At 70.3% G+C, this 57,671-nt stretch carries 44 protein-coding genes (2 of these 44 running past the window's edge); 31 read left to right on the top strand and 13 right to left on the bottom strand.

The genetic code is table 11. The annotated features are described in order from the left end of the window. Positions 1 to 62, bottom strand: the 5' portion of a protein-coding gene (locus AB0I94_RS15765) for a hypothetical protein (RefSeq protein ID WP_363310121.1). Its footprint begins 304 nt before the window's first position; only the first 62 of its 366 coding nucleotides appear in the window; it begins with the start codon at positions 60 to 62; its stop codon lies beyond the left edge, outside the window. A gap of 182 nt (positions 63 to 244) precedes the next feature. Here AB0I94_RS15765 and miaA point away from each other — a divergent pair, with 182 nt between their 5' ends. The 6 genes from miaA to hflX all read left to right on the top strand — a co-directional run bounded on the left by miaA (position 245) and on the right by hflX (position 8,253). Then, the gene (gene miaA, locus AB0I94_RS15760; RefSeq protein WP_363310120.1) at positions 245 to 1,183 is read left to right on the top strand and encodes a tRNA (adenosine(37)-N6)-dimethylallyltransferase MiaA; all 939 of its coding nucleotides are present in this window, start codon (positions 245 to 247) and stop codon (positions 1,181 to 1,183) included. 101 nt (positions 1,184 to 1,284) lie between these two features. After that, entirely contained in the window at positions 1,285 to 1,746 is a 462-nt protein-coding gene (locus AB0I94_RS15755) for a hypothetical protein (protein WP_363310119.1), read from the top strand. A gap of 75 nt (positions 1,747 to 1,821) precedes the next feature. Continuing rightward, positions 1,822 to 2,700, top strand: coding sequence for a diaminopimelate epimerase (dapF, locus tag AB0I94_RS15750; RefSeq protein WP_363310118.1), 879 nt, complete (start codon positions 1,822 to 1,824; stop codon positions 2,698 to 2,700). Positions 2,701 to 2,842: 142 nt separating this feature from the next. After that, entirely contained in the window at positions 2,843 to 4,984 is a 2,142-nt protein-coding gene (locus AB0I94_RS15745; protein ID WP_363310117.1) for an HD domain-containing protein, read from the top strand. Positions 4,985 to 5,095: 111 nt separating this feature from the next. Beyond that, positions 5,096 to 6,583 (top strand): M1 family metallopeptidase, encoded by a 1,488-nt coding sequence (locus tag AB0I94_RS15740; RefSeq protein WP_363310116.1) that lies wholly within the window; start codon positions 5,096 to 5,098, stop codon positions 6,581 to 6,583. A gap of 170 nt (positions 6,584 to 6,753) precedes the next feature. Further along, a complete protein-coding gene (gene hflX, locus AB0I94_RS15735) occupies positions 6,754 to 8,253 on the top strand; it encodes a GTPase HflX (protein WP_363310115.1) in 1,500 nt (499 codons plus the stop codon). Positions 8,254 to 8,383: 130 nt separating this feature from the next. On the opposite strand, the gene AB0I94_RS15730 is transcribed toward hflX, so the two are convergent. Then, positions 8,384 to 9,604 (bottom strand): hypothetical protein, encoded by a 1,221-nt coding sequence (locus tag AB0I94_RS15730; RefSeq protein WP_363310114.1) that lies wholly within the window; start codon positions 9,602 to 9,604, stop codon positions 8,384 to 8,386. Positions 9,605 to 9,789: 185 nt separating this feature from the next. Beyond that, positions 9,790 to 11,025 (bottom strand): hypothetical protein, encoded by a 1,236-nt coding sequence (locus AB0I94_RS15725; protein WP_363310113.1) that lies wholly within the window; start codon positions 11,023 to 11,025, stop codon positions 9,790 to 9,792. Positions 11,026 to 11,409: 384 nt separating this feature from the next. Here AB0I94_RS15725 and AB0I94_RS15720 point away from each other — a divergent pair, with 384 nt between their 5' ends. From AB0I94_RS15720 to AB0I94_RS15700, 5 genes are all read left to right on the top strand, one after another. Further along, positions 11,410 to 12,864, top strand: a complete 1,455-nt coding sequence (locus AB0I94_RS15720; RefSeq protein WP_363310150.1) for a diaminobutyrate--2-oxoglutarate transaminase family protein — start codon at positions 11,410 to 11,412, stop codon at positions 12,862 to 12,864. Positions 12,865 to 13,091: 227 nt separating this feature from the next. Continuing rightward, entirely contained in the window at positions 13,092 to 14,951 is a 1,860-nt protein-coding gene (locus AB0I94_RS15715; RefSeq protein WP_363310149.1) for an IucA/IucC family protein, read from the top strand. 36 nt (positions 14,952 to 14,987) lie between these two features. Continuing rightward, positions 14,988 to 15,815 (top strand): GNAT family N-acetyltransferase, encoded by an 828-nt coding sequence (locus AB0I94_RS15710; protein ID WP_363310112.1) that lies wholly within the window; start codon positions 14,988 to 14,990, stop codon positions 15,813 to 15,815. A 64-nt stretch (positions 15,816 to 15,879) separates the two neighbouring features. Continuing rightward, positions 15,880 to 17,847, top strand: a complete 1,968-nt coding sequence (locus AB0I94_RS15705) for an IucA/IucC family siderophore biosynthesis protein (RefSeq protein ID WP_363310111.1) — start codon at positions 15,880 to 15,882, stop codon at positions 17,845 to 17,847. Positions 17,848 to 17,887: 40 nt separating this feature from the next. Further along, a complete protein-coding gene (locus tag AB0I94_RS15700) occupies positions 17,888 to 19,948 on the top strand; it encodes an ATP-dependent DNA helicase (RefSeq protein WP_363310110.1) in 2,061 nt (686 codons plus the stop codon). Positions 19,949 to 20,045: 97 nt separating this feature from the next. On the opposite strand, the gene lexA is transcribed toward AB0I94_RS15700, so the two are convergent. Then, positions 20,046 to 20,828, bottom strand: a complete 783-nt coding sequence (lexA, locus tag AB0I94_RS15695; RefSeq protein WP_363310109.1) for a transcriptional repressor LexA — start codon at positions 20,826 to 20,828, stop codon at positions 20,046 to 20,048. A 493-nt stretch (positions 20,829 to 21,321) separates the two neighbouring features. Between lexA and nrdR the strand changes: the two genes are divergently transcribed. Together nrdR and AB0I94_RS15685 are read left to right on the top strand one after the other, a co-directional pair. After that, positions 21,322 to 21,876 carry a transcriptional regulator NrdR gene (gene nrdR, locus AB0I94_RS15690; RefSeq protein ID WP_363310108.1) on the top strand — a complete coding sequence of 185 codons (555 nt, stop codon included), beginning with the start codon at positions 21,322 to 21,324 and terminating at the stop codon, positions 21,874 to 21,876. A gap of 135 nt (positions 21,877 to 22,011) precedes the next feature. Further along, the gene (locus AB0I94_RS15685; protein ID WP_363310107.1) at positions 22,012 to 24,909 is read left to right on the top strand and encodes a vitamin B12-dependent ribonucleotide reductase; all 2,898 of its coding nucleotides are present in this window, start codon (positions 22,012 to 22,014) and stop codon (positions 24,907 to 24,909) included. 151 nt (positions 24,910 to 25,060) lie between these two features. On the opposite strand, the gene AB0I94_RS15680 is transcribed toward AB0I94_RS15685, so the two are convergent. Beyond that, on the bottom strand, positions 25,061 to 25,588 hold the full coding sequence (locus AB0I94_RS15680) for a TerD family protein (protein ID WP_363310106.1): 528 nt from the start codon (positions 25,586 to 25,588) through the stop codon (positions 25,061 to 25,063). A gap of 84 nt (positions 25,589 to 25,672) precedes the next feature. On the opposite strand from AB0I94_RS15680, the gene AB0I94_RS15675 reads away from it, so the two are divergent. The 5 genes from AB0I94_RS15675 to AB0I94_RS15655 all read left to right on the top strand — a co-directional run bounded on the left by AB0I94_RS15675 (position 25,673) and on the right by AB0I94_RS15655 (position 30,198). Continuing rightward, a complete protein-coding gene (locus AB0I94_RS15675; protein ID WP_363310105.1) occupies positions 25,673 to 25,906 on the top strand; it encodes a hypothetical protein in 234 nt (77 codons plus the stop codon). Positions 25,907 to 25,939: 33 nt separating this feature from the next. Beyond that, positions 25,940 to 26,545 carry a YdbC family protein gene (locus AB0I94_RS15670; RefSeq protein WP_363310104.1) on the top strand — a complete coding sequence of 202 codons (606 nt, stop codon included), beginning with the start codon at positions 25,940 to 25,942 and terminating at the stop codon, positions 26,543 to 26,545. A gap of 120 nt (positions 26,546 to 26,665) precedes the next feature. Continuing rightward, positions 26,666 to 27,325, top strand: a complete 660-nt coding sequence (locus AB0I94_RS15665) for a histidine phosphatase family protein (RefSeq protein WP_363310103.1) — start codon at positions 26,666 to 26,668, stop codon at positions 27,323 to 27,325. Between the two features lie 12 nt (positions 27,326 to 27,337). Then, on the top strand, positions 27,338 to 28,246 hold the full coding sequence (locus tag AB0I94_RS15660) for an ADP-ribosylglycohydrolase family protein (protein ID WP_363310102.1): 909 nt from the start codon (positions 27,338 to 27,340) through the stop codon (positions 28,244 to 28,246). Positions 28,247 to 28,734: 488 nt separating this feature from the next. Then, positions 28,735 to 30,198 carry a DUF4173 domain-containing protein gene (locus AB0I94_RS15655; RefSeq protein WP_363310148.1) on the top strand — a complete coding sequence of 488 codons (1,464 nt, stop codon included), beginning with the start codon at positions 28,735 to 28,737 and terminating at the stop codon, positions 30,196 to 30,198. A 192-nt stretch (positions 30,199 to 30,390) separates the two neighbouring features. On the opposite strand, the gene AB0I94_RS15650 is transcribed toward AB0I94_RS15655, so the two are convergent. Next, a complete protein-coding gene (locus tag AB0I94_RS15650; RefSeq protein ID WP_363310101.1) occupies positions 30,391 to 31,947 on the bottom strand; it encodes an MFS transporter in 1,557 nt (518 codons plus the stop codon). Between the two features lie 124 nt (positions 31,948 to 32,071). Between AB0I94_RS15650 and AB0I94_RS15645 the strand changes: the two genes are divergently transcribed. The 3 genes from AB0I94_RS15645 (at position 32,072) to AB0I94_RS15635 (ending at position 34,186) form a co-directional block, all read left to right on the top strand. Next, positions 32,072 to 32,686, top strand: coding sequence for a TetR/AcrR family transcriptional regulator (locus AB0I94_RS15645; protein WP_363310100.1), 615 nt, complete (start codon positions 32,072 to 32,074; stop codon positions 32,684 to 32,686). Between the two features lie 47 nt (positions 32,687 to 32,733). Next, entirely contained in the window at positions 32,734 to 33,435 is a 702-nt protein-coding gene (locus tag AB0I94_RS15640) for a ribonuclease HII (protein ID WP_363310099.1), read from the top strand. Positions 33,436 to 33,511: 76 nt separating this feature from the next. Continuing rightward, positions 33,512 to 34,186 carry a hypothetical protein gene (locus AB0I94_RS15635; RefSeq protein ID WP_363310098.1) on the top strand — a complete coding sequence of 225 codons (675 nt, stop codon included), beginning with the start codon at positions 33,512 to 33,514 and terminating at the stop codon, positions 34,184 to 34,186. A gap of 209 nt (positions 34,187 to 34,395) precedes the next feature. Here AB0I94_RS15635 and AB0I94_RS15630 read toward each other — a convergent pair whose 3' ends face one another. Both AB0I94_RS15630 and AB0I94_RS15625 read right to left on the bottom strand, forming a co-directional pair. Continuing rightward, positions 34,396 to 35,034: a hypothetical protein gene (locus tag AB0I94_RS15630; protein WP_363310097.1), complete on the bottom strand. Its 639-nt coding sequence runs from the start codon at positions 35,032 to 35,034 to the stop codon at positions 34,396 to 34,398. A gap of 215 nt (positions 35,035 to 35,249) precedes the next feature. After that, entirely contained in the window at positions 35,250 to 37,439 is a 2,190-nt protein-coding gene (locus AB0I94_RS15625; protein ID WP_363310096.1) for a RecQ family ATP-dependent DNA helicase, read from the bottom strand. Between the two features lie 133 nt (positions 37,440 to 37,572). On the opposite strand from AB0I94_RS15625, the gene AB0I94_RS15620 reads away from it, so the two are divergent. The 7 genes from AB0I94_RS15620 (at position 37,573) to AB0I94_RS15590 (ending at position 48,598) form a co-directional block, all read left to right on the top strand. Beyond that, positions 37,573 to 39,090, top strand: coding sequence for a DUF4192 domain-containing protein (locus AB0I94_RS15620; protein ID WP_363310095.1), 1,518 nt, complete (start codon positions 37,573 to 37,575; stop codon positions 39,088 to 39,090). 372 nt (positions 39,091 to 39,462) lie between these two features. After that, positions 39,463 to 41,367: a glycogen debranching N-terminal domain-containing protein gene (locus AB0I94_RS15615; protein WP_363310147.1), complete on the top strand. Its 1,905-nt coding sequence runs from the start codon at positions 39,463 to 39,465 to the stop codon at positions 41,365 to 41,367. A 176-nt stretch (positions 41,368 to 41,543) separates the two neighbouring features. Beyond that, on the top strand, positions 41,544 to 42,305 hold the full coding sequence (locus tag AB0I94_RS15610) for an NUDIX hydrolase (protein ID WP_363209966.1): 762 nt from the start codon (positions 41,544 to 41,546) through the stop codon (positions 42,303 to 42,305). A 189-nt stretch (positions 42,306 to 42,494) separates the two neighbouring features. Further along, on the top strand, positions 42,495 to 44,537 hold the full coding sequence (locus AB0I94_RS15605; RefSeq protein WP_363310094.1) for an ABC transporter ATP-binding protein: 2,043 nt from the start codon (positions 42,495 to 42,497) through the stop codon (positions 44,535 to 44,537). A gap of 169 nt (positions 44,538 to 44,706) precedes the next feature. After that, complete coding sequence (locus tag AB0I94_RS15600; protein ID WP_363310093.1) at positions 44,707 to 45,594, top strand: FadR/GntR family transcriptional regulator; 888 nt, start codon at positions 44,707 to 44,709, stop codon at positions 45,592 to 45,594. A 419-nt stretch (positions 45,595 to 46,013) separates the two neighbouring features. Continuing rightward, entirely contained in the window at positions 46,014 to 47,558 is a 1,545-nt protein-coding gene (locus AB0I94_RS15595) for an RNA polymerase sigma factor (RefSeq protein ID WP_363310092.1), read from the top strand. A 209-nt stretch (positions 47,559 to 47,767) separates the two neighbouring features. After that, positions 47,768 to 48,598 (top strand): serine protease, encoded by an 831-nt coding sequence (locus AB0I94_RS15590; protein ID WP_363310091.1) that lies wholly within the window; start codon positions 47,768 to 47,770, stop codon positions 48,596 to 48,598. 168 nt (positions 48,599 to 48,766) lie between these two features. Here the strand turns inward: AB0I94_RS15590 and AB0I94_RS15585 are convergent, their stop codons facing one another. After that, positions 48,767 to 48,994 carry a hypothetical protein gene (locus AB0I94_RS15585; protein WP_160507629.1) on the bottom strand — a complete coding sequence of 76 codons (228 nt, stop codon included), beginning with the start codon at positions 48,992 to 48,994 and terminating at the stop codon, positions 48,767 to 48,769. A gap of 440 nt (positions 48,995 to 49,434) precedes the next feature. Between AB0I94_RS15585 and AB0I94_RS15580 the strand changes: the two genes are divergently transcribed. The 3 genes from AB0I94_RS15580 to AB0I94_RS15570 all read left to right on the top strand — a co-directional run bounded on the left by AB0I94_RS15580 (position 49,435) and on the right by AB0I94_RS15570 (position 53,822). Next, complete coding sequence (locus AB0I94_RS15580; RefSeq protein WP_363310090.1) at positions 49,435 to 51,558, top strand: DNA topoisomerase IV subunit B; 2,124 nt, start codon at positions 49,435 to 49,437, stop codon at positions 51,556 to 51,558. 174 nt (positions 51,559 to 51,732) lie between these two features. Beyond that, on the top strand, positions 51,733 to 52,233 hold the full coding sequence (locus AB0I94_RS15575) for a DUF485 domain-containing protein (protein WP_363310089.1): 501 nt from the start codon (positions 51,733 to 51,735) through the stop codon (positions 52,231 to 52,233). Beyond that, the gene (locus AB0I94_RS15570; protein WP_363310088.1) at positions 52,230 to 53,822 is read left to right on the top strand and encodes a cation acetate symporter; all 1,593 of its coding nucleotides are present in this window, start codon (positions 52,230 to 52,232) and stop codon (positions 53,820 to 53,822) included. Before AB0I94_RS15575 ends, AB0I94_RS15570 begins: the two co-directional genes overlap by 4 nt. 17 nt (positions 53,823 to 53,839) lie before the next feature. Here the strand turns inward: AB0I94_RS15570 and AB0I94_RS15565 are convergent, their stop codons facing one another. The 4 genes in view from AB0I94_RS15565 to AB0I94_RS15550 are tightly spaced (at most 36 nt apart) and all read right to left on the bottom strand, a layout consistent with a single transcriptional unit that may run on beyond the window. Continuing rightward, entirely contained in the window at positions 53,840 to 54,520 is a 681-nt protein-coding gene (locus tag AB0I94_RS15565) for a response regulator (RefSeq protein WP_363310087.1), read from the bottom strand. Next, positions 54,517 to 56,175: a sensor histidine kinase gene (locus tag AB0I94_RS15560; protein ID WP_363310086.1), complete on the bottom strand. Its 1,659-nt coding sequence runs from the start codon at positions 56,173 to 56,175 to the stop codon at positions 54,517 to 54,519. The genes AB0I94_RS15565 and AB0I94_RS15560 overlap by 4 nt, the downstream gene beginning before the upstream one ends. A 28-nt stretch (positions 56,176 to 56,203) precedes the next feature. Beyond that, positions 56,204 to 57,172 carry a sucrase ferredoxin gene (locus tag AB0I94_RS15555; RefSeq protein ID WP_363310085.1) on the bottom strand — a complete coding sequence of 323 codons (969 nt, stop codon included), beginning with the start codon at positions 57,170 to 57,172 and terminating at the stop codon, positions 56,204 to 56,206. A gap of 36 nt (positions 57,173 to 57,208) precedes the next feature. Then, positions 57,209 to 57,671, bottom strand: the 3' end of a protein-coding gene (locus tag AB0I94_RS15550) for a citrate synthase family protein (protein ID WP_363310084.1). 800 nt of this gene lie beyond the right edge of the window; the window shows 463 of its 1,263 coding nt (coding positions 801–1,263); its start codon lies off the right edge, out of view; its stop codon occupies positions 57,209 to 57,211.

Raw genomic sequence — 57,671 nt, 5'->3', positions numbered from 1 at the left:
CCGCCTGTGGACGCCTCTTCCGTGTCCTTGGACTTCCTACGGAACCTTGAAAAAACGCCCATATCTACTCCATACGGTACTCGTGTGGGCGAAATCCCGCGCCGCCCGGTGCGCCCTGTTGCGCCACCCGGGTCGCCGATCCTCGAAACCGGCGGCCGGAACCTCGCAACAGGCAACGACCCCGGAGGTGTGGCGTCACGTAGCTCGTTCGGGAAGTCGCCGCGGGGTTTGCGAGACTGGGGCGGTGAGTAGAGCAGCTCCCGCACCGCGGGTCATCGCCGTCGTCGGGCCGACTGCGGCAGGAAAGTCCGATCTGGGCGTTTTTCTGGCGCAGCGTCTCGGCGGCGAAGTCGTCAACGCCGACTCCATGCAGCTCTACAGAGGGATGGATATCGGGACCGCCAAGCTGACGCTCGAAGAGCGCGACGGCGTGCCGCACCACCTCCTCGACATCTGGGACGTCACGGAGGCCGCGAGCGTCGCCGAGTACCAGAAGCTGGCGCGAGCCGAGATCGACCGCCTCCTTGCCGACGGACGCTGGCCGATCCTGGTCGGCGGCTCCGGGCTCTACGTCAGGGGAGCCATCGACCACCTGGAGTTCCCCGGCACCGACCCCGAGGTCCGGGCCCGCCTGGAGGAGGAGCTCGCACTCCGGGGCTCCGGGGCTCTCCATGCCCGCCTCGCCGCCGCCGATCCCGGAGCCGGCCAGGCCATCCTCCCCAGCAACGGCCGCCGGATCGTCCGTGCCCTTGAGGTCATCGAGATCACCGGCAAGCCCTTCACCGCGAACCTTCCTGGCCACGACTCCGTCTACGACACCGTGCAGATCGGCGTCGACGTCGGCCGCCCGGAGCTCGACGAGCGCATCACCACGCGCGTGGACCGCATGTGGGACGCGGGCCTCGTCGACGAGGTGCGCGCCCTGGAGGCCGCGGGGCTCCGCGCGGGGCGTACGGCGTCGCGCGCGCTCGGGTACCAGCAGGTGCTCGCGGCGCTCGCGGGGGAGTGCACCGACGACGAGGCGCGCGCGGAGACCGTGCGCGCGACCAAGCGCTTCGCGCGCCGTCAGGACTCGTGGTTCCGCCGCGATCCCCGGGTGCACTGGCTCAGTGGTGCCATGACCGACCGAGGGGAACTCCCAGGACGGGCAATGGCGTTGGTCGAACGAGCGGTCACAGCCTGATCACGTGATGGCATCGGGACGCTCCGGCGGTCATCCCGGCCCCTGGCGCCGTGCCATCATCGACCATCGATCGACCAGTGGAGTCCGAAGTGGGAGGGCGGATGGCGATGGAGGCCGGCCCTCGTGACACCGCGCACAACGGCGGCGAGCTGACCCCGGACGGACCCGACGAGGCGCCGGGCGGCGTGACCGACGACGGACCCGTCGCGGACGCGATGGCCGCGGCGGAGGTCGAGGTCGAACTGCGCCCGCAGCGCCGTCTGCGCATCTGGCAGCTCGCGCCGATCGTCATCCTCGCCGCCGCCGGATCGCTGATGTTCGCCTTCCCGCTGGCCTTCGAGTTCGGGGACGGCGGCGCCGTAGTCGCCATGCTCGGACTCCTGATCAGCAGCTGCGCCGCGGGCTGGGGCATGATGGCCGCCCGCCGCGTGGGACACACCTGGCCGGGGCTGCCGGAACGCGGTTCGGGACGCCGCCCGGACTGGCGGATCGTCTCCGCGTACGCCCTGGTCTTCCTCGCCGTCGCCGTCCTCGCCGTGTGGCGGGTCGCACGCCTTCGCTGACGACGTCGTGCGAGGTCGGAGCCGTGACGGGCACCTTGACGACCGACTGTCCTCGCCACCCCGTACGATCGAGGAATGAGCACGCGGATCGCCTTCCTCAAGGGGCACGGGACCGAGAACGACTTCGTGATCATCCCGGACCCCGACAACGCCGTCACGCTGTCCCCGGCCGCTGTCGCCGCCCTGTGCGACCGCCGTGCGGGCATCGGGGGCGACGGTCTGCTGCACGTCGTGCGTTCCGCGGCGCACCCCGAGGCGCGCCACCTGGCGGCCGAGGCCGAGTGGTTCATGGACTACCGCAACGGCGACGGTTCGACCGCCGAGATGTGCGGCAACGGCGTACGCGTCTTCGCCCGCTATCTGCAGCGCGCCGGACTGGTGGGCGAGGGCGATCTGGCCATCGCGACCCGGGGCGGCGTGAAGAGCGTGCACATCGCCAAGGCCGCGGCCGGCGGCGATGTCACCGTCGGCATGGGCAAGGCCTCCTTCCCCGAAGGGGAGGTCACCGTCTCCGTGGCCGACCAGCACTGGCCCGCGCGCAACGTGAACATGGGCAACCCGCACGCGGTCGCCTTCGTGGACGACCTGGCCCACGCGGGCAACCTGTACGACGCGCCACCGTTCAGCCCCGCTTCGGCCTACCCGGAGGGCGTGAACGTCGAGTTCGTCGTCGACCGCGGCCCGCGCCACGTCGCCATGCGGGTGCACGAGCGCGGTGCCGGCGAGACCCGCTCGTGCGGCACGGGCGCGTGCGCCGTCGCCGTCGCGGCGGCACGCAGGGACGGGGCTGACCCCGTGACGACCGGTTCGCCGGTCACGTACACCGTCGATCTGCCCGGTGGAAGCCTGGTGATCACCGAGCGGCCCGACGGCGAGATCGAGATGACGGGCCCCGCGGTGATCGTCGCCGAAGGCGAGATCGACGCGGAATGGCTCGAAACTGTAAACCCGTGAACTGTCGCTCGAATGGGTGATCCGTTTCACGCTCGGCGAGAGGCGGTCAGCGGCGCGTGATGGGCTCGGTAGCATCAAGCACCGGCCCGGACGGAGCACGCCGTCGTCCGCTCACCGCCGGTCGGAGTAGCCGGAGGTGCCCATGAGTGCGGAGGCTTCCAACCCCGCGATGTCTGGCCCCGTGACGCCCGGAGCCCAGCGCAGGCGCGGTCGCCCGCGGCTTGACCTGCGCAGGCTCGGCCGGGCGGCCCTGCTGGGACCCGCCACGCGGGACCGCTTGCCGGACGCGATCGGCCATGTGGCGGAAGCCCACCGCGCCCACTACCCGGACGCGGACCTGGAGCCCCTGCGGCGTGCGTGGGTGCTCGCCGAGTCCTCCCACCGCGGCCAGATGCGCAAGAGCGGTGAGCCGTACATCACACATCCGCTCGCGGTGACCCTGATCCTCGCCCAACTGGGCGCGGAGACCACGACCCTGACCGCCTCCCTGCTGCACGACACCGTCGAGGACACCGATGTGACACTCGATCAGGTGCGCACGGAATTCGGCGACGACGTCTGCTATCTGGTCGACGGCGTCACAAAGCTGGAGAAGGTCGACTACGGGGCGGCCGCCGAGCCCGAGACCTTCCGCAAGATGCTCGTGGCCACCGGCAACGACGTACGCGTCATGTCGATCAAGCTGGCCGACCGCCTGCACAACATGCGCACGCTCGGTGTCATGCGCCCCGAGAAACAGGCGCGGATCGCCAAAGTGACGCGGGACGTGCTCATTCCGCTCGCCGAACGCCTCGGAGTGCAGGCGCTCAAGACCGAGCTGGAGGACCTCGTGTTCGCGATCCTCCACCCGGAGGAGTACGCCAAGGTCGAAGAGCTCATCGCGGCCAACGCGGCCGACGGCGGCGACCCGCTGGAAGGGACGGCGGACGACGTCCGGGGGGTGCTGCGCGACGCGGGCATCGCGGCCGAAGTCCTCATCCGGCCACGCCACTACGTGTCGGTCCACCGGGTGCACCGCAAACGCGGCGAGATGCGCGCGGCCGACTTCGGACGGCTCCTGGTCCTGGTGAACGAGGACGCGGACTGTTACGGCGTCCTCGGCGAGCTCCACACGTGCTTCACGCCGGTGGTCTCGGAGTTCAAGGACTTCATCGCCGTGCCGAAGTTCAACCTCTACCAATCGCTGCACACGGCCGTGGCCCGCCCGGACGGAGAGGTGGCCGAAGTCCTCATCCGTACGCACCAGATGCACAAGGTCGCCGAGGCCGGAGTCGTCGCGCTGCGCAATCCGTACGCTCCTCCTTCGGAGGAGCAGTCCGACGCCCCTTCCGAGGACGCCGTCGAGGGCGAGCGCGCCGACCCGACCCGGCCCGGCTGGCTCTCTCGCCTGCTCGCCTGGCAGGAAGCGGCCCCCGACACGGACACGTTCTGGTCCACGCTCCGAGAAGACCTCGCCCAGGACCGGGAGATCGCCGTCTTCCGCCCCGACGGCGGCACCCTCGGACTGCCCGCGGGCGCGAGCTGCGTGGACGCCGCCTACGCCCAGTACGGCGAGGACGCCCACGCCTGCATCGGGGCACGCGTCAACGGACGCCTCGCGACGCTGAGCACGGTCCTGCGGGACGGCGACACGGTCCAGCTGCTCATGGGGCAGGACGCGGCGTCCGGGCCCTCCCGCGAGTGGCTCGACCACGCACGCACCCCCGGAGCGCGGATCGCCATCCGGCGCTGGCTCACGACCCACCCCACGCCCGCCTCGGCGCCCGCGGCCCCGGAGAAGGCGGCCCCCGCCCCCCTGCCGCAGGCCGCAGACTTCCCGCGCCCCGCGGCGGCGAACGCCGTGGTGGACAGGGAAGGCGCGAGCGTGCGCCTGGCGGGCTGCTGTACACCCGTGCCGCCCGACGAGGTGACCGCCTTCGCCGTGCGCGGCGGTGCCGTCGCCGTGCACCGCGTCGAGTGCCCCGCCGTAGCCCGCATGAAGGAGGTGGGGCGAGCCGAGGTCGGGGTGCGCTGGGGAGACAGCGCGGAGTGCCGGGTCACGCTGATCGCCGAGTCGTTCGGGCGGGCGCATCTGATGGCCGACCTCACGGAAGCCATCGCGACGGAGGGCGTGGAGATCATGTCGGCGACCGTCGAGCCGCCGAGCCAGCAGCGCGTGCGCCACACGTACACGCTGCAACTGCCGGACGCCGCCCACCTTCCGGGACTGATGCGCGCGATGCGCGCGGTGCCCGGCGTGTATGACGTCAGCCGCGCCCAGCACCCGGCGGCGGCCACTTCGTAGGTGTCGGACCCCGGGCGTCGGCGTCGCTTCAGCCGCCTACTGGCGACTCGTTCGAGTGGCTTGGCGCGCGTCGACACCGGTGCGGGAGGTTGGCGCTGATAGCGGTAGTTCATGCTGCTCACCCCCCGGGTCAAGGCCTCACGGCCGAGGACTCTCCGCATCGCGTCCGCGCTCCTGGCCGCGGCCACCTCCGCCACCCTTCTCGCCGCGAGCGCACCGCCACCGGTCAAACCGCTCGGCATCGGCGACCGCCTCTTCCCGCACCTGGGCAACCCCGGGTACGACGTCACGGCGTACGACATCGCCTTCACCTACCGCGGCGACAACAAGAAGCCCCTCGACGCCGTGACGGTGATCGACGCCCGTGTGACCGACCCGCTGGAGCGGGTCAACCTCGACTTCGCCCACGGCAAGGTCCGCTCGGTCGACGTCAACGGCGCCCGTGCCCGCTTCGAGACCACCGGCGAGGACCTGGTCGTCACGCCCTCGCGGCCGCTGAGCCAGGGCGAGCGGATGCGGATCACGGTCCGGCACACCAGTGACCCCAGGCCCACGAAGGGCCAGGACGGCGGCTGGGTGCCCACCGCCGACGGGCTCGCCATGGCCAATCAGGCCGACGCCGGGCACCGCGTGTTCCCGTGCAACGACCACCCAGCCGACAAGGCACAGTTCACGTTCCGGGTGACCACCCCGAAGGAGCTCACCGCCGTCACCAACGGCCTGCCCGTCGCCACGGCACACCGGGGGCCCACCACGACGCGGGTCTTCCGCACCCACCACCCCATGGCGACGGAACTGGCGCAGGTGTCCATCGGCCGATCCACCGTGGTCCACCGCTCCGGGCCGCACGGCCTCCCCGTACGCGATGTCGTGCCCACCAAGGACCGCAAGGCGATGGAGCGCTGGCTGAAGAAGACGCCGGACCAGATCCGCTGGATGGAGGAGAAGGTCGGCCGCTACCCCTTCGAGGCGTACGGAGTGCTGATGGCGCAGGCACGCACCGGCTTCGAACTCGAGACGCAGACCCTCTCCCTCTTCGAGAGCGACCTGTTCAAGCGGCCAGAGTTCCCCGAGTGGTACGTGGACTCGATCATGGTGCACGAGCTGGCGCACCAGTGGTTCGGCGACAGTGTGAGCCCGCGTTCCTGGTCCGACCTCTGGCTCAACGAAGGGCATGCGACCTGGTACGAGGCCCTCTTCGCCGAGGAGAAGTCGAAGAAGCCCCTCCAGAAGCGGATGCGTGAGGCCTACCGGCAGTCGGACAGCTGGCGTGCCGCGGGCGGACCCCCGGCCGCGCCGAAGGGCCCCGCGCCGGGCCAGAAGATCAGCATCTTCCGGCCGGTGGTGTACGACGGCAGCGCACTGGTGCTCTACGCACTGCGGCAGGAGATCGGGCAGGACGACTTCGACCGCCTGGAGCGCGACTTCGTACGCACCTACCGGGACGGGAACGCGACGACCGCGGACTTCGTGCGGCTTGCCTCCTCGACCGCGGGCCGCGACCTGAGCGGCTTCTTCGACGCCTGGCTGTACGGCGCGAAGACGCCGCCGATGCCGGGCCACCCGGAGTGGCGTAAGGCGGCTCCCGGCGGGAAATAACCCGGGTGACGAGACGGGCCGTTCCGTGCAACCATCTTCAGGTCGGCGCCGCTGCGGGCCCGGGAAAACCCCTCGGGGTGATCTCAGGGCAGGCACCGGCCGGCCCGGGGAATCTCGGGGCGGCCCCGAGCGTTGACCCCTATGAAGAATCCCATCGACGTAAGGATCCAATGACCTCCTCTTCTTCCCCTTCCCAGGACGCGCAGAGCCTCGCGCAGAACTACCCCGAAGGTCTTCGGGCCGATGCCCTGATGGAAGAGGACGTCGCCTGGAGCCACGAGATCGACGGAGACCGGGACGGCGAGCAGTTCGACCGCTCCGAGCGCGCGGCCCTGCGCCGCGTCGTCGGCCTCTCCACCGAGCTCGAGGACGTCACCGAAGTCGAGTACCGACAGCTCCGTCTGGAGCGCGTGGTGCTCGTCGGCGTGTGGACCTCGGGGACGGTGCAGGACGCGGAGAACTCGGTCGCCGAGCTGGCCGCACTCGCCGAGACGGCGGGCGCGCTCGTGCTCGACGGCGTCATCCAGCGCCGCGACAAGCCCGACCCGGCCACGTACATCGGATCCGGCAAGGCCATGGAGCTGCGCGACATCGTCCTCGAGACCGGGGCCGACACCGTCGTCTGTGACGGCGAGCTCAGCCCTGGCCAGCTGATCCACCTCGAAGACGTCGTCAAGGTGAAGGTGGTCGACAGGACCGCCCTGATCCTCGACATCTTCGCCCAGCACGCCAAGTCCCGAGAGGGCAAGGCGCAGGTCGCCCTCGCGCAGATGCAGTACATGCTCCCGCGCCTTCGCGGCTGGGGTCAGTCCCTCTCCCGTCAGATGGGCGGCGCCGGATCCGGCGGTGGCGGCGGCATGGCGACGCGTGGTCCCGGTGAGACCAAGATCGAGACGGACCGTCGTCGGATCCGCGAGAAGATGGCGAAGATGCGCCGGGAGATCGCGGACATGAAGACGGGCCGCGAGATCAAGCGCCAGGAGCGCAAGCGCAACAAGGTGCCTTCGGTCGCGATCGCCGGTTACACGAACGCGGGCAAGTCCTCCCTGCTCAACCGCCTCACGGGCGCGGGTGTCCTGGTGGAGAACTCCCTGTTCGCCACCCTCGACCCGACCGTGCGCCGGGCCGAGACGCCGAGCGGCCGGATCTACACCCTGGCCGACACCGTCGGGTTCGTACGGCATCTGCCGCACCACCTCGTCGAGGCGTTCCGTTCCACGATGGAGGAGGTCGGCGAGTCCGACCTGATCCTGCACGTGGTGGACGGTTCGCACCCGGTGCCGGAGGAGCAGCTGGCCGCCGTGCGCGAAGTGATCCGCGATGTGGGCGCCACCAACGTGCCCGAGATCGTGATCGTCAACAAGGCGGACGCGGCCGATCCGCTGGTCCTCCAGCGGCTGCTGCGCAACGAGAAGCACGCGATCGCGGTCTCCGCGCGCACGGGCGCGGGCATCGAAGAGCTGCTCGCGCTGATCGACGCCGAACTGCCCCGGCCCGAGGTCGAGATCGAGGCCCTCGTGCCGTACACGCAGGGTCAGCTCATCTCGCGGGCGCATGCCGAGGGCGAGGTGCTCTCCGAGGAGCACACCGCCGATGGCACGCTGCTCAAGGCGAGGGTGCACGAGGAACTGGCGGCGGACCTCACGCCGTACGTGCCGGTCGCAGGCTGAACGCAGGCCTCGACAGGCGCTGTGCACGCAGTACACATGACGAAGGCCCGCCCCCTCTCGTAGGGGGCGGGCCTTCGCCGTGTCAGGCGCGAGGCGCGGCGGTCACCGCCGTGCAACTACTGCCTACTGGCTACTTGGAGCCGTACTTCTCGCTCATCATGTCGTAGACCTGCTCGGCGCCCTTGCCGAGCTGCGGTCCGGCCAGCCAGGTGTTCTCGGCCGGGCCGATCGAGGTGTTCGAGACCAGCTGCGTCTTGCCGCCCACCGTGCGGAACCAGCCGCCACCGGACGAACCACCGGTCATGGTGCAGCCGATGCGGTACATCGTCGGCTGGGTGGAGGCCAGCGAGAGGCGACCCGGCTTGTCGATGCACTTGTGCATGATCTGGCCGTTGTACGGGGGAGCGGCGGGGTAGCCCCAGGCGCCCATCGAGCTCACGCTCTGCGCCGACGGAACCGAGAAGTCGACCGCGAGTGCGTTGCCGACCGTCTCCTCCAGGGACTTGGAGCCCTGCTCCGGCTTCACGTGCATCACGGCGTAGTCGTACGGCGCGCCGGCACCACCCGAAGTGGCGCCCTGGTCGATCCACTCGGCGGAGGTCGAGACCCAGTCGGCCCAGTACTGGCCGTAGGGGGCGACTTCCTGCGGGGCCGCGTTGCTCAGCTCGGCCTCGGACTTGCCGAGGTCGTTGTAGGCCGGCACGAAGGTGATGTTGCGGTACCAGCCACCGGCGGAACCGGCGTGCACGCAGTGGCCCGCGGTCCACACGAGGTTGGACTTGCCCGGGTTCCGCGGGTCCTTCACGACCGTGCCGGAGCAGACCATCGAGCCCTCGGGTGCGTCGAAGAAGATCTTGCCGACCGGGGCGGCGTTCTGGTGGTACGGCGTCTTCTCGCGCTTGGCCTGGACCGGCGACGGCTCGGGGTCGGTCGCGCCCTGGTCCGAGGGTGCGTCCTTCGCGGCGATCGTCTTGTTCGGGTCCTTGGCCTTCTTCATCCGCTCGGGCTTCCAGAGGCCCTCGATGACCGGGTTGACGAAGTCCTTGGACTCGCGCAGCCAGTCGTCCTTGTCCCAGTTCTTCCAGGCCCCGTCCTTCCACTTGTCCGGGTCGATGCCGTGGTCCTTCAGCTTGTCGGCGATGTCGCCGGGCAGCTTGGCATCGGAGCCCGTGTCGGTGTCGGAACCCTTGTCGGCGCCCTGCGAGGTGCCGGAACCAGCCTTGTCGCCAGCCTTGTTGTCGCTGGAACCGCAGGCCGTGGCGGTGAGCGCCAGAGTCGCGGCGAGCCCGGTGGCGGCGAGTGCGAGACGTCGCCCGCGACTGCGCGCGAAGGGCGCACGAGAGGAACGCATGCTGTGGTAACCCCCGAATTGAACGCGTGATTGCTGCAATTGCCATGTACTTGTCATGTGTGGGCGCGGGTGCTCCGGGAGCACCCCGCCGACGCAACACCTCACTATGCCTGTGCGATTGAGGACGAATGACGGCGGGGTCGTGAAGGTTTGCGGCGACCCCGCCGTCGTACCTCAAGCGGCCACTACTTGGTCGCGAACTTCTCGCTCACCGCGCCGTAGATGCCCTTGGCCTCCTTGCCGAGCCGCGGACCTGCCAGCCAGCCGGCCGTCACCGGGCCGATGGAGGTGTTGGACACCAGGGCGGGCTTGCCGTCCGATCCCTTGGCCACCCAGCCGCCGCCGGACGAACCGCCGGTCATCGTGCAGCCGATGCGGTACATCGTCGGGTCGGGCTTGCTGATCGAGAGCCGGCCCGGCTTGTCGGCGCACTGGAACGCCTTCTGGCCGTCGAACGGCGAAGCCGCCGGGTAGCCGGTCGCCGTCATGTCGGCGATCTGCGCCACGGGCGGGGCGTTGAAGTCCACCGGGAGCGCCGAACCGACCTGCTCCTCGAGCGACTGGCCCTCGCTGCCCTTCTCCGGCGTCACGTGGATGACCGCGTAGTCGTACGGCGCGCCCGTGCCGCCCGTCGGGCCGCCCTTCTCGATCCACTGGTCGGAGGTCTGTGCCCAGTCACCCCACCAGACGCCGTGCGGAGCCACCTCTTCCTTGGGGGCGTTCTGCAGTTCGGCGGCCGACTTGCCGCTGTTGTTGTACGAGGGCACGAAGGCGATGTTGCGGTACCAGCCGCCCTTGGCGCCGGCGTGCACGCAGTGGCCGGCGGTCCACACCATGTTGGACTTGCCCGGGTGCGCCGGGTCCTCGACGACGGTGGCCGAGCAGACCATCGAGCCCTCGGGGCCGTCGAAGAACAGCTTGCCCGAGGCAGGAGCGCTGGCGTCGTACGGCGTCTTGAGGGCCGCCGCTTCCACCGGCTCGGGCGTCGGGTCGGTCACGCCCTGGTCGCCGGAGATGTCGTTGTCGTCGACACCGCGGTCGGGGTTCTTGTCCGCGTCCCGCATACGGTCCGAGTCCCACAGACCTTCGATGATCGGGTTGACGTAGTCGCCGGCCTCGCGGAGCCAGTCGTCCTTGTCCCAGTTCTTCCAGGCCCCGTCCCGCCACTTGTCCAGGTCGATGCCGTGCTCCTTGAGCCGGTCCTGGATGTCGTCGGGGATCTGCACCTTGCCGTCGTCGTTTCCGTCGCCGGCGGGCTGGGAGGCGGCCGGATCGTCGCCCGCGTTGTCCTCGCTCGGACCACAGGCCGTCGCGGTCAGGACGAGCGCCGCGCCGATGGCGACAGCGGCCGCCACAGGGGAGGTTCTGCCGCGCGCGCTCTTGCCACGACGAGCGATATTGAGCGGGCGTATGGGTCGCATAGAGAGATTCCCCCTGGCTTCGAGATCGTTCACATGCCGGACACCCGCGTGCTGCGGCACGGGCGTCGAGCACCGTGCTCACGGGGCGCAGCGCCCTCTGCCGCGGATGAACGGCACCCCACACTATGCCGGTGCCGTAGGGGACAGCCGACGGAACGGCAACGGTTCCGTCACGGCAAGGATCTTCCGATTGCCCGTGTTCCCCCGCAGTCCCCGTCGTTGGTACGTACGGGGGACTGGCGGTCTGCGTTCATCTCCCCTGCCAACTCGTAGGCGCGCTCGCCCAGATCGAGTGGGGAGCGCCCATTCCCAGCGGGAGGACCAACAGTCGTGGCCGTGACCGAGCCGGCGCCCGCGGCGGTTTCCGCGGGGCACTCCGCTTCCGTGGGGCACTCCGCAGCACACGAGGGGATCCTGCGACGCCAGGCGGCGCGCGAGTCGGCCGCGCGCACCTATGCGCGCGCCCTGCCGATCGTGCCGGTGCGCGCACGCGGCCTGACGATCGAGGGCGCCGACGGGCAGCGCTACCTCGACTGTCTCTCGGGCGCGGGGACCCTGGCCCTCGGGCACAACCATCCGGTCGTGCTCGAGGCGATCAGAAAGGTCCTCGACTCGGGGGCACCGCTCCACGTCCTCGACCTGGCCACGCCGGTCAAGGACGCCTTCACCACCGAGCTGTTCCACACGCTGCCCCGCGAACTCGCCGACCGGGCGCGGATCCAGTTCTGCGGACCCGCCGGCACGGACGCGGTGGAGGCCGCGCTGAAACTCGTGCGGACGGCGACCGGGCGCGAGGGCATGCTCGCGTTCACCGGCGCCTATCACGGGATGACGGCAGGGGCGCTCTCGGTATCCGGCGGCGCACCGGACGTACGCGTCGCGCGCCTGCCCTACCCGCAGGACTACCGCTGTCCGTTCGGCATCGGCGGTGCGGACGGCGCCGAACTCGCGGCCCGCTGGACCGAGAACCTCCTCGACGACACCAAGTCGGGCGTGCCCCGTCCGGCCGGGATGATCCTCGAACCGGTGCAGGGCGAGGGCGGTGTGATCCCCGCCCCCGACGGCTGGCTGCGCCGGATGCGCGAGATCACCGCCGCACGCGCCATTCCGCTCATCGCGGACGAAGTCCAGACCGGCGTAGGGCGCACCGGCACCTTCTGGGCCGTCGAGCACAGCGGTGTGGTCCCGGACGTGATGGTGCTGTCCAAGGCCATCGGCGGCAGCCTGCCGCTGGCCGTCGTGATCTACCGCGACGACCTCGACGTCTGGCAGCCCGGGGCCCACGCGGGCACCTTCCGCGGCAACCAGCTCGCCATGGCGGCGGGCGCGGCCACCCTCGCGTACGTCCGTGAGAACCGCCTCGCGGAACGCGCGGGAGTCCTGGGCACCCGCATGCTCGCCCAGTTGCGGTCGCTCGCCACCGACCACCCCTGTATCGGCGAGGTACGGGGCAGAGGCCTGATGATCGGTGTCGAACTCGTGGACCCGGCGGCTCCGCCCGGAGCGGCCCCGGCAGCATCCGGGGACGTGATCCCGGTCGCGTCCGGGGGAGCGATCCCGGAGGCTTCCAGCCCAGTGGACCCGGTCGCCGCGCGTAGCGCAGGCACCCCGGGCGGAGCTTTGACCCGCGCCCCACGACCGCTTCCCCCCGCGCCCGAACTCGCCGCGGCGGTGCAACGCGAATGCCTTCGCCGCGGCCTCATCGTAGAGCTGGGCGGACGGCACTCCAGCGTCGTACGCCTCCTTCCTCCCCTCACCATCACGGACGAGCAGGCGGCCGCGATCCTCGACCGCCTCTCCGACGCGATCTCCGCGGCGGCGCGTCCGCACCACGGATAGCCATGCCGGACCCGGGCCGCCCCGCGGACGGCCAAGAGACATCAGCACAGCTCCAGCCCGTCGCCCCGGAGCCCGAACGACTTCACAAGGAAGCTCTCTTGAACGCCACCCCCGCATCCGACGGTCCACCCCACCCCCACGTGCCAGGCGTGTGCGGCACGCAATCCTCGCTGGTGGCGGAGCCCGGTACGGTCCCCAGGCAGCAGGGAGGCCGGCAGACCGAGCAACTGCGAGGCGCGACCGCCGACCTCCTGGAGCACCCCGATCCACACACCGCCGCGCAAGTGGCGGCCATCGAGAACCTCCTGCGCTGCTGGGTACGCGAGAACGACTTCCCCGCCCCCGAACACGGCGACCTGCGTATCCCGCTCGAGGCCAGCGGCACCGCCCTCCTCGTCCCCGTGTACTACTGGTCGGCCACCGGCTGGCACCGCTTCGGCCTCCCCTATCTGGAGGACGGCCCCCAGAGCGCGCCCCCGGCCGACGCCGTCACCGTCGCCGCCCTGCTGGGCCGTGAGACCGGCCAACAGGGCGGAGCCCTCGACCCGGGCAGTGAGCCCGGCGGCACTGACTCCGGCAGTGACGACAATTCCGGCAGCGACGACAACCCCGGTAGCCCCGGCGAGCACGTCGAAGGAGGGGATCTCGTCGGTCGTGTCGCCGACTCGGTGCGGCGCACCGCCACCTTCATCGCCGACCGCCGGAACAACCCCGGCGACGAGCCCGACCTCTTCCTCGCCGCCGAACAGTCCCTGCTCCTCGGCCACCCCCTGCACCCCACCCCGAAGAGCCGAGAAGGGCTCTCCGAGACCGAATCCCGGCTCTACTCACCGGAGTTGCGCGGCGCCTTCGCCCTGCACTGGCTCGCCGTCGACCCCTCCGTGCTCGCCGCGGACTCGGCCTGGACCGAGCGTGGCCGCACCCTCCCGGCCGAGCGGCTCACCGCCCGCCTCGCAGGCCCGGACCTGCCGCTGCCGCAAGGCCACGCCGCCCTGCCCCTGCACCCGTGGCAGATGCGTGAGCTCAGGCACCGCCCCACGACCGCCGCTCTCCTGGAAGCCGGCCTCCTCCAGGACCTCGGCCCCCACGGCGCACCGTGGTACCCGACCTCCTCCGTGCGCACCCTCTACCGCTCGGGTGCCCCGGCCATGCTGAAGCTCTCGCTCGGCCTGCGCATCACCAACTCCCGTCGAGAGAATCTCCGCAAGGAACTCCACCGAGGCGTCGAGGTCCACCGCCTGCTGCGCAGTGGCCTCGCCGAGCAGTGGCAGGCGGCGCACCCGGGGTTCGACGTGATCCGCGACCCGGCCTGGCTCGCCGTGACCGGCCCCGACGGCGCGCCCGTGACCGGGCTCGACGTGATGATCCGGCACAACCCCTTCGGTCCGGGCGACGACGCCACCTGCGTCGCGGGACTCGTCTCGCCCAGGCCGTCACCGCACTCCACGGGACATGACCGCCCCTCGATGCGCTCCCGGCTCGGCGAGATCGTCACGCGCCTCGCCGGACGGACGGGCCGCCCCCGGGGAGCTGTTGCCACGGAGTGGTTCCTGCGCTACCTGCAACACGTCGTACGCCCCGTGCTCTGGCTGGACAGCGAGGCAGGCGTCGCCCTGGAGGCCCACCAGCAGAACACCCTCCTGCTGCTCGACTCCGACGGCTGGCCCGTGGGTGGCCGCTACCGCGACAACCAGGGCTATTACTTCCGCGAGTCCCGCCGCGCCGAACTCGACCAAAGGCTCCCCGGCATCGGCGAGCACAGCGACACCTTCGTGTCCGACGAGGTGGCGGACGAGCGCTTCGCCTACTACCTCGGCATCAACAACGTCCTCGGCCTCATCGGCGCCCTGGGCGCCCAACGCCTGGCAGACGAGCGGCTGTTGCTCGCGGCGTTCCGCCGCTTCCTCGGCGACATCGCCTCAGGCCCGGCCTCGCTGCGTACGCCCTTGCCCACCCTGCTGCTCGACTCACCCGTGCTGCGGTGCAAGGCCAACCTGCTGACCCGCCTCCGTGGTCTCGACGAGCTGGTGGGCCCGGTCGACACCCAATCCGTCTACGTCTCCATCGCCAACCCCCTCCATTCCTGAGGGACATGACCACCCTCTTCTGAGAGGAGCGACGCCGTGCCTCCGCCTCCCCCCGATGCGAGCACCGACGCCGGGACCGAGCCCGTCGCCCAAGAACCCGCCACCGAGTCCTGTGCCGCCGACAGGGCAGACGTCCAGGACACCCTGGACCTGCGCCTTCCGGACGAACTCAGCGCGCTGTTCGGTGTGAGCGGCGCGACGGAAGCGCCGGGTGCGTACGCCGGGCACATCGGAACCGACGCGCGCACGGCGGTCCGTGCCCCGGTCGCCCCGGCATCCGCCTCGTCAGCCGACGACCTGCTCGACAACGTCATCGACTGGGGCCCCGCGACCACCTCAGCCGGTGTCTTCCAGCTCGTCCCGGTGCGTATCGAACGCGACCTCCCCCTCATCAGCCGGTGGATGAACGACCCCGCCGTGGCGGCGTTCTGGGAGCTGGCCGGCCCCGATGCCGTCACGGAGGCGCATCTGCGCGACCAGATCGGCGGTGACGGACGCAGCGTCCCCTGCCTCGGTGTCCTGGACGGCACGCCGATGAGTTACTGGGAGGTCTACCGTGCGGACCTCGACGCCCTGGCCAGGCACTATCCCGCCCGCCCGCACGACACCGGTCTTCACCTCCTCATCGGCGGTGTCGCCGACCGAGGCCGAGGACTCGGCACCTCTCTTCTGAGGGCCGTCGCCGACCTCGTGCTCGACCACCGCGCCTCCTGCGCACGCGTCATCGCAGAACCCGATTTGCGCAACACCCCTTCCGTCTCGGCATTCCTGAGCGCCGGCTTCCGCTTTGCCGCCGAGGTGGATCTCCCCGACAAGCGCGCGGCGCTCATGGTCCGTGACCGGGCCCTGCGCGCAGTGCTCTGACCGCTCACCGCTCACTTCCAGTACACCGCTCGACCTGATCCGGTTGCCTCCCTGAGGAGTCCCCGTGCCGAATCCGTCCGTCCCCCCGACACCCCGAGAGCCGTCCGCTCTCTACGACCCGCCCGAACTGACCGCGGACCGGTGGGCGAATGCCGGACGCCGCCTCCTCGCCAAAATGGTCGGTGAGTTCGCCTACGAGGAGATCATCGCGCCGGTCCCGACCGGACCAGGCGAGCCCGCCCCCGCCGGACCTGACGACCCGGCCTCCGCCGCTCCGTGCGACATGGCCGGCTACACCCTCCGGCTCGACGGTGACGACGGCGGCCACGGCGATCACCACGACGCTCATCACGACGGCGGCGGCAGCGCCGCAGGCGAGCACACCGAAGCCTCGCGCCTGACCGCACCCCGTCTTCTCTTCCGAGCCCGCCGCGGCTCGTACGGCAGTTGGCACGTCGACCCGGCCAGCCTCGCCCTGGCCGAGGGCGAGGGAGCGCCGTCCCCCTTCAGCGACCCCCTCCGCTTCCTCACCCGGGCCCGCCGCACCCTGGGCATCGACGGTGCCACCCTCGGCCACCTCATCCGCGAGCTGACCGTCACGCTCACCGCCGACGCCCGGCTCGATCACACGGCCCTCACCGCGGCGCAGCTCGCCGACCTCGGCTACGCCGAACTCGAAGGGCATCAGACCGGCCACCCCTGGCTCGTCCTGAACAAGGGCCGCATCGGCTTCTCCGCCAGTGACGCCGCCCGCTGGGCGCCCGAGGCCCGCCGCACCGCCCAGCTCCCGTGGATCGCGGTCCGCACCGACCTCGCCGCCTACCGAGGCGTCGCCGGCGTCGATGTGGCGGAGAAGCTCTACACCCGCGAACTCGCCACCGCCACAAGGGAGTCCTTCGCAGACATACTCAGGGCACGCGGTCTCGACCCGCACGCCTATCTCTACCTGCCGGTACATCCGTGGCAGTGGGACGACGTCGTGCTGCCCCTCTTCGCCCCTTCCGTCGCCGAGGGGGCGATCGTGCCCCTCCCCACCGACGGCGATCAGCGGCTGCCCCAGCAGTCCATTCGTACGTTCCTGAATCTGTCCCGCCCTGACCGGCACACCGTCAAGCTGCCGCTGTCGGTACTCAACACCCTGGTGTGGCGAGGACTCCCGACCGAGCGCACCCTCGCCGCCCCGGCCGTCACCGCGTGGATGCACGCCCTGCGCGACGCCGACCCCTTCCTGCGCGACGAATGCCGGGTGATCCTGCTCGGCGAGGTCGCCTCGGTGACCGTCGAGCACCCGTTGTACGACGGCCTTCCCGAGGTCCCCTACCAGTACAAGGAACTACTCGGTGCGATCTGGCGCGAACCCGTCAACCGGTACCTCGCTCCCGACGAGCGCGCCCGCACGCTCGCGTGCTTGCTGCACACCGATCCGCACGGCAAGGCCTTCGTCGCCGAGCTGGTCGAGCGCTCCGGCCTCGCACCCGAGGTCTGGCTGCGCCGGCTCTTCGGCGCCCTGCTGCCTCCGCTGCTGCAGTTCCTCTACCGGTACGGCACGGTGTTCTCCCCTCACGGAGAGAACGCCATCGTCGTCTTCGACGACAGGGACGTACCCGTCCGGCTCGCGGTGAAGGACTTCGTCGACGACATCAACGTCAGCGCCGAGGCCCTTCCCGAGCACGCGTCGATGCCGGACGACGTCCGTGACGTACTGCTCACCGAGCGCCCCGACTTCCTCACGCAGTTCATCCATTCAGGGCTCTTCGTGGGTGTCTTCCGCTATCTCGCCCCGCTCTGCCAGGAGCAGCTGGGCATCCCGGAAAACACCTTCTGGTCTCTCGTCCGCGCCGAGATCCTCCGCCATCAGGGGCGAGCCCCCCAGCTCAAGGAGCGGTACGAGATGTTCGACCTGCTCACCCCGCGCATCGAGCGGTTGTGCCTGAACCGCAACCGGCTCCACCTCGACGGGTACCGGGACCGCCCCGAACGGCCACACGCCGCCGTGCACGGGAGCGTCCCGAACCCCCTGCATCAGCCTTGATCGAGGGAATGTCAGTGGAGACCCGTAGGGTGGTCGCGCTATGACAAAGCCCTCCCTTCCCGAGCTCCTGCACGCCGCTGTCACCGCCGTCGGCGGCACAGAGCGCCCTGGCCAGGTGACGATGGCCGAGACCGTCGCCGAGGCGATCGACGACGGTTCCCACCTGCTGATCCAGGCCGGCACCGGCACGGGCAAGTCCCTCGGCTACCTGGTGCCGGCGCTCGCGCACGGTGAGCGCGTGGTGGTCGCGACGGCCACCCTCGCGCTGCAGCGCCAGCTCGTGGAGCGTGATCTGCCGCGGACGGTGGACGCCTTGCATCCGCTGCTGCGCCGCCGACCCCAGTTCGCCATGCTCAAGGGGCGCTCGAACTACCTGTGCCTGCACCGCCTCCACGAAGGAGTGCCGCAGGAAGAGGAGGAGGGTCCGGGCCTCTTCGACCAGTTCGAGGCCGCCGCCCCCACCAGCAGGCTCGGCCAGGACCTGCTGCGGATGCGCGACTGGGCGGACGAGACCGAGACCGGCGACCGGGACGACCTGACTCCCGGAGTCTCCGACCGTGCCTGGTCCCAGGTCTCGGTCTCCTCCAGAGAGTGCCTGGGCGCGTCGAAGTGCGCGTACGGAGCGGAATGCTTCGCCGAGGCGGCGCGGGAGCGGGCCAAGCTCGCCGACGTGGTCGTCACCAACCACGCGCTCCTCGCGATCGACGCCATCGAGGGTGCCCCCGTCCTTCCCCAGCACGAAGTGCTGATCGTGGACGAGGCCCACGAGCTGGTCTCCCGAGTGACCGGTGTCGCCACGGGTGAGCTCACCCCGGGCCAGGTCAACCGCGCCGTGCGCCGATCCGCGAAGCTCGTCAACGAAAAGGTGGCCGATCAGCTCCAGACCGCGTCCGAGGGCTTCGAACGGGTGATGGAGCTGGCCCTCCCCGGCCGCCTGGAGGAGGTCCCGGAGGACCTCGGGTACGCGCTGATGTCCCTGCGTGACGCCGCCCGCGCGGTCATCTCGGCACTCGGCTCCACCCGCGACAAGTCGGTGCAGGACGAGGACGCCGTACGCAAGCAGGCGCTCGCGTCCGTCGAGTCGATCCACGCGGTGGCGGAGCGCATCACGAACGGCTCCGAGTGGGACGTCGTCTGGTACGAACGGCACGACCGCTTCGGAGCCTCGCTGCGAGTGGCACCCATGTCCGTGTCGGGCCTGCTCCGCGAGAAGCTTTTCAGCGACCGCTCCGTCGTTCTCACGTCCGCCACTCTCAAGCTGGGCGGCGACTTCAACGGCGTGGGCGCATCCCTGGGGCTCGCCCCCGAGGGCGTCGAGTCCGAGGACGCCCCGGCCTGGAAGGGCCTCGACGTGGGCTCACCCTTCGACTACCGCAAGCAAGGAATTCTGTACGTCGCCCAGCACCTGGCCCGGCCGGGCCGCGAAGGCACGCGCAGCGACATGATCGACGAGCTGGCCGAACTGATCGAGGCGGCAGGCGGCCGTACGCTCGGCCTGTTCTCCTCCATGCGCGCCGCTCAGAACGCCGCCGAGGAGCTTCGGGGCCGCCTCGACATGCCTATCCTGCTGCAGGGCGAGGAGACGCTGGGCGAGCTGATCAAGAACTTCGCGGCGGACACACGGACCTGCCTGTTCGGGACGCTTTCCCTGTGGCAGGGCGTCGACGTGCCGGGTGCCAGCTGTCAGCTGGTGGTCATGGACAAGATCCCCTTCCCGCGCCCCGACGACCCGCTGATGAGCGCTCGCCAGAAGGCGGTGGACGACGGCGGGGGCAACGGCTTCATGGCCATCGCCGCGACGCACGCGGCGCTCCTGATGGCGCAGGGCGCGGGCCGTCTTGTGCGGGCCTCCGCGGACCGCGGAGTGGTGGCCGTCCTGGACCCCCGGCTCGCCACCGCGCGCTACGGCAGCTATCTGAGGGCTTCGCTCCCTGATTTCTGGTACACGACGGACCGCAATCAGGCCCGCCGCTCCTTGGCCGCGATCGACGCGGCAGCCAAGGCGGACCCCAGGCCCAACCCCCAGCCTGATCCCAAGGCCAATCCTCGGACGGCCGACGAAGACGAGGCCGCCGAAGCCGTTGAGGCTGCCGGGGCCTGAACGATGCGGACTCCGGGCCCCTGCTGAGACGTCCGCGGACGCAGCAGGGCCCCGGAACCGGCGCAGTTGGTTCCGGGGCCCGGTCAGGGGCGGAGGTTCACACGCGCCGCAGCACCGCCACCACCTTGCCGAGGATCGTCGCCTCGTCACCAGGGATGGGCTGGTACGCGGAGTTATGGGGCAGCAGCCACACGTGTCCGTCCTCGCGCTTGAACCGCTTCACCGTCGCTTCGCCGTCGAGCATGGCGGCCACGATGTCGCCGTTCTCCGCGACCGGCTGGCGGCGCACCGTCACCCAGTCCCCGTCACAGATGGCGGCCTCGATCATCGAGTCGCCGACGACCTTCAGGACGAACAGCTCACCGTCGCCGACGAGCTGCCGGGGGAGCGGGAAGACGTCCTCCACCGACTCCTCGGCGAGGATGGGGCCACCGGCCGCGATGCGGCCGACCAGCGGCACGTACGAAGCGGCGGGCTTGCCTGCCGTGTCCGTGGGCTGGCTGCTCGGCTGGTCCGAGCCACGCACCTCGTACGCGCGCGGGCGGTGCGGGTCGCGGCGGAGGAAGCCCTTGCGCTCCAGGGCCATCAGCTGGTGAGCCACCGACGACGTGCTGGAGAGGCCCACCGCCTGCCCGATCTCCCGCATCGACGGCGGGTAGCCCCGCCGCTGCACCGAGTCCCTGATGACCTCGATGACACGGCGCTGCCGGTCCGTGAGCCCCGAGCTGTCGGCGCGGATGCCGGGAGGTCGTCCCGGTAGGGAGCGGGTGGGCTTGGCGCCCTCCGGGTTCGTGACTGCGTCATTCATGGCATGCACCGGCTCGAGTCGGCTCTGGCGGTCCTGAGCAGTGATGGTGGCACTGTCTGCGGTGGTGGTCACGTCGGTCGGCCCCTCTCGAGATGTTCTCCCTAGTTAGCCAACGGTAGTTGCTTTCGAAAGGTTGCGCCAAACACACGTTCGAGTGAAAAATCGCAGAATGCCTGCCGTGATCATGCGTCTGGGTGTATGGCTAACGTTCGAACCGACTGGCATTTCGGTTGATTACGGTACGCTTCACCGCCAGGGTCGCGGCCCCCTCAGTGGGGCTCCCATACTGCCACTCGGCACCCGGTCAACCCGGCACCGCCCCCTTCTCGTGCGGTGCGCGAGGCGGGCTCGTACTCTTCCCAACGGCTGCGGGCACGCGACACGCGATGGGGCCGGATTTGCGGCCGAACCCCAGATCTAGTGGTTGGATTGCAGCCACGGCCCAGAAGTTGTGGTCCCCGGTCTTTTCAGACCGTGGGCATCGCCTATGCTTGGGGCTGCTTCGAGGGCCCCAAGGGCCTGTTGAGGCCTATGAGTCGTGTCGTGAAGGAGGGTTGGGAGTTCCATGCACTGCCCCTTCTGCAGGCACCCCGACAGTCGCGTCGTCGACAGTCGCACCACCGACGACGGCACGTCGATCCGCAGGCGCCGTCAGTGTCCCGATTGCTCCCGTCGTTTCACGACCGTGGAGACGTGTTCGCTGATGGTGGTCAAGCGCAGCGGAGTGACCGAACCGTTCAGCCGTACGAAGGTGATCAACGGCGTACGCAAAGCGTGCCAGGGGCGGCCGGTGACCGAGGACGCCCTCGCCCAGCTCGGCCAGCGGGTCGAAGAGGCGGTGCGGGCCACCGGGAGTGCCGAACTGACCACCCATGACGTGGGTCTGGCCATACTCGGTCCGCTGCAGGAGCTGGACCTCGTGGCCTACCTGCGTTTCGCGTCCGTCTATCGGGCGTTCGACTCGCTCGACGACTTCGAGGCTGCCGTCGGGGAGCTGAGGGACCAGCGGGAAAAGCGGCTCGACGAAGAGCCGCAGGGCGCCGGCGGCGAGAGCGGCGCGAAGAAATGCGGGCCCGGAGGGACTGCCGAAGTCCCGGTGCCCGCCACTGCCGCCGACTGACCGGCTGAACGGCCGACGGCGGCACACACAGACCTGTTGCGGAAGCCTTCGCGGCTTTCGCGGCACCAGACAACACCGTGTCACGGGGAACATCGTGGCACTTCAGGGCGTTTTAGCCTGATACAGGGAGGCGGCATGACCGAGACGACGAGCGGCCCGGCACGAGGTTCCCGAGCCAAGGGATCCAAGGCCAGCAAGGGTCTGCGTATCGAGCGCATCCATACGACGCCCGGCGTGCATCCGTACGACGAGGTGGTCTGGGAGCGCCGAGACGTCGTCATGACCAACTGGCGCGACGGCTCGGTCAACTTCGAGCAGCGTGGCGTCGAGTTCCCCGACTTCTGGTCGGTGAACGCGGTCAACATCGTCACCAGCAAGTACTTCCGCGGGGCCGTTGGCACCCCGCAGCGCGAGACCGGCCTCAAGCAGCTGATCGACCGCATCGTGAAGACGTACCGGAAGGCCGGCGAGGACTACAACTACTTCGCCTCGCCCGCCGACGCCGAGATCTTCGAGCACGAGCTGGCGTACGCCCTCCTGCACCAGATCTTCAGCTTCAACTCGCCGGTCTGGTTCAACGTCGGCACGCCCCAGCCGCAGCAGGTCTCGGCCTGCTTCATCCTGGCCGTCGACGACTCCATGGACTCGATCCTCGACTGGTACAAGGAAGAGGGGATGATCTTCAAGGGCGGCTCCGGCGCCGGCCTGAACCTCTCCCGCATCCGTTCCTCGAAGGAACTGCTGTCCTCCGGCGGCAACGCCTCGGGACCGGTCTCCTTCATGCGCGGTGCCGACGCGTCCGCAGGAACGATCAAGTCGGGTGGCGCCACGCGCCGCGCGGCCAAGATGGTCATCCTCGACGTCGACCACCCCGACATCGAGGGCTTCATCGAGACCAAGGTGAAGGAAGAGGAGAAGATCCGCGCCCTGCGTGACGCGGGCTTCGACATGGACCTGGGCGGCGACGACATCACGTCCGTCCAGTACCAGAACGCCAACAACTCGGTCCGCGTGAACGACACGTTCATGAAGGCGGTCGAGGAGGGCGGCAAGTTCGGCCTGACGTCCCGCATGACGGGTGACGTCATCGAGGAGGTCGACGCCAAGTCGCTCTTCCGCAAGATGGCCGAGGCCGCCTGGGCCTGCGCCGACCCCGGCATCCAGTACGACGACACGATCAACGCCTGGCACACCTGCCCGGAGTCCGGCCGGATCAACGGCTCGAACCCGTGCAGCGAGTACATGCACCTGGACAACACGTCCTGCAACCTCGCCTCGCTGAACCTGATGAAGTTCCTCAAGGACGACGGCCTGGGCACGCAGTCCTTCGACGCCGAGCGTTTCTCGAAGGTCGTCGAGCTGGTCATCACCGCGATGGACATCTCGATCTGCTTCGCGGACTTCCCGACGCAGAAGATCGGCGAGAACACCCGCGCCTTCCGCCAGCTGGGCATCGGCTACGCCAACCTCGGCGCCCTGCTGATGGCCACCGGTCACGCGTACGACTCCGACGGCGGCCGCTCCCTGGCCGGCGCCATCACCTCGCTGATGACGGGTACGTCGTACAAGCGTTCCGCCGAGCTCGCCGCGGTCGTCGGTCCTTACGACGGCTACGCCAAGAACGCGACGCCGCACAAGCGCGTCATGAAGCAGCACGCCGACGCCAACGCCACGGCTCCCCGCGTCGACGACCTGGACACGCCGATCTGGGCCGCCGCCACGGAGGCCTGGCAGGACGTCATCCGCCTCGGCGAGAAGAACGGTTTCCGTAACTCCCAGGCGTCCGTCATCGCCCCGACCGGCACCATCGGTCTCGCGATGTCCTGCGACACCACCGGCCTTGAGCCCGACCTCGCCCTGGTCAAGTTCAAGAAGCTCGTCGGTGGCGGCTCGATGCAGATCGTCAACGGCACCGTGCCGCAGGCCCTGCGTCGCCTGGGTTACCAGGAGGAGCAGATCGAGGCGATCGTCGCCCACATCGCCGACCACGGCAATGTGATCGACGCCCCCGGCCTGAAGACCGAGCACTACGAGGTCTTCGACTGCGCGATGGGCGAGCGTTCCATCTCCGCGATGGGCCACGTCCGCATGATGGCGGCCATCCAGCCGTGGATCTCCGGCGCGCTCTCCAAGACGGTCAACCTGCCGGAGACGGCCACGGTCGAGGACGTCGAAGAGGTCTACTACGAGGCGTGGAAGATGGGCGTCAAGGCGCTCGCCATCTACCGCGACAACTGCAAGGTCGGCCAGCCCCTCTCCGCCAAGAAGAAGGAGAAGGAGAAGGCCGAGGTCACCGAGAAGGCCGAGGGCACGATCCGTGCCGCGGTCGAGAAGGTGGTCGAGTACCGCCCCGTCCGCAAGCGCCTTCCCAAGGGCCGCCCGGGGATCACCACCTCCTTCACCGTGGGTGGCGCCGAGGGCTACATGACCGCCAACTCCTACCCGGACGACGGTCTCGGTGAGGTCTTCCTGAAGATGTCCAAGCAGGGTTCGACCCTCGCGGGCATGATGGACGCCTTCTCGATCGCCGTCTCCGTGGGCCTGCAGTACGGCGTTCCGCTGGAGACGTACGTCTCGAAGTTCACGAACATGCGCTTCGAGCCGGCCGGCATGACGGACGACCCGGACGTGCGGATGGCGCAGTCGATCGTCGACTACATCTTCCGCCGCCTGGCGCTGGACTTCCTGCCCTTCGAGACCCGCTCCGCGCTCGGCATCCACTCGGCCGAGGAGCGTCAGCGTCACCTGGAGACGGGTTCGTACGAGCCGTCCATGGACGACTCGGACGTCGACGTCGAGGGCCTCGCTCAGTCCGCCCCGCGGCAGCCCGAGGCACTGAAGGCCGTCGCCGCGCCGAAGGCCGAGGCCGAGAAGCCCGCTCCGCAGCAGGCGCACACCAGCGCCGAGCTCGTCGAGATGCAGCTGGGCATCCAGGCCGACGCGCCGCTGTGCTTCTCCTGCGGGACGAAGATGCAGCGGGCCGGCTCCTGCTACATCTGCGAGGGCTGCGGCTCGACCAGCGGTTGTAGCTGACCCGGCACCGGCCGGAGCTCCCCTCCCCGTGCTAGCCGGGAGGGGGAGTTCCCTCCCCGTGCCGGCCGGGAGTGAAGCCTGATCGTCCAGGGCGGTGGTGCCGAGGAATCGGCATCACCGCCCTTGGCGTTTCCCGCCCGGGGCGTCGTGCTCAGATCTCGGTGCCCATCACCGCGGCGAAGGACGTCGGGTCGGCGTCGAAACCGCGGATCATCTCGCGGAAGGACCATGCGCCTGACTCGTCCCGGTTGAACTCGGCGATGGTCGCGGCCGTGTACCCGGAGACCGCGGAGAGGTCGCTCTGCGCCAGGTCGGTGTACCCCTCCCGGATGCGCACCGAGGTGTTCGGGATGTCGCCGAACGCCTTCGGTTCCTCGTGAGGCTGTATGGCCACACCGACCACCACGCGCGCGTACCTGGCCGCGAGGCGGTCGAGCTCCAGGGTCATGACCTCGTCGAAGCCGAAGCCCTGGCCCGTCTTGCTGTCCCTGTTGAGGGTGATCGTCCCGTCGGGGGCGCGGCTGTCGAAGTGCACCAGATAGACCGGGCTGTCGTACGGAGCGTCCGCTGCGTAGGTCGCGGCGATGATGTCGAGATCATGCGAAGGCGCACCGACAGGGCTCGGGTCCCATTTGAGCCCCACCTCGACCTTCTTGATCCCCTTGCTGACACTGCTCACGGAGCTCCCCCTCTTCTTCGTCCCGGCTGACGCTGCCGCACCAGACATGTCCGGACGGCATGTCCTACGGACACGCTACGACGTATGACTGACATCACTGAAGTTTCCTGGTCAGTACGGGTGTTGAGGCTGACACGGGCCCACCCCCGGCGCGCCTTGGTCGGCGAGCGTCTCGCGGCGACACAGCCGGACGGCACATCGGACGAACGTGACGTATGCGCCGAGGAATTGGGGGATGTCCTCGACCGTGGGTTCGGTATTGAACTGAACACCGATGATCGCGCCGAGGTGAACCGGGCGCACTGCGCCGGAGCGTGACCCGGGCCACGCTCCGCGCCGTACGATGGCGCGGTGCTGGTCAAGTGGATTCGCTGCACCGTGGTGGACCGACGGGGGTTCGAGCGGGGACAGCGGAAGTGGGCGGGGCTTCTGGGGGAGCCGGGGTTCCGGGGACAGGGCGGGGGGTGGAGTCGGGAGCGGCCAGGCGTGGCGCACGTCTTCGGCTTCTGGGAGAGCCGGGCCTTCTACGACTCCTTCATGGCGCGCTCCCATGACCGGCTCGCCGCCACGCAGTCGGGCACCTTCAAGGACATCCAGATCAAGCTCTTCGACCACCGTTTCGACGTGAAGACGGGCTTCGAACCGCGCTTCACGGACGCGGACGTGGTGCGAGTGGCGCACTGCCGCGTCCGTGAGGCGCGGGTGGAGCACTTCGCGCTCATGCAGGAGAAGGTCTGGAACCCGGCGATGGCGGGCTCTCCGGGGATGGTGCGCGGGCTCTTCGGCCAGGCGCCCGGGCACGAGTTCCTCGTCCTGTCGATGTGGCTCTCGGCCGCCGAGCACGGCAAGTACCGCAGGGAGCGCGTGGAGCGCCTGTCGCTGCGGGCCCAGACGGAGGCCGATGTCGCGGCGCTGGCCGGTGACATCGTGGAACTGGAGCCGTCGTGGACGGTGTGACGTCCCGCGGGAGGTGACCTGGCACGCCGAGGTGCGATCGGCGGTCGCCACGTACGCCGGATGGCGCCCCAACGGCCGACCGGTTGGGCCGCCGGAGAGGGGCCGATCTAGGGTTTCCGTATGGCACGTCCGCAGCGCATCTTCCTTGTCCGGCACGGCGAGTCGGCCGGAAACGCCGACGACACCGTGTACGAACGCGAACCAGATCACGCGCTGGCGCTCACCGAGAAGGGCTGGCGCCAGGCGGACGAGACGGGCCGGCAGCTACGGGAGGCCGTCGGCCGGGAGCGGGTGAGTGTGTACGTCTCGCCCTACCGCCGCACCCACGAGACCTTCCGGGCCCTGCGGCTCGATCCCGATCTTGTGCGCATCCGCGAGGAGCCGCGGCTGCGGGAGCAGGACTGGGGGAACTGGCAGGACAGGGACGACGTCAAGCTGCAGAAGGCGTACCGCGACGCGTACGGGCACTTCTTCTACCGCTTCGCCCAGGGCGAGTCGGGGGCCGACGTGTACGACAGGGTGGGTGCGTTCCTGGAGAGCCTCTACCGGAGCTTCGAGGCCCCGGACCATCCGCCCAACGTCCTCCTTGTCACTCACGGCCTGACCATGCGGCTGTTCTGTATGCGCTGGTTCCACTGGTCGGTGGCGGAGTTCGAGTCGCTGTCCAACCCCGGGAACGGCGAGATGCGGACCCTGGTGCTCGGCAATGACGGCAAATACACACTGGACCGGCCGTTCGAACGCTGGCGTGAACCCGAGCCGTACGGCGTCACCGGATAGAGTGGCAGAGCGATGACCGCTGACTCCTCTCCCGACCGGCGCCTGGCCCGCGCTGTGGCCAGCCTGCGCGGACTGGCGGTGGGGGACGCGCTGGGCTCTCAGTTCTTCGTGCCCGCGAACTACCCCCTGCTGAAGCGCCGTGAAGCGCCCCCAGGCCCCTGGCAGTGGACCGACGACACCGAGATGGCCTGTTCCGTACTCGCGGTCCTGATCCGCCACGACCGGATCGACCAGGACGCCCTGGCCCTGTCCTTCGCCGAACACCACGACTTCGACCGCGGCTACGGCCCGGCAGTGAACCGACTGCTCAGGCAGGTCCGGGAGGGCGGAGACTGGCGGGAGCTGGCCTCCGCGCTGTTCAAGGGGCAGGGCTCCTGGGGCAACGGGGCGGCCATGCGGATCGCCCCGCTCGGCGCCTGGTACGCGGACGATCCGGAGCAGGCGACGCACCAGGCGGAGATCTCCGCGTACCCCACGCACCAGCACCGTGAGGCGGTCGTGGGAGCCATGGCGGTCGCCGCCGCCGCGGCGCTCGCGGCCGACCCCGCAGGCCCGCCCGCACCGAAGGCGCTGCTCGACGGCGTGATCGACCTGGTGCCCCGCAGTGCCGTGGGGGCGGGGCTCCGTCGCGCGCGGGACATGCTCGACTACGGAGACGCGGCGACGGTCGCGGCGGTCCTCGGCTGCGGTCGCCGCACGACGGCGCATGACACGGTGCCGTTCGCGCTGTGGTCGGCAGCCCGTGGCCTGGGCGCCTACGAGCAGGCCATCTGGTCCACTGCCCAAGTCGGCGGCGACATGGACACGACCTGCGCCATCGTGGGCGGAGTGGTCGCTGCCGGCGAGGGCGGGGCACCCTCCGACGCCTGGCGGGAGCGGACCGAGGCCTTGCCCGGCTGGGTGCCGGTCCCGGCGGGCTGAGTCCAGGGCCTCCAGGGGCTTCGGTGTGACTGTCCGTTCCGGTGCGACTGTCACGGTCATGCCACAGCGTGGCCGACGCGGGGGCCGCCGTCGGCCACGCGGCTACTCTTTCCGGCAGGCCGCGAGTTGATCATGACTCGTGTCGCCTTGACGAGATGCCGGTCGCCCGGCGGCCCCGCCACGCGTGCGTGCCGTCTGCTGCACGTGCGGGCCGGCCGGGAGGGGACCCCGTGTCCGATACACCGTCCACGCCTGAACCATCAGACGTGGAAGAACCACCAGCGCGTTCGGCAAGAGGATCGGCAGAAGAGCCGCCAAGGGGAGCAGCAGAGCCGCCGAGGACCCCGCGAGCGGTCAAGGACCGTGACAGCCAGGGCGAGGCGCCTGAGGAGCCCCAGGACGCCGTGCCCCGGCCGCGGGCCGTGGCGGGCGCCCCAGGGCCTCGCACCGACTGGGCGTACCCGCAGGGCGCGTACAAGCACGAGCCGTTGCTCGCCGACCTGCGGGCCGAGCCGCCCGCGCCCGTCCGCACGGGCACGCTCGGCGCGGTGCTCGCGACCGGCCTGCTGAGCATGCTGCTGCTCGGCGACGGCCTCGCGATCAACCTGCTGATCGTCGCCGTGCCCGCCGCGCTCGCCGCGTACTTCGCCGCTGAGCAAGCGGGTCGCAGGCCACGCCCATGGACGCTGACCTGGGCGATCGGTGGCCTTGCCCTGCTTGCCGTGCCCGCTCTGCGTGACGCGGGGTGGCCCTCGTTCCTCGCCATCCTCAGCGCCGTCGGGCTCGGCTCGCTCGCGCTGCACGGCTGCCGTACCTGGCCAGGCGTGCTGCTCGGCCCGGCCGGCCTCTTCGAAGCGGCGCTCTCCGGCCTCGGCTGGGGCTGGCGCGGGGTGCGGAGCCGTGCGAGCGGGTCCAGGAGCGGTCCCGTGCTGCGGGCGGTCGCGGTGACCGCCGTGCTGCTCCTGGTCTTCGGCGCGCTGTTCGCCGGCGCCGACGCCGCCTTCGCGGGGCTGCTGGGCGATCTGATGCCCGACGCCTCCGTTGCCGACGGGCCGTGGCGCTTGCTGCTCTTCGCGGTCGGTGTCGTCGGGGCGCTCGCTGCCGCGCGCACCGCCGCCGCGCCCGTGCGGTGGGACCGGCTCGTCGTAGGTCCTGGCCGGGAGAGGGGCAGCGTCGAGTGGGCGCTGCCGCTGATCGTCCTGAACCTGCTGTTCGCGGCGTTCAACGTCGTGCAGTTGGCCGTGCTCTTCGGCGGCTACGACGCGGTCCTCGAGAAAACCGACCTCTCGTACGCCGCCTATGCCCGCCAGGGCTTCTGGCAACTGCTGCTCGCCACGCTGCTCACCCTGGTCGTCATCGTCCTCGCCCTGCGGTGGGCGCCGCGGGGTGGAGCGCGCGACCGAGGTCTGGTGCGGGCCGTGCTCGGCACGCTCTGTGCCCTCACGCTCATCGTCGTCGCGTCGGCGGTGCGGCGCATGGACATGTACGTCGAGGCGTACGGCCTGACGAGGCTGAGGGTGTCGGTCGTGGCCGTGGAGCTCTGGCTCGGCCTGATCATCGTGCTGATCATGGCGGCCGGCGTGTGGGGCGCGCGTTGGTTGCCGCGCGCCGTCGCCGCGAGCGCGGCGGCCGGTGTGCTGGCCTTCGGGCTCCTCTCGCCCGACGGACTCATCGCGGAGCGCAATGTGCAGCGCTACGAAGACACCGGGAAGTTCGATCTGGAGTACGCGCGGGGGCTGTCCGCCGATGCGGCTCCGGCCCTCGACGGGCTGCCGGAGCCGCTGCGGTCCTGCGTCCTTGAGGGCATCGAGACGGGCCTCGGCTCCGAACGGGGCCCCTGGTACGCCACCAGCCTGGGGGAGGCGCGGGCCAGGGAGATCCTTGAGGACCGGCCGCCCGCTGATCCCTCGACGGACTGCACAAGTGTCGGCCAGGGGGCCTCGTACCGCTGAGTGGCGGTTGGGCAAGGCGCCAAGCTCGCCTGGGCGGCGGGAGCGTGGCGGCGGTCGTCCATGGCGGCCGGAGCGTGGCTGTGGTCGTCTCCGGCGGCGAGCGCCGGGTCGCTCTCTCGCGGCCGTGAACGACCCGGCACGTGCGCGTGCAGCACCGTGTGTACGCACCGTGGTGCACGCCCCGCGCCTCTGTCAGCCTCCCGCTGGACCCGCCGCGCTCGCCGTGCCGGACAACGCCTCCATGTCGCTCTTGCGCACCCGGACCACCACCAGCGCGATGACCAGGGCGAGCAGGGCCATGGCGACGGCCGGGAGGAAGGCCGTCGAGATCCCCTCGGCCAGTACTTCGTGCCCCCAGGGCGCCGGCAGCTCGCCCGTCTTGGCGAAGGCGGCCTTCTGCTCCGGCGAAGCGTTCGCCATGAAGTCCGCCATCTGTTCCTTGCCCTCGTCCCGGCTCGCCGTGCCGAACACCGTGGTCAGGATGGACAGGCCGAGCGAACCGCCCACCTGCTGCGTCGCGTTGAGCAGCCCTGAGGCGGCGCCCGCCTCGTGTTGGGCCACTCCGGAGACAGCTGTCAATGTCAGGGTCACGAAGTTCAGACCCATACCGAAGCCGAACAGGAGCATCGGTCCGAGCACTCCGCCGACGTACGAACTGTCCGGGCTGATGAGGGTCTGCCAGCCGAGACCGAGGGCGACGAGCGCAGAGCCGGTCACCATGAACGGCTTGGGGCCGAGGGCCGGGAGCAGCCGCTGGGAGATGCCCGCGCCCGCCACGATCGCGACCGTGACCGGCAGGAAGGCGAGGCCCGCCTCGATCGGTGTGTAGTCCAGTACGTTCTGGACGAAGAGCACGATGAAGAAGAACATGCCGAACATCGCCGCGGCCAGGCTCAGCATGATCACGTACGAGCCGGAGCGGTTGCGGTCGGCGAACATCTTCAGTGGAGTGATCGGTTCCTTCGCCCGGCTCTCGATCAGGGCGAAGGCGAGGAGCAGCACGACCGCCGCGCCGAACGACCCCATGGTGAGGCTGTCGCTCCAGCCTTCCTCGGACGCCCGGATGAATCCGTAGACCAGGGAGGCCATGCCGAGGGTCGACGTGAGGGCGCCCGCGATGTCGAAACGGCCCGGATGGCGCTCGGACTCGCTGATGTAGAGCGGGGTGAGGAAGGCGATCAGGATGCCGATGGGTACGTTCACGAACAGCACCCAGCGCCAGTCGAGCCACTCCGTGAGCATGCCGCCGGCCAGCAGGCCGATGGCGCCGCCGCCCGCGGAGACGGCCGCGAAAACGCCGAACGCGCGGTTCCGCTCAGGGCCTTCGGGGAACGTCGTGGTGATGAGGGCCAGGGAGGTGGGCGACGCGATCGCGCCACCTACGCCCTGCAGGGCGCGCGCCGCCAGCAACTGCCAGGGCTCCTGCGCGAATCCACCCAGGAGCGAGGCGAGGGTGAAGAGCAGGATGCCGGTCATGAAGACCCGTCGTCGGCCGAGGATGTCACCGGCCCGGCCACCGAGAAGCAGCAGGCCACCGAAGGTGAGGGTGTACGCGCTGACGACCCAAGTGAGGTCCGTGGTGGAGAATTTGAGCGCGTCCTGGATGTGCGGGAGCGCGATGTTCACAATCGTCGCGTCGAGGACCACCATGAGTTGGCAGGCCGCGATGACGGTCAGGGCGATACCGGGCCGGCCTTCTCGGCGGGCGGCACCGGGCTTCCGATTCTGAGCTAACTGAGAGGTTGTCACTATGGGTCCCCCACAAGTGCGTTAGTGAACGCCCCCGTTCACTGGCCCGTCAACGGTAGTGACTCCCCATCAGTGAACGCAACCGTTCACTGACACTGCCTCGTACTCCAACGGAGAGATATCGATGGTTACTTCGCGCTGGAGCGCCGCTGCCGCTCAAACGGCCTCCCTGCGCCGCCGGGGCCCCGTCCTTGAGCGGGCGATCCTCGAGGCCACGCTCGAACAGCTCAGCACCGTCGGCTGGGCCGGGCTGACCATGGAAGGTGTGGCCGCGGGCGCGCAGACCGGCAAGGCCGCCGTCTATCGCCGCTGGCCCTCCAAGGAGGACCTCGTCGTGGACGCGCTGCAGGCCGGGCTTCCGAAACTCGACTCCGCACCGGACTGCGGAGGGGTCAGGGAAGACCTCGTCCAGCTGTGCAGGCAGATGCGTGAGGCGATGTTCTCGCGGCCCGGGTTCGCCCTCCGTGCCGTGCTTCACGAGTGTGACTCCGTGACGGCCGAGCGGTTTCATGGCGTGATCTTCGACGGGGTCATCGGGCCGAGCGTGGAACTGATCCGAGAGGTCGTACGCCGCGGAGTCGAGCGCGGAGAGGTTCGCGCCGAGGCCACGAACTCTTTCGTATGCGATGTCATCCCGGCGATGATGATGTATCGGTCCAAGGTGTGCGGGAGCGAATGGGGAGACGAGGAATTCGCCGAGCTGATCGATCAGGTCATGGTTCCGCTGCTTCGTCGGTAGACCTGGGTGTCGCTGGTGGCATGCGGCGGCGTACGCTGTCAGGCGCCATGCCGTACGAACCACCCACCCACACCGTCGAGCGCTCCCTTCGCGCTACCACCGGAGCGAAGATCGTTGCCGGAGTCGACGAAGTCGGGCGCGGCGCGTGGGCGGGCCCGGTCACCGTATGTGCGGCGATCACGGGACTGCGCAGGCCGCCCGAAGGGCTCACCGATTCCAAGCTCATCACTCCCAAGCGGCGCACCACGCTCGCCGGGGAGCTGGAGAGCTGGGTCACGGCCTATGCCCTGGGGCACTCCTCGCCCGAGGAGATCGACGACATGGGGATGACCGCCGCGCTGCGGCTCGCCGCGGTGCGCGCCCTGGAGGCGCTTCCGGTGCGTCCTGAAGCGGTGATCCTCGACGGGAAGCACGACTATCTCGGGGTTCCCTGGCAGGTTCGTACGGTGATCAAGGGCGACCAGTCCTGTGTGGCAGTCGCCGCGGCGTCGGTGATCGCGAAGGTTCGGCGCGACAAAATGATGGCCGAACTGGGTATCGAACATGCAGACTTCGGTTTTGCGGCCAACGCCGGCTATCCGTCGCCGGTGCACAAGGCCGCGCTGGCGGAGCGGGGGCCCACCCCGTACCACCGGATGTCGTGGGCGTATCTTGATGCGCTGCCCCAGTGGCGGCACCTCAAGAAGGCCCGCAGCTGGGCGGATGGAAGCGTTCCGGAAATCGAGGGCCAGCTCGGCTTCGACTTCTGACGCTTTCGGCAGTTCCATCGCACTCAAGTGCCACCCGCCGGTGCCACTCGCACCGGCGTTTGATAAATAACAACGCATGCCTCTCAGTCCCGAGGAGCCTCAGATTCACGAGAGTGCCCAGGGTCCCCGCGTGACCCCGGCCAGTGGCCGCATCACGCCGACCCCCCGTCCCGTACCCGGCCCGCGTCCCGCGGCCGCGCCGCGTCCTGGCCGACCGGGCCCCGCCCGGCCGACGCCGCCGGCGCAGCGCACGTCGCATGAGCCGGCCGCCAAGCCCGGGCCGTCGGCCCCGGCCGTTTCCGGATCGTCTGCCGCTCCCGCCCGTGTCCCCACGGGCGCCGCCACGGACGCCGGTGCTTCGGTTCCGCAGATCCAGCTGATCCCGGCTCCCGTCGAGGGGGCGCTCGACGCCGCCGAGGAAGCCGTTGACCTGCTGCTCGACTCGGGCCGCGCTCCGGGTGAGGTGCTGGTGATCACCACCGGCGACCCGCACCCGTGGGCCACGCACGAGCTGTCGTTCGGCGAGGCCTCCTACTGGGCTCAGCACGACGCGGGTGACGACGTCTTCTACGCCGACGCCGCCGCCCTGGACCGTGCCGTGTCCCGCCCCGTGGTCGTCGTCGCCATCAATGGCGGCAGCGAGGAGATCGCGGTCGGCGCGCTGCCGACGGCGCTCGCCAGGGCCGGAACCCTGCTGATCGTCTGCGGTGACCCGCAGCGCATCAACGCGATGCTGGGCGCGGGCGTCTGACGCTCGCTGTCCGACATCCGCGCCTCGGCTTCGACTACCTGACTTACGCGGTCGGGCGGACGGAGTCGCGGCGTGGTGCGGCCGGTTTCCGTGGCATGGCCGAGTGAGCCTCGAGCTGTGCGCGCCGCGTATCGCGCGACGCGGACAGCGGGCGCACGTCGTCGGCCCGCGCCCGTGCCCGTCTCCCGGCGGGTGGCGCGGCGGACGCCTCAGCGTGCCGCCGCTCGGCGCAGGACGTCGGAGGCGGCGCCGCCCGTGCGTGGCGGCGGCGGATCGGTGTCGGCGAAGGTCTCGGGCTGCGAGCCGGAGCTTGGCCGACGGCCGCCGCGCCCCTCGCCGAGCACCTGCCAGCCGTCACGCGTCAGCGTGATGTAGGCGCCGCAACGCAGCCCGTGCAGCGTGCAGGCGTCCCGCAGCCCCCACATCCACGCCCCGTCCTCCTGCGTCCAGCGCGCGTCGCCTTCGCGGCAGTAGAGCAGAACGGCCGTACGCACCGGTGTGCGGCGCCGCAGATCGTGCGGGATGATCCGGCGCAACTGCGCGAGCAGGGCGTTACGAAAGACCCAGCCGTCCGCCGCGCTCGGCCGACGAGTGAACGAGGCGCTCGCCCTGATCCGTTCCTCCGGGTCCAGAACGGCGACGACGGCTGTCGCGGGCATCGGACGATGCCGGGCATGCAGACCGCTGACGACCTCACGGGGGTTGCGCAGCAGGGGAATTCCCGCGGCTGACCACTCCGCGGGCTCCAGCATCCGGGTCAGTCGGTTGGTGGAGTCGGCGGACATCTCAGCCGACGTCGAAAAATCCGACATCGATGCCGCAGCGGACGGAGCGAATCCGAAGGTCACGGTCCTCCCTTCGGCTACGCGCCCAGAGGGCGGGGTCGGGCTGGGGGGAGCGCACCGTGGCACAGTGCTGCCGGGCCACGGGGAGCCGCGCGGGGAGCGATACCAATTCTTCCCGTCGGACCGCCTTGCGGCAACGAGCAATTGGAGCCGCCGACCGGTATCGGGTGATGCGCCTTCTATATCCTTGCCCAGGGCGCCCCGCATTGACGCTTGCGTCAGCCCTGTACAGCCAGGACCAGCGGCAACACCCCCTTCGCTCCGGCTCGTCGGAGCATGCGCGCGGCCACCGCCAAGGTCCAGCCACTGTCCGTCAGATCGTCGACGAGCAGCACGGGGCCGCCCGCTTCCCGGAGCGCCGCGGCGAGCTCGGGGGACACGGTCAGCGTCCCGTCGAGGGCGCGCAGACGCTGTGCGCTGTTACTCCTCGGTACGTGCGCCGAATCGGCTCCGGCGGCGTACTCGATGGAGCCCAGGAGTGGAAGGCGGCCGATCTCCGCGATCCGGGCACCCAGCGACTGGATCAGTTGAGGCCTGCTGTGCGAGCACATGGTCACGACGCCCGCCGGTCGCGGCTGGGCGTCGGCACTGCCCGATGCCCAGCCACCAGGGCCCTTCGCCCAGTCGGTGAGGACGCCGACCACCGCGTTCGCCACATCGTCGGGCACCGGCCCGTCAGGGGCCTGAGGCGAGAGCATCGGCCGGAGCCGGTTGCCCCAGCCGATGTCCGAGAGGCGGCCCAGAGCCCTGCCCTGCGAGGCCTGCTCCCCGGCGGGGATACGTCCCTTCAGGTCGACACCGATCGCGGCGAGCCCGGTCGGCCACATCCTCCGGGGCTCCACATCAACGCCCGCGCGGATCAGCTCACCCTTTGCCGTGTCGAGCGCCCCGGACGAAACGACGTCGGTGAAGCGCGCTCCCGCGCAGTTGTCGCAGCGGCCACAGGGGGCGGCTGCCTCATCGTCGAGCTGCCGTCGCAAGAACTCCATCCGGCAGCCGGATGTCGAGGCGTAATCACGCATCGCCTGCTGTTCCGTCTGCCGCTGCTTGGCGACCCAGGCATACCGCTCGGCGTCGTACGCCCAGGGCATGCCCGTGGAGGTCCAGCCACCCTTGACGCGCCGGACCGCGCCGTCCACGTCGAGGACCTTGAGCATCGTCTCCAGACGCGACCGGCGCAGCTCGACCAACGGCTCCAGGGCGGGCAACGACAGTGGCCTGCCCGCCTGCGCCAGCACGTCCAGCGTGCGCCGGACCTGTTCCTCGGGCGGGAAGGCGAGCGAAGCGAAGTAGTTCCAGATCGCCTCGTCCTCCTTGCCCGGAAGGAGCAGCACCTCCGCGTGATCGACACCGCGGCCCGCGCGACCGACCTGCTGGTAGTACGCGATCGGGGAGGACGGAGAGCCGAGATGCACCACGAAACCGAGGTCCGGCTTGTCGAAGCCCATCCCCAGCGCGGAGGTGGCGACCAGCGCCTTCACACGGTTGGCGAGCAGATCCTCCTCGGCCTGCTGACGGTCCGCGTTCTCCGTCTTTCCGGTGTAGGAGGTGACCGTATGCCCGCACTGCCGCAGGAAAGTGGTGATCTCCTCGGCGGCGGCGACGGTGAGCGTATAGATGATCCCTGAGCCCGGCAGCTCGTCCAGGTGATCGGCGAGCCAGGCCAACCGGTGTGCTGCGTTGGGAAGTTGGAGGACGCTCAGGCTCAGGCTCTCGCGGTCCAGGGCGCCGCGCAGCACGAGCGCGTCCGAGCTGCCGCCGGTGCCCAGCTGTTCGGCCACGTCCGCTGTCACACGCGCGTTGGCCGTCGCGGTGGTCGCGAGGACGGGGACGCCCGGTGGCAGGTCGGCGAGCATCGTGCGCAACCGTCGGTAGTCGGGCCGGAAGTCGTGGCCCCAGTCCGAGATGCAGTGCGCCTCGTCGACCACGAGCAGTCCAGTTGCCGCGGCGAGCTTGGGCAGGACCTGATCGCGGAAGTCCGGGTTGTTCAGCCGCTCCGGGCTGACGAGGAGGACGTCCACATCGCCGGAGGCCACCTCGGCCTGGATCGTCTCCCACTCCTCGGTGTTGGAGGAGTTGATCGTGCGGGCGCGGATACCGGCTCGCGCCGCCGACTCCACCTGGTTGCGCATGAGGGCGAGCAGCGGGGAGACGATCACGGTGGGGCCGCTGCCCCGCTCCCGCAGCAGTGCGGTCGCGACGAAGTACACGGCGGACTTTCCCCAGCCCGTGCGCTGCACGACCAGTGCCCGTCGCTTGTCGGCGACGAGCGCTTCGATCGCGCGCCACTGGTCCTCGCGCAGTCGCGGACCGTCTGACGGAGGCGCCTCGCCGCTTGCGGGCGCGGGGCCGCCGACGAGGCGGGCGAGTACAGCATCAGCCGCCGTGCGTAGATCTTCGTTGCTCATGCCCCCATGCAACCCGATGGGTCTGACATTAGGCGAACGGGTCCGCCGAGCTGTGGATAACTCTTGGCGTGCCCATGACCGTTCTTATCCACAGGCCCAACCGGAACCTGGTGATCCGCGGGAGAGTCGGCGCATGACGAACCACAGCGAACAAAACGACCCGATCGACTCGACCAACTCCATCGACTCGACTGAGCCGACTGCCTCCCTCGGTCCCATCGACCCCACCGATCCCATCGATCTCACTGATCCCGCTGGTCATGCCGGTCCCGTCGATCCCAACGATCCTGCCAGTCACGCAGGCCCCATCGAACCCACCGGCTCCATCGACGAGACGCTGGTCACCCTGCGCACCCCGGCTGAACTCGCCGACGCCCTCCCGTACTTGCTCGGGTTCAGGCCTGAGGAGAGTGTCGTCCTCATCGCCCTGCACGGTGAGCGGGGGCGGTTCGGCGGTCGGGTGCGCCTCGGTATTCCCCGGCGAGAGGAGGACTGGCCGCCCATCGCGGAGCAGCTCGCCCAATGCCTGGTGGGCGGCTGTGAGCGGCGCGGCGCCCGGCCCGACGGAATCGTGGCCTTCCTGTGCGCGGAACCGGTCGGCACCGACACCGGCCGCACGGTCATGGAGCGCCTGCGACCGCTGGCGCAGGTGCTCCGCACCGCCTGCGGAAGGCTTGATGTCCCCGTGTTCGAGGTCGTGTGCATCTCGGCGGGCACCTTCTGGACCTACTGCTGTCCGAACAAGCAGTGCTGCCCGCCGGAGGGCGTGCCTTTGCCGCGTCCCGGCACTTCGGTTCTGGCTGCGGCGACGGCCTACGCCGGCGTCCAAGTAGGCGTCACCACCCGGGAAATGAGGGCGCGTCTCACTCCCTGGGAATCCGCCGCCGCAGCCGGCCAGGAAGCCGCACTCGACGCGGCGGGCATGGCGCTCGTGCGCCGGATCCTGGAGGAGGACGGACATGCCGAGGTCGCCGCTGACACGCTTGACCTGGCCCGCAGGATCATGGCGCGGATGGTTGCCGCGCCGACGGTCAGCGACAGGCTTGCGGCGGACCTCCGGGACGACGATCTCCTCGCGCACGACGAGGCCGCGGCGCTGATCCTCGGCCTCCAGGACCGTACGACGCGCGATCGGGCCGCGGCATGGATGGAAGGCGACGTCGCGGCATCGGCGCTTCGTCTCTGGAGGGCCCTGGCCCGTCGCTGCGTCGGCGCCTACGGGGAGCACGCGGCGGCGCCACTGTCGCTCGCCGGCTGGGTCGCATGGTCCCTGGGCGACACCACGGAGGGCCAGGAAGCCCTGGACATGGCGCTGTGCGCCGATCCGAGTTACACCTTCGCGCAACTTCTGCACCATGCCTGCACCGGAGATCTGGACCCCGAACCGATCCGCCGCTGCTTGCGCAGGGAGAGCCCCGACCGTGGCGCCACGGGCGTGCAGACCGAACTGCCACTCTCCTCGGAGCCCTCGAAGCCCTCCGACTCCCCGGAGCCCTCCAAGTCACCGGGTGAGCCGGTGGGTGTCGCTCCGCGGCGCCGCCGCCCCGCACGCCCGAAGGGCGGCGCTGGTTCACGAGTCACCGACAGGCCCACCACAGGGCCACAGAACCGCCGCCGCACCATCCGTGGCGCAGCGAGGAACGACACGTGAACGCGGGGGATCGGCACCAGGAGCCGGGTGTCGGACGGCTGCCGCCCGTGATGCCGAACGGGGGAGGCCAGGGCCGGGCGGATGGCTTCCCGCCCGGTAGGCGTGACTTGGTGCGGGGCAGGCCCGTTCACCTGAGTGGCGGTACCTGTACCCGGGCCGGTCCGCCGTACGACCTCCGACTTCCCGTAGCGCGGACACCGCAGAAGAGGCCACCTCATGCCCCTGCCCGCCCCCTCCCCCCTCTCCGGCAGAGACGGTGCCCACAAGCCCGCGCCGGGCTCGCCGCTCTCTCCCGGCGGACTCACGCAGGTTCACACGCCACGTCGACTCGCACAACTGCCGCCCGCGCACGCCACGCTGATCTGTGTCGCCATGCCCGCTCTCGCGATCTCCACGGACCAAGGGCAGTTGACCGGCCGCGGCCTCGAGGGGTTCTACCGCGCCGGACGCAGGCTGCTGTCCCGCTGCCAGCTACGAGTGGCGGGGCGCGAGCCGGTCGCCGTACAGGCGCGGATGCTCTCGGCCGACCATGCCCGTTTCATGGCGACGCTGCGTCCCTCCGCGGACGGCGGCCCGGATCCGGACGTGGTCGTCGAGCGGACCCGGTACGCGGACGGGACGGAGAGGATCCTGCTGCGCAGTGCCTCTGGCCGGCACCTGCGGCTGCCCGTGGAGCTGTCGCTCGGCACGGATCTGGCGGAGCTCGGAGCGGTCGCCTCCGGAAACACCGGTCCGGAACTGTCCCCCACGGTCCACGACTCCGGCATGCGATGGACCTCGCCGGTCGGCACCTGTGTGGTCGCCGCACACCCGGCGCCCGCGGACGCGCTGGCTTCGGCCGGGCTGCTGCGCTGGGAGGTGGAGCTGGCGCCGGGCGGCACCTGGAGCCTGGAGCTGCGCGTGCGGCCGGAGGGTGCGGGCCCCGTGAGGTCGGTCGGGCACGGGATGTCGCGTTCCCTCGCCACGGCGCGGGCCGCGGGCGACGACCCCAGGGCCCGCACCCTGCTGGAGCGATCCGTGGAGGATCTCCAGGCGCTGCTGCTGCGGGACCCGGAGCACCCGGCCGACGTCCATCTGGCCGCGGGGGCGCCATGGCGCTGCGGTCTCGCACCGGCCGAGGCGCTCGCAGCCGCCCGGATGGCCCTGCCGCTCGGCACCCGGATCGCCCTGGGGACACTGCGTACGCTGGCCCGCCGCCAACTCGCGGGGAAGGGTCCGCGGGCGGGCATGATCCCCGGGCCGTTGCGGAACGCGGGACCGCATCTGCCGCCCGGGTGCACGGGGGTCGAGGCGACGCTGCTCTTTCCGGTGTTGTTGGCGGAGGCATGGCGTTGGGGCTTGTCGGCTCAGGAGACGGAGGAGCTGTTGCCGGCGGCCGAGCGCTGCCTGCGGTGGCTGCTTTCCGCGGCGGGCGACAGGGGGCGCCTGCCGGACCCGTACCCGGGCGGGCCGGCGCGCTGCGAGACCCAGGCCCATGCCCACAGGGCCGCGCTGCTCGGGGCCGACCTGCTCGACGCGCACGGCCGCCCGGGCGGTGCCGACCTGTTGCAGTGGGCGGAGCGGCTGAGGGGCACCTTCCGGGAGGACTTCTGGGTGGAGGACCGGGCGGGTGGCCGGCCCGCCGCGGCTCGCCTGGCAGACGGCCGCCCCGTTCCCCTGCTCACCGGCGGAGCCGCGCACCTCCTCGACACGGGGCTGCTCGGTTCGGGCGTGCTCGCGCCAGGCCTGCTGGACAAGGTGCGCACGGAGCAGCTCGCCCGGCTGCTGGGCGGGCCCGCGATGGACTCGGGGTGGGGGCTGCGGAGCCTGGGCGTCAAGGAAGCCGCGTACAACCCCTTCGGACATCGTGGCGGCGCGGTCCGTGTCCATGAGACGGCGGTCGCCGTCGCGGGTCTGGCCTCCGCGGGCTACGAGAAGGAGGCGAGCGCCCTGCTGCGAGGGGTGATGGCGGCGGCAGAGACATTCGGCTACCGGCTGCCTGAGATGTACGCGGGGGAGCAGCGCACGGAGGGCGGTGCTCCGTTGCCGCACCCTGCCGCCTGCCGCCCGGCGGCCACGGCTGCGGCCGCCGGGGTCCAGCTGCTCACGGCGCTCGCCGGGATCCGGCCCGACGCCCCGGCGGGCACGGTGACGCTGAGCCCCGTGCGCAGCGCGCCCCTGGGAGAGCTGGGGCTGATGGCGCTGCGCGTCGCGGGCGCCCCGTTCTCCGTGCGTGTCAGCCGACTCGGACTCGCCATGGTCGAGGAGGCGGCCGAAGGGCTGCAGCTGGGGGTGTGACCCACGGAGCACGCAGGGCAGTTCCGCGCTGGTGGCCCGACGAAGGAAGGACCTGTGACCGGTGTGGCTCACCTGCGGCGGGTATGGCCTGAACCTGACGCGGGGGCCGGTTAATCCAACCGGGTTCGGATGCCGGAGGAGCTGTTTATCGTCAGGCAGACGACTATGATCGCGGCATGTCGCCCTACGACCCGTCGGCCTTCCCGCCGTTTGCTGTCACCGTCGATCTGGTCGTGCTGACCGTGCGTCGTCATGCGCTCTGCGCGCTTGCCGTGCGCCGGGGCGAGTCGCCGTTCCAGGGCCGTTGGGCGCTGCCCGGCGGGTTCGTGCGTGACGACGAGGACCTGTCGGCGGCCGCCGCGCGGGAGCTGGTCGAGGAGACGGGGCTGTGCGCCCACGATCCGGACTCTCCGGCCCAGGCGAACGGCGCGCACCTGGAGCAGTTGGCCACGTACGGCGATCCCAAGCGTGATCCGCGGATGAGGGTCGTCAGCGTCGCCCACCTCGCGCTCGCTCCCGACCTCCCCGCCCCGCGGGCCGGCGGTGACGCGAACAGCGCGCGCTGGGCGCCGGTCGAGGCGCTGCTCAACCAAGGTGGATACGGACGTGAGGACGAGCAGGCCGCGCCGCTCGCCTTCGATCACGCGCAGATCCTGGCGGACGGCGTGGAACGGGCCCGTTCGAAGATCGAGTACTCCTCGCTGGCGACGGCCTTCTGCCCGCCCGAGTTCACCGTCGGCGAGCTGCGCCGGGTGTACGAGGCCGTGTGGGGCGTCGTGCTCGACCCGCGCAACTTCCACCGCAAGGTGACCGGCACGCCGGGCTTCCTCGTCCCCACGGGCGGTACGACCACTCGCCAGGGCGGCCGCCCCGCCCAGCTCTTCCGTGCGGGCGGCGCCACGCTGCTCAACCCGCCGATGCTGCGCCCCGAGGTCTGAGACTCGCGCCCCGGTCGCTCCCTGGTCATCTGTAGGTCAGGGCGCGTGATGGACACCCGCAGCTCACGCCCTGACCGAAATGCCGGAAACATCGCGTTATCTTGCTGAAGTACCCACGGGGTTCGTCCGTCCCCGACCCGGCGGACGAACTCTGGCCGTCGAGCGGTCGCACATCCCGCGAGAGAAGCGATGATCCAGGCCATCGGACTGACAAGCAACCCCCGCCAGGAGCTGCCGCCTGCCGTCGACGACGTGTCCTTCGAGGCGCGAACAGGCCGTGTCACGGCACTGCTCGGCGCGCAGGGCGCCGGCAAGACGACGGCGCTGAGGCTCATGCTCGAACTCCAACAGGGCCGAGGAGTCACCTACTTCAGAGGGCGTCCGCTGCACCGCATCACCTATCCGTCACGCGAGGTGGGGGTCCTGCTGGGCGAGGTTCCTGGGCACCCCGGCCGCACGGTCCGCGGTCAGCTGCGCATGCTGTGCGCGGCCGCCGGTGTGCCCGCTCAGCGTGCCGACGACGCACTCGAAGTCGTAGGTCTGGTGAGCCTTCGAGACCAGCGGCTCGGTACGCTCTCGCGCGGCATGGACCGCCGTCTGGGCCTCGCCTGCGCGCTGCTCGCCGATCCGCACACCCTTGTCCTGGACGACCCCGCCGGCGGGCTCTCGGCACGAGAGGGCGGCTGGCTGCACAGGGTCCTGCGCGCGCACGCCGCCCAGGGCGGGACCGTCCTGTTCTCCACGGCCGACCCCAAAGAGGCTGCGCGGAACGCTGATCGCGTCGTGACGCTGGAAGCGGGCCGGCTGGTGGCCGACCAGGAGGCCGGGGACTTCGCCCGCACACGCCTGCGCCCCCGGGTCGCGGTGCGCAGCCCGCATGCGGCACGGCTCGGCGTGCTGCTGTCCAAGGAGGCCCGTGCCGGGCAACGCTCCATCGAGGTGGTGAAGGAGGGCGGCAACCGGCTCTCGGTGTACGGCAGCAACTGTGCCGACGTCGGAGAGACGGCTTTCCGCCACGGAATCCTCGTCCACCAACTCGCCGACGAGATCGGGGACGCGGGGCCCGCGGCGGCAGAGGCTGCTGTGTCCGGTCCTGCTCCTGATCCCCGCCCCGCGCCCGCACCCGCCCCGGGAATCGCCGCCGCTGCCACGGCCGCCGTCACCGCCACGGCGGCAGATACGTCAGCCACGACAACCCACATGCTGACCGAGACCGAAGCCGGACCCCAAGCCGAAGCCGAGCCCTCGCCCCAGGCAGAGAGCGTATCCGCAGCAGAGGCCGTGTCCGAGGCCGAAACCGAGACCGCGGCCGGGACCGAGATCGAGACCAAAACCGAGGCCGAAACCGGGGCCGAGGCCGAGAAACTCATCCCGCTCGCCACCACAGAACCAGTCACCGCCACCACCCAGCAGGCCCCCGTGGCGCCACCTCCCTTGCCACCCCCCATCTCGATCCGCCCCGCCCGAAGCCCTCTGCGCCCCTTGCGCTACGAACTGTGTCGTGCCACCGGTGTGGGCACCGGCTACCTCACCACGGCCGCTGTCCTCGCCGTCTCCGCCGTACTCTGCGTCTTCCTCGCCAGGAGCGGTCACACGCCGCAGCCTCACCTGCTGGCCGCCTGGCCTCAGGAACTCCCCTTGCCGCCCGCGGCGCTTGGCGCCGGACTGCTCGGCGCCCTCGCCTTCGGTGAGGAATTCCGCCACCCCGCCCTGGCCGCCGACCGGGGCACCGTCCCCCGCCGCCTTGGGCTGCTCAGCGCCAAGTTGACCGTCGCGGCCGCCACCGCGCTCCTGCTGAGCCTGCTCGTGCTGGTCTCCGACGCCGCGATCCTGCACCTTGTATACGGCGAAGAGGTCACAAAAGTTCCCTCCGACTGGCTTTCGCTGACCGCGAGTTGGGTCGCCCTGGTGTGCGGCTGTGCCTGGGCGGGGGTCCTCGCCGGTGGAGTCTTCCGCTCCACGACCGCCGGCCTCGCCGCGGTTCTCGCGGTGCCGATCGTCGTCGTACCGCTCGTACAAAGGGCCTTGGAGGGGCCGTCTGTGCGATCGGCAGCGGGGCTTCCAGGGAGACTGCGCGACCTCGCGCTGGTGCAGTGGCCGTTCGGTGTCGAGCGTTATCTGGCCGGCGGAGTCCGCATGGTGGCTCAACCTGTGGGCAGTGCCCTGACGTTGTCGCTGACCGCTCTGCTCTGCGCGTATCTGCTCACGGGGATGCGCGGCAGAGCTCGATGACAGCGACAGCTGTCCGTCGCTTCCGTTTCCCGTGCTGCGCACAACTCCCACGGAGAACGCCCGTTTCTTTCCGATAAGGCGTCAATTGCGACACAGTAAGCGATCACCCTTTCGTGTGCTTTTCACCAAAGACCTCAAGGGACTTGGGAGCCGCGCCGACAAAGGTTCCGTGAGTACCCTTGCGCACACCATGATGACCGCCGCCCGCTCCGCAGACTCCGGCCTCGCCGGCCCGGGCGAACTCGACCGCTACCCCTACGCCGAGGCCCCGGCCGGCGACCGCGTCGTCGCGCCCTCGTGGGACGGCCCCGACCACGACCTCGGCCGCGTGGGACGACGCACCGCCGGCAGTCGCGGCCGCGGGCTGCACGGCCAACTCGTCCAGCAGCTCGGCCAGATGATCGTCTCCGGAGACCTGGGAGCCGACCGCCCGCTGGTGCCCGAGGAGATCGGCCAGCGCTTCGAGGTCTCCCGCACCGTCGTCCGGGAATCGCTGCGCGTACTGGAGGCGAAGGGTCTGGTCAGCGCCAGGCCCAATGTCGGCACGCGCGTGCGCCCCGTCAGCGACTGGAACCTCCTGGACCCGGACATCATCGAATGGCGCGCGTTCGGGCCGCAGCGCGACGATCAGCGACGCGAACTCAGCGAGCTGCGCTGGACGATCGAGCCCCTCGCCGCCCGGCTGGCCGCGGGCCACGGCCGCGAGGAGGTGCAGCAGCGGCTCGCCGACATGGTCGAGATCATGGGCCACGCCCTGAGCCAGGGCGACGGGATCACCTTCTCCCGTGCCGACGCGGAGTTCCACTCGCTGCTCATCCAGCTCGCGGGCAACCGCATGCTGGAGCACCTGTCGGGCATCGTCTCGGCCGCGCTCCAGGTCTCCGGCGGCCCGATCACCGGCTGCGACCGCCCCACCGAGGCGTCCCTGGTACACCACTCGCGCATCGTCGACGCCCTCGGGACGGGCGACGGGCCCGGCGCCGAGGCCGCCATGCGTCAGCTGCTCACCGTCCACCCGGAGGGGGAGCGCGTCGTGCCCGCCCCCCGCGAGCACTGACGGCCGGGTCCGCGTTTGTACGGCCGGCTGATGCGCCTCGCGGTCCGACCTCATCACTCCGTTGGCGCGGTGGCGTCGCCGGGCTTCTGCGGCTTCCTCGGGGATCCGACAGGGGCCCGGCGACGCGGGCGTTGCGGGCCGGAGGGCCGTCAGGGCGTAGGTCTGAACACCTCTGACCGTATCTGGCCGCTTTTGAACGCTTACGAGGTGTGACTCGGGCCACGTAGATTGGGCGTAACGCTCGTCGGGGCAGCGCGATGACCTAAGAGGTGATAGCCGAGGAGGGAATACAGCAGTCGTTCGCGGCGCTGTGTAGCTCCCCGGCCCCGCCTGCGCCGTCGGCCCATCCCTAGTCGTCGGTCGTCGGTCCTGGTCCACAATGGACGGGGCCGGAAGCCGTTTTCCAACGTTCCGAGAGGTTGTTCGTGTCGGCCAGCACATCCCGTACGCTCCCGCCGGAGATCGCCGAATCCGTCTCTGTCATGGCGCTCATCGAGCGGGGAAAGGCTGATGGGCAGATCGCCGGCGATGACGTGCGTCGTGCCTTCGAAGCTGACCAGATTCCGGCCACTCAGTGGAAGAACGTTCTGCGCAGCCTCAACCAGATCCTCGAGGAAGAGGGTGTGACGCTGATGGTCAGTGCCGCGGAGCCGAAACGCCCCCGCAAGAGCGTCGCAGCGAAGAGCCCGGTCAAGCGCACCGCGACCAAGACTGTCGCGGCCAAGACGGCCACGGCGAAGCAGGCCACCGCGACCGCCGCCCCCGAGGCGTCGGCCGCAGATGTCGCAGCTGAGGACGCGCCCGCGAAGAAGGTCGCTGCCAAGAAGACGACGGCAAAGAAGGCCGTCGCCAAGAAGGCCGTCGCCAAGAAGGCGACGGCAAAGAAGAGTGCGTCCAAGCAGGACGACGAGATCCTGGACGACGAGGCCACCGAGGAGACCCCCGCCAAGGGCAAGCCTGGTGAGGACGCCCCCGAGGAAGAGGGCGCCAAGGGCTTCGTGCTGTCCGACGAGGACGAGGACGACGCTCCGGCCCAGCAGGTCGCCGCGGCCGGTGCCACCGCCGACCCCGTCAAGGACTACCTGAAGCAGATCGGCAAGGTCCCGCTCCTCAACGCCGAGCAGGAGGTCGAGCTCGCCAAGCGCATCGAGGCCGGCCTGTTCGCCGAGGACAAGCTGGCCAACGCCGACAAGCTCGCCCCGAAGCTCAAGCGCGAGCTGGAGATCATCGCCGAGGACGGGCGCCGCGCCAAGAACCACCTCCTGGAGGCCAACCTCCGTCTGGTGGTCTCCCTGGCCAAGCGCTACACCGGCCGCGGCATGCTCTTCCTGGACCTCATCCAGGAGGGCAACCTCGGTCTGATCCGCGCGGTCGAGAAGTTCGACTACACCAAGGGCTACAAGTTCTCCACGTACGCCACCTGGTGGATCCGTCAGGCGATCACCCGCGCCATGGCCGACCAGGCCCGCACCATCCGTATTCCGGTGCACATGGTCGAGGTCATCAACAAGCTCGCGCGCGTGCAGCGCCAGATGCTCCAGGACCTGGGCCGCGAGCCCACCCCGGAGGAGCTGGCCAAGGAACTCGACATGACCCCCGAAAAGGTCATCGAGGTCCAGAAGTACGGCCGTGAGCCGATCTCCCTCCACACCCCCCTGGGTGAGGACGGCGACAGCGAGTTCGGAGACCTCATCGAGGACTCCGAGGCGGTCGTTCCGGCCGACGCGGTCAGCTTCACGCTCCTCCAGGAGCAGCTGCACTCGGTGCTCGACACCCTGTCCGAGCGTGAGGCGGGCGTGGTCTCCATGCGCTTCGGTCTCACGGACGGCCAGCCGAAGACCCTCGACGAGATCGGCAAGGTCTACGGAGTGACGCGTGAGCGCATCCGCCAGATCGAGTCGAAGACGATGTCGAAGCTGCGCCACCCGTCGCGTTCGCAGGTCCTGCGCGACTACCTCGACTAGTCACCAGCGCTCCATGAAGAAGACCCGAGGCCTCACGCGAGGCCTCGGGTCTTCTTCGTGTCCGATGTCCTGCCGGAACGCCGGACGCCGGAATGCCGGACCGCCGGAACGCCGACGCCGCCTGCCGCGGAGGCGCGTGGCGCGGGTGCGGGGGGTGGCGCACTGGATCACTGTGGGTGTTTCACGAGAACCCAGAGTGAGGAGATCGCATGCCTCGTCCTTTCGCTCGAACATTGACGGCGGCGCTGGCCCTTGCCGCTCCGGTGGCCGCCCTGCCGCTGGCCTCCACGGCTCCTGCGGCGGCCGACAGCGTCGTCATCGGGGGAAGCCCGGTCCGGACGGCCGACAGTCCTTGGGTGGTGGCGCTGGCCAGCCGTGACCGGTTCGGGGGTACGCGTTCGGGGCAGTTCTGCGGAGGCGTGGTGGTCGGGCGGTCTACGGTCCTCACCGCGGCGCACTGCCTGGGCGAGGAAGTCCTCGGAGTACGGCTGGGCGAGATGAGTGATCTGAAGGTGGTCGCCGGCCGGGACGATCTGGGAACGACGCAGGGCCAAGAGATTCCGGTGCGCAAGGCGACGGTCAATCCGGAGTACGACAGTTCCTCGAACTCCGGCGACTTCGCGGTGCTGTCACTGTCCAGCCCGCTTCCGCAGGGCTACGTGATCCGCATGGCGGCCGCGGGTGACCGGGCGTACGAACCCGGCACGCGCGCGGCGGTCTACGGGTGGGGTGACACTTCGGGATCGGGCGACTACGCGCGGACCTTGCGCGCCGCGCCCGTGCGCGTACTGCCCGACGCCACGTGCAGGGACGCCTACCCGGCCAGTTCTGACGGAACGTACACGGCCGCATCCATGCTGTGCGCGGGGGAGCTCGAGGGCGGCCGTGATGCCTGCCAGGGGGACAGCGGCGGCCCGCTGGTCGCGCGCGGCCGGCTCATCGGCCTGGTGTCGTGGGGCAGCGGCTGCGGGCGGGCCGGGAACCCCGGGGTGTACACGCGCGTCTCAAGCGCCGCGCAGGCTGTGTCTCTGCGTGGCTGAGCGTACGGGAGTTGCCCGCGTGGGGGGTGCGGGCGTAGCGAAGGACCGCCGAGGAGGCACCTGGGCGGCCGTGTAACGCGAGCGGGCGGCCGACCCTGGGGTTGGCAGGGTCGGCCGCCCGGTCACCGGCCTGGCGTGCGCCGGATCGCTCGTCGTGGGTGCGAGGTGTCAGCGATCCTCGTCGTTGGTCTCAGGGACGGCCGTCAGCCGCTCCGTCTCGTCCTGTATCTCAGCGGCGATCTTCTTGAGTTCCGGCTCGAACTTGCGTCCGTGGTGGGCGCAGAAGAGCAGTTCACCGCCGCTCAACAGGACGACGCGCAGGTATGCCTGGGCGCCGCAGCGGTCGCAGCGATCAGCGGCCGTCAGGGGGCTCGCGGGGGTCAGAACAGTAGTCACGTCGCCTCTTCTCTAGCTCGACGAGCTGTCGTACCAGGGTCAACATCCAACCAGGCCGAAAACGTTCCCGCTCGTGGCTTTTCCTCGAAGTTTTTTCCGAGGCGGCTGTCTGCTGCCGGTTGGCGGCGAATGTGCCGTATTACGTCTCTCACGTGTCTTACGGTTTCGCGCTGTCTGTCAGGTCGGTCGTCCACCGGCTGGGTTGCCGGTTGTTCATGAGGACGTGCCCGGAGCCTAAATGGTTCATGCCTGGAAGGGAACGTGACGTGCGCTTCACTCAGACGAGGGATCGAACAAGCGTGCGGCGCTGGACTAGTGTGAGTAGTGACGAGGGTGGCGTTACAACGGCTCTACCAGGCCTCGGTACCCTCTGAGCGGCAACCGAAGCCGGGGCCTTACCCCAAGAGGCCCCTTTTGAAATTCAGCGAGGAGCGAACCGCGTGACCGCCGAGACGTCCGTGCCGTCCACAGCATTGCTGACCGGAGCAGACCGGGACGGTTCCAACTACACCGCGCGGCACCTGCTCGTCCTGGAGGGGCTCGAGGCCGTTCGCAAGCGTCCGGGCATGTACATCGGGTCGACGGACAGCCGTGGCCTGCTGCACTGCCTCTGGGAGATCATCGACAACTCCGTCGACGAGGCCCTGGGCGGCTACTGCGACCACATCGAAGTCATCCTCCACGACGACGCCTCCGTAGAGGTCCGGGACAACGGCCGAGGCATCCCGGTGGATGTCGAGCCCAAGACCGGCCTCTCCGGAGTCGAGGTCGTCATGACGAAGCTCCACGCGGGCGGCAAGTTCGGCGGTGGCTCCTACGCCGCCTCCGGCGGCCTGCACGGTGTGGGTGCCTCCGTGGTGAACGCCCTGTCGGCACGCCTCGACGTAGAGGTGGACCGCGCGGGGCACACCCACGCGATCAGCTTCCGCAGAGGTGTTCCCGGTGCCTTCGCCAAGCCCGGCCCCGACGCCGACTTCGACTCGTCGGCCAGGCTGCGCAAGGCCAAGAAGATCCCCAAGACTCGCACCGGCACGCGCGTGCGCTACTGGTCCGACCGCCAGATCTTCCTCAAGGACGCCAAGCTCAACCTGGAGACGCTGCACCAGCGTGCCCGGCAGACCGCCTTCCTGGTGCCGGGCCTGACCATCGTCGTACGCGACGAGTACGGCCTCGGCGAGGGCGGTACCAAGGGCGAGGAGTCCTTCCGCTTCGACGGGGGCATCAGCGAGTTCTGTGAGTACCTCGCCCAGGACAAGGCCGTCTGCGACGTCCTTCGCCTCACCGGGCAGGGCAGCTTCAAGGAGACCGTCCCGGTCCTCGACGACCACGGCCAGATGACCCCCACCGAGGTCACCCGTGAGCTCACCGTGGACGTCGCCATGCGCTGGGGCACGGGCTACGACACGACGCTGCGGTCCTTCGTCAACATCATCGCCACCCCCAAGGGCGGCACCCATGTGACGGGCTTCGAGCGCTCCCTCACGAAGACGATGAACGAGGTGCTGCGCACCCAGAAGGTGCTGCGCGTCGCCGAGGACGACATCGTCAAGGACGACGCCCTCGAGGGGCTGACCGCGGTCGTCACGGTCCGTCTCGCCGAGCCGCAGTTCGAGGGCCAGACCAAGGAGGTGCTCGGCACCTCGGCGGCCAACCGCATCGTCGCCAACGTCATCGCCAAGGAGCTCAAGGCGTTCCTGACGTCCACCAAGCGCGACGCCAAGGCGCAGGCCCGCGCCGTGATGGAGAAGGCCGTCGCCGCGGCCCGCACGCGCATCGCGGCCCGGCAGCACAAGGACGCCCAGCGCCGTAAGACGGCCCTGGAGTCCTCCTCGCTGCCCGCGAAGCTCGCCGACTGCCGCAGCGACGACGTGGAGCGCAGCGAGCTCTTCATCGTCGAGGGCGACTCGGCGCTCGGCACCGCCAAGCTGGCGCGGAACTCCGAGTTCCAGGCACTCCTGCCCATCCGCGGCAAGATTCTCAACGTTCAGAAGGCGTCCGTGACGGACATGCTGAAGAACGCCGAGTGCGGCGCGATCATCCAGGTCATAGGGGCAGGGTCCGGCCGGACCTTCGACATCGACGCGGCGCGCTACGGGAAGATCATTCTCCTCGTCGACGCCGATGTCGACGGCGCGCACATCCGGATCCTGCTGCTCACCCTGTTCCAGCGCTACATGCGCCCGATGGTGGAGGCGGGCCGGGTCTTCGCGGCGGTGCCGCCCCTGCACCGGATCGAGCTGGTCCAGCCGAAGAAGGGCCAGGACAAGTACGTCTACACGTACTCGGACAACGAGCTGCGGGAAACGCTCCTGGAGTACCAGCGCAAGGGCATCCGCTTCAAGGACTCCATCCAGCGCTACAAGGGCCTCGGCGAGATGGACGCCGACCAGCTCGCGGAGACCACCATGGATCCGCGCTACCGCACCCTGCGGCGGGTCAACATCGGGGATCTGGATGCCGCGGAGCAGGTCTTCGATCTGCTGATGGGCAACGACGTGGCGCCCCGCAAGGAGTTCATCACCAGCTCGGCGGCGACGCTGGACCGTTCGCGCATCGACGCGTAGCGCTCGCGCGACGCCCCGGTGTGTTCCGCATGGGCGCAACACACTCCACCCGTGGGTGGAGCCCCTGCTCTTCACCTGATGGAGTGAAGAGCAGGGAGAGAAGAGTCAGGGATCTTCCCGTTCTGTCCATCCTTGGGCACGCGGCCGAACAAGGCTGCGGACAAGGAGAGTTCGGTGGAGAAGCACGACGGGCGCGACGCGGGGCAGGTGCGGACCGGCGATCCGAGGGATCCTTGGTACGACGCGCTTGCGTCCGGCTGGGGTGAGTTGGACGGCACGGGCGCGCCGGCGACCGTGGCGCCGCCCCGAGCCGCGCCGGAGCGGACCGCGAGCGCGGCCGACATCTACCTGGAGGTCCAGCGCAGCGCTGCCTTCCAGGAGGTGCGCGGCCGGTATCGGCGGTTCGCCTTTCCCGCAGTGGCCCTCTTCTTCACCTGGTACGTCGCGTACGTCGTGACGGCCACGACGGCACCGGGGCTGATGGCGCGGCCCGTCGCCGGATCCGTGAACGTCGCGATGCTCGCCGGCCTCGGCCAGTTCCTCACCACCTTCCTCCTGACCTGGGCGTACGCCCGCCACGCCCGGCTGCGGAGGGACCATGCGGCGCTCGATCTGCGCTGGGCCGTGTTCGAGCAGAAGCGCGAGCAGGAACTGGCCCGGGGGAGCGAGCGATGACCGGGGACCACCAGACGCTCGCCCTGCTCCTGTTCGGCGTGTTCGTGGCCGTCACGCTCGCCATCACGACGTGGGTGAGCCGCAACCGGCACGGTTCGGCGGAGGAGTTCTACGCGGGCGGACGGCTTTTCTCGCCCATGGAGAATGGATTCGCCATCGCGGGCGACTACATGTCGGCCGCCTCCTTCCTCGGCATCTCCGGACTGATCGCCCTCTTCGGGTACGACGGGCTGCTCTACTCGGTGGGCTTCCTCGTCGCCTGGCTGGTCGTGCTGTTCCTGGTGGCCGAACTGGTGCGCAACTGCGGCCGGTTCACGCTCGCCGATGTCGTCGCCGCACGGATGAGGGAGCGACCCGTACGCATCGCGGCGGGAACTTCCTCGGTGACCGTGTCCGTTCTCTACCTGGTGGCGCAGATGGTAGGGGCGGGCTCACTGGTCGCGCTGCTGCTCGGTGGGACGAGCGGGGCGGCGCAGGCCTGGACGGTGATCGGCGTCGGCGCGCTCATGGTCATCTATGTGTCGTTGGGAGGGATGCGCGCCACCACCTGGATCCAGATCGTCAAGGCCGTCCTGCTGATGTGCGGGGCGATCACGCTCACCGTGCTCGTGCTGGTGCGTTTCCACGGCGACTTCGACCAGTTGCTGCGGACCGCGGCAGACCGCAGCGGTCACGGCAGCCAGTTCCTCGCGCCCGGCCTCAAGTACGGCGGCGACTGGACCTCGCGCCTGGACTTCATCAGCCTCGGCCTCGCGCTGGTCCTCGGCACGGCCGGCCTGCCGCACATCCTTTCCCGCTTCTACACGGTGCCGACCGCGCGAGCGGCCCGCCGCTCCGTCGTCTGGTCCATCGGCCTCATCGGCAGCTTCTACCTGATGACGATCGTGCTCGGGTTCGGCGCCGCCGCGATCGTGGGCTCCGATGCCGTGCGGGGGTCGAACGCCGCGGGGAACACGGCAGTTCCGCTGCTCGCACTCGATCTGGGGGGCGGCGCGGACTCCACAGGAGGAACGGTTCTGTTCGCGATCGTCGCCGCGATCGCCTTCGCCACGATCCTGGCCGTCGTCGCCGGTATCACGCTCGCCTCTTCGGCATCGGTGGCCCACGACCTGTACGCGTCGCTGCGGCGCAAGCACGCGAAGCCGCGCAGTGAGGTGGCGGTTGCGCGCCTCGCCGCCGCCGGGATCGGGGTGGTCGCGATCGGCTTGGGGCTGCTCGCCCGAGATCTCAACGTGGCGTTCCTGGTGGGCCTGGCCTTCGCGGTCGCCGCGTCCGCGAATCTGCCCGTACTGCTCTTCTCGCTGTTCTGGCGCAACTTCACCACGCGGGGAGCGGTCTGGTCGGTCTACGGCGGCCTGGTGCCCTCCCTGGTGCTCGTCGTGCTGTCACCCGTGGTCTCCGGAGGGCCGAGTTCCCTCTTCCCGGGAGTGGACTTCCAGTACTTTCCGCTGGAGAACCCGGGGCTCGTCTCCATCCCGCTCGGCTTCCTCGCCGGATGGCTGGGCACTGTCACCTCGCCGGAGCCCGCGGACGAGGCCAAGCACGCGGAGACCGAAGTGCGGTCGCTCACCGGGGCGGGAGCCGCGTAACTGCTGTGCACGGGCGGCTAGGAGACGCTGGACGCCCATTCGTAGCGGTGCTCCGGGCGGCCCGTGTCGCCGTACTTGAGGCTGAGCCGGACGCGACCCGAGCGCTCCAGGAGCTTCAAGTAGCGCTGGGCCGTCTGGCGGCTCAGCCGGGTGCGGTCGGCCAGTTCCTGGGCCGAGAGAGGGCCTTCAGCGCCCATCAGTGCCCTGCGGACCAGCTCGGCAGTGGTGGGGGAGTGCCCTTTGGGCAGTTCCGGCGCCGGAGTCGCCGAGAGGGCGCCGAAGATGCGGTCGACCTCCGCCTGTTCGGCCTCGCCCCCGCCGTCCAGCGTGCGGCGCAAGGTCGCGTACGCGTCGAGCTTGGCACGAAGTCCCGCGTACGAGAACGGCTTGACCAGGTACTGCAGGGCCCCGTGGCGCATCGCGGCCTGCACGGTGGCGACGTCACGCGCGGCCGTCACCATGATCACGTCGGTCTGATGGCCGCGCTCGCGCAGCGTACGGACCACCGCCAGACCCGTCTCGTCCGGCAGGTAGTGGTCCAAAAGCACCAGGTCGACGGGGAGTTCCTCGATGAGCCGCAGCGCCTCGGCCGCGCTGTGGGCCTTCGCGGCCACCCGGAAGCCGGGGACCTTCGCCACGTAGGCGGCGTTGACGTCCGCGACCCGCACGTCGTCGTCCACGACAAGCACCTCGATCATCGTGTCTCCTCCGTGAGGGGCGGCCCGGACGTGGGGGCCAGGTCGGACTGTGCGAGGGCTTCGGGCAGGACGACGGTGAACTCGGCGCCCCCTTCGGGGGAGGCGTCGGCGCGTGCGCTGCCGCCCTGCCGCTCGGCGAGCCTGCGGACCAGGGCGAGCCCGATGCCGCGCTTGCCGTGCGCCGGAGGCTCCTTGGTGGTCCAGCCCTCCGTGAAGATCGTCTCGCGTTGTTCGGGCGGTACGCCAGGGCCCGTGTCGCTCACCCGAAGGACGACGGCGCGTCCCTCGGTGCGCACATCGACCTCCACGCGCGCGTGGAGGGTGCCCGCCGCGGCGTCGAGCGCGTTGTCGACCAGATTGCCGACGATGGTGACCAGGCCGCCGGGATCGATCAGCCGGTCGGGAAGCGCGGTCTCCCGTGGGACGGCGAGGACGACCCCGCGTTCCGCGGCGACGGTGGCCTTGCCCACCAGGAGCGCGGCGAGCAGCGGATCGCCGATCTTCTCCGTGATCTGTTCGGCGGTGACCCGGTGCGCGCCCGCCACCTCGCCGACGAACTCCGCCGCCTCCTCGTACATCTCGAGCTCCAGGAGGCCGAGCAGGGTGTGCATGCGGTTGGCGTGTTCGTGGTCCTGGGCCCGGAGTGCGTCGATGAGGCCGCGCGTGGAGTCCAGTTCGCGGCCCAGCTGCTCCAGCTCGGTGCGGTCGCGCAGGGTGGCGACGGCGCCACCGTCGTCCGTGGGCATGCGGTTGGCGACCAGGACGCGCTGGCCGCGGACGGTCAGGAGGTCGGTGCCGGTGACCCGCCCGGCGAGCACGTCGGTCGTACGTCCCGGGCCGAGCGCGGTGTCGAGCGGTTGCCCGATGGCTTCCGCGCCGAGGCCGAGGAGACGCTGGGCCTCGTCGTTGAGAAGGCGGACGCGGCCGGCGCGGTCCAGGGCCACCACGCCTTCGCGGATGCTGTGCAGCATGGCCTCGCGCTCCGCGAGAAGCGCCGAGATATCGGAGAAGGCCAGGTCACGGGTCTGTCGCTGCACTCTGCGTGAGATCAGATAGGCGGCCAGGGCGCCGACGGCGAGCGCTCCGCCCGCATAAGCGAAAAGCCCGGGAATCGCGTGGATCAGCCGGGCGCGGACGCTGTCGTACTCGATGCCTACGGAGACGGCGCCCACGATGTCCCCGCCGCTGTCCCGTAGCGGCACCTTGCCGCGGGCCGAGCGGCCCAGGGTGCCGTCGTCGATCTCCATGACCTCGTCCCCGGCAAGTGCCTCGCTGGGGTCGGTGGAGACGACCCGGCCGATCTCGTCGTGGTCGGTGTGGGACCAGCGCACACCGGCCTTGTTCATGATGACGACGTACTCGGCGCCGCTGGCACGCCGGATCCGTTCCGCTTCCGTCTGCACGGGCCCGTCGACGGTCGGCTTCGAGGAGAGCAGGTCCTCGGCGGTCTGTGGCTGGACGGCCGTGGTCTGGGCGATGGCGAGGGCGCGGCGCATCGCCTGGTCGTCAAGCTGGTCGCTGAGCGGCGCGAGGAAGAGCCCGGTCGCGAGCACGGTGACCCCGGCGGCGATGGCCAGCTGCATCAGCAGCACCTGCGAGAAGACCCGCCGCGGCAGGCCGAGGCGGAGTCGACGGACAGGGGTGGTCGGGCTCATGTGTACGAACGGTACGGCGAGCGGAGGGCTACTCCGAAGCCACTGTGGCGGGGATCTCCTGCGCGGCTCCGTACGTGATCGGCCGCACCGCCACGACATCCATGCGCGCCGGGGCCACCGGCGCCGCGCCGCAGCTCTCCGCCCGTGGCGGCTGAGAGGCCCCCTGGGTGACCGCCACGCGCCAGCGCCGTCCGTCGGTGTGGGCCACCGTCACGTCCCAGCGCGAGGCCCTGCCGTCCGTGTGTGGGCCCGTACCGCTCGTGTGGACGACGCTCAAGGCGCCCGCGGCTACCTCGCCCGTCGCGGCGCGCACCGCCAGTTCGGCGGCCTGCCCGGGGCGTTCCCAGGCGGAACTGCCCCGGCAGCCCTCGGTGACGACGCGGCCCCTACGCACCCCTTCGAGGATCTCCTTGACGGCGGTCTGGTCGGAGCGGCCGTACGCGTAGCCGTAGGGCAGGACCAGCAGGGTGGGGGAGAAGCGGTGACCACCCAGATGAGTGACTTCCCAGACGCCCTGTTCACCCGACGTGGCGAGCTCGGCGGCGAGCGGCCTGCCCAGGAGCGCGCAGCAGCGGTCACGCTTGCCGTTCGTGCAGACCAGGGCGAGCGGGGAGCCCGTGTGCGGGGCGCCGAATCCGCCGTGGTCGCCCGCGCCGAGAGCGGTGAAGTCGAGGCCGAGCAGCTCCTTTGGCCGGTCCGTGACGTGGCCACGCAGCCAGGTGTTGCCGGGCGTGGTGTGGGCCACGTACACGCGCCTGCGTGCCGAGGGGTGGCTGTCGGCGTGGCGGCCGGGGCGGCGGATGAGCGCGACCCGTACGCCGGTTCCCTCCGCGGCGGCCTCAAGAGCGCGGCCGACCTCGGGATCCAGGTGGCTCGACGTGAGCGCTTTGGCGCCCCACGGGCCCGGCTGTTCGAGGAGCAGCCAGGTCCTGGCGGTGGCCGCGGTCCCCGCGAGAGGCTCGTCCAGATCCCGCGAAGCGGAGGCGCACGTACTCACAGAGGCGAGCCTAACCTGCGCCGGGTCTGCGCTGATTCATCCCCCGTCGGGCGCGGGCATGGCCTGGGGCGGACGCAGTCCGACGTACTGCCCGCTGGGGCGCATGCGCAGCGGACGTTCCTCGTACTCCTCCAAGGCGTGCGCGATCCAGCCGGCCGTGCGCGCCACGGCGAAGATCGTCTCGCCTGCCTCCGCGGGCATCCCGGAGGAGGCGGTCAGGACGGCGAGTGCCAGGTCGACATTGGCGTGCAGGTCCGTGTGGCGGGCCGTGGTCGCCACCACGTCACGGGCCGCCGCGAGGGCAGGCCCTGCCTCGGGGATGGTCTCCAGGAGCGCGAACAGGGCCTTTGCGCGCGGGTCGTCGCCGGGGTAGAGCCGGTGGCCGAGGCCTGGGATGCGGCGGCCCGCGCGGAGCTCGTCGGCCACGACGGGGGCCGCGCTGCCCCGGTCGAGTACGTCCAGGAGCATGCGGTGCGCCAGGCCGCTCGCCGCGCCGTGC

This window comes from Streptomyces sp. NPDC050147, assembly GCF_040660195.1.
In the GTDB taxonomy this organism is placed as follows: Bacteria; Actinomycetota; Actinomycetes; order Streptomycetales; family Streptomycetaceae; genus Streptomyces.
Note: the sequence above shows the minus strand (reverse complement) of the source record. Positions and strands in the feature narration are given on the sequence as shown.

What these genes read in the sequence shown, in the direction of transcription:
- hflX (WP_363310115.1), top strand. Translation starts at nt 6,754, where the DNA reads ATGACCTCCTCTTCTTCCCCTTCCCAGGACGCGCAGAGCCTCGCGCAG.
- AB0I94_RS15610 (WP_363209966.1), top strand. Translation starts at nt 41,544, where the DNA reads ATGTCGCCCTACGACCCGTCGGCCTTCCCGCCGTTTGCTGTCACCGTC.
- AB0I94_RS15635 (WP_363310098.1), top strand. Translation starts at nt 33,512, where the DNA reads ATGCCTCTCAGTCCCGAGGAGCCTCAGATTCACGAGAGTGCCCAGGGT.
- AB0I94_RS15565 (WP_363310087.1), bottom strand. Translation starts at nt 54,520, where the DNA reads ATGATCGAGGTGCTTGTCGTGGACGACGACGTGCGGGTCGCGGACGTC.
- AB0I94_RS15755 (WP_363310119.1), top strand. Translation starts at nt 1,285, where the DNA reads ATGGCGATGGAGGCCGGCCCTCGTGACACCGCGCACAACGGCGGCGAG.
- AB0I94_RS15560 (WP_363310086.1), bottom strand. Translation starts at nt 56,175, where the DNA reads ATGAGCCCGACCACCCCTGTCCGTCGACTCCGCCTCGGCCTGCCGCGG.
- dapF (WP_363310118.1), top strand. Translation starts at nt 1,822, where the DNA reads ATGAGCACGCGGATCGCCTTCCTCAAGGGGCACGGGACCGAGAACGAC.
- AB0I94_RS15725 (WP_363310113.1), bottom strand. Translation starts at nt 11,025, where the DNA reads ATGCGACCCATACGCCCGCTCAATATCGCTCGTCGTGGCAAGAGCGCG.
- AB0I94_RS15615 (WP_363310147.1), top strand. Translation starts at nt 39,463, where the DNA reads ATGCCCGCTCTCGCGATCTCCACGGACCAAGGGCAGTTGACCGGCCGC.
- AB0I94_RS15730 (WP_363310114.1), bottom strand. Translation starts at nt 9,604, where the DNA reads ATGCGTTCCTCTCGTGCGCCCTTCGCGCGCAGTCGCGGGCGACGTCTC.
- AB0I94_RS15665 (WP_363310103.1), top strand. Translation starts at nt 26,666, where the DNA reads ATGGCACGTCCGCAGCGCATCTTCCTTGTCCGGCACGGCGAGTCGGCC.
- AB0I94_RS15685 (WP_363310107.1), top strand. Translation starts at nt 22,012, where the DNA reads ATGACCGAGACGACGAGCGGCCCGGCACGAGGTTCCCGAGCCAAGGGA.
- AB0I94_RS15745 (WP_363310117.1), top strand. Translation starts at nt 2,843, where the DNA reads ATGAGTGCGGAGGCTTCCAACCCCGCGATGTCTGGCCCCGTGACGCCC.
- AB0I94_RS15590 (WP_363310091.1), top strand. Translation starts at nt 47,768, where the DNA reads ATGCCTCGTCCTTTCGCTCGAACATTGACGGCGGCGCTGGCCCTTGCC.
- AB0I94_RS15700 (WP_363310110.1), top strand. Translation starts at nt 17,888, where the DNA reads ATGACAAAGCCCTCCCTTCCCGAGCTCCTGCACGCCGCTGTCACCGCC.
- AB0I94_RS15640 (WP_363310099.1), top strand. Translation starts at nt 32,734, where the DNA reads ATGCCGTACGAACCACCCACCCACACCGTCGAGCGCTCCCTTCGCGCT.
- AB0I94_RS15605 (WP_363310094.1), top strand. Translation starts at nt 42,495, where the DNA reads ATGATCCAGGCCATCGGACTGACAAGCAACCCCCGCCAGGAGCTGCCG.
- AB0I94_RS15620 (WP_363310095.1), top strand. Translation starts at nt 37,573, where the DNA reads ATGACGAACCACAGCGAACAAAACGACCCGATCGACTCGACCAACTCC.
- AB0I94_RS15645 (WP_363310100.1), top strand. Translation starts at nt 32,072, where the DNA reads ATGGTTACTTCGCGCTGGAGCGCCGCTGCCGCTCAAACGGCCTCCCTG.
- AB0I94_RS15675 (WP_363310105.1), top strand. Translation starts at nt 25,673, where the DNA reads ATGACTGACATCACTGAAGTTTCCTGGTCAGTACGGGTGTTGAGGCTG.
- AB0I94_RS15740 (WP_363310116.1), top strand. Translation starts at nt 5,096, where the DNA reads ATGCTGCTCACCCCCCGGGTCAAGGCCTCACGGCCGAGGACTCTCCGC.
- nrdR (WP_363310108.1), top strand. Translation starts at nt 21,322, where the DNA reads ATGCACTGCCCCTTCTGCAGGCACCCCGACAGTCGCGTCGTCGACAGT.
- AB0I94_RS15660 (WP_363310102.1), top strand. Translation starts at nt 27,338, where the DNA reads ATGACCGCTGACTCCTCTCCCGACCGGCGCCTGGCCCGCGCTGTGGCC.
- AB0I94_RS15570 (WP_363310088.1), top strand. Translation starts at nt 52,230, where the DNA reads ATGACCGGGGACCACCAGACGCTCGCCCTGCTCCTGTTCGGCGTGTTC.
- AB0I94_RS15625 (WP_363310096.1), bottom strand. Translation starts at nt 37,439, where the DNA reads ATGAGCAACGAAGATCTACGCACGGCGGCTGATGCTGTACTCGCCCGC.